Source organism: Collinsella sp. An271, from assembly GCF_002159695.1.
In the GTDB taxonomy this organism is placed as follows: Bacteria; Actinomycetota; Coriobacteriia; order Coriobacteriales; family Coriobacteriaceae; genus Collinsella; species Collinsella ihumii.
Map to the genome: position 1 here is coordinate 230,686 of NZ_NFJE01000001.1, position 57,671 is coordinate 288,356.

Genomic DNA, 57,671 nt, shown 5'->3' on the forward strand with positions numbered 1-57,671 from the left:
CGCGAGCTCGAGCTCGCCTGTGGGCGCCTGGGCATCGGGGCGCGGAGCCGCCGGGTCCTCGGTGCAGGACAGCTCGCCCGTGCCGCATGACGCATGCTGCTTGGGCACGGCGACGCATGCCCCGTCGACGAGCACGACGCGCGTCGCCGCATCCCGGACGAGCCGGTCGAGCAGGCCCTCGTCGCCTCGACGGTCGACATCGAGGTCGACAACCGTCTGCGACAGCGGCAGCGAGGTGAGGGTGCCCACATGGGCGAACATCGATGGCGCGGGATCAGCGGACATCGGGTGAGCTCCTTTCTCGAACGTGCATAGGGGGGACGTACCTTATTCATGCAAGTATGCATGAATAAGGTACGTCCCCCCTATGCACTTCTGATGGAGGGATGACGGACGCGCCCGAAGTTCGAGAACCGCTATCATAGAAACGGTCACATGACCCACATCACCTCTTCTCATGATGAGATTGGAAGACCTTGGCTATCTCCCCTATATTCCGATATGGAGCAACCGCCTGCTGCCTCGGCATAGCCCTGATGACAGGGCTCTCCGGATGTGGGCGCTCACCGGTTGCCGACAGCGGGTCCGCCGCCTCGACCCTCGAAGGGTCCGCGCAGGCATCAGGGCGATGCGCCCGCACGGCCGCCACCTCGTTCCGCGACACCGATCTCGGCTGCGACCTGCGCCACACCGGCACCCTCGAGCTCGCGTATGCGCGAAACTTCACCGTCGATGAATACGAGGGCGGATACCGCCTGGTGTGCATCTCGAACGGCGAGCGGTTCCTCGTCATCCCCGAGGGCGCATCCGTCCCGGAAGGCCTCGCTGACGACATCGCGACCATCCGACAGCCCGCACGCACGTATCTCGTCTCGACGGGCATGATCTGCCTGCTCGACGAGATCGATGCGCTCGATGAGGTGTCCGTCTCCTCGGTCACCGCCGAAGACAGCCCGAGCGAGCGCCTGTCGCATGCGATCGAGGACGGCGCGGTCTCATACGGCGGAAAGTACAGCGCGCCCGATTTCGAGCTCATCGCACAGACGGGCTGCACGCTCGCCATCGAGAACACCAAGATCAACCACGCGCCCGACATCAAGCAGAAGCTGCAGGACCTCGGGGTCACGGTCCTCACCGAACAGTCCTCGAGCGAGCCCGAGGTCCTGGGCCGTCTCGAATGGATCAAACTCATGGGCGTGGTGTTCGGCCGCGAGGACGAGGCGAACGAGGCGTTCGCGCGCATCGCGCAACGGGTCGAGGACACCGCCGCGCAGGCGCCCACCGGAAAAACCGTCGCCTTCTTCTACATCAACGACGACGGGGCCGCGGTGACCCGCCGCTCGACGGATTACGTCTCGCAGATGATCAAGCTCGCAGGCGGCACGTTCCTATCGTTCGATCCCACGGACGATGCAGAAGGGTCGAGCTCGGTTCAGGCCGTCATAGACCTCGAGACCTTCTACGCGCGCGCCAAAGACGCCGACGTCGTGATTTACAACACGACCGTGGACTCCTCGGTGACCTCCATCGACGACCTGATCGGCAAAAACCCGCTGCTGGCGGACTTCAAGGCGGTCCAGGAAGGCAACGTGTTCGCCTGCGACGAGGACATGTACCAGGCGATGACGAGCATGGACGGCATCATCGGCGATATGCGCTCAGCGCTCACCGGTGCCGACGGGAACGCCGGCTACATCTGGAAACTCAGGTGACGCATGGGCGCGGCGAGAGGCGATAATCCGGTGGGCAGCGCGGCGAGCAAGCGCTTCGCACGCGTCGTCGGCGTCAACGCGGCGCTTGCCGTCGCGCTGTTCGCCCTCATCGTTGTCAACCTGTGCGTCGGCAGCGTCGGGACCTCCCCGCTCGACGTGCTGCGCATCCTGTCGGAGGGGTCGACCGGTCAGACGGCGAGCCAGGTCATCTGGGAGATCCGTCTTCCCCGCGTGGCCCAGGCCGTCCTGCTCGGAGGGGCGCTCTCGCTATCCGGCTTCTTGCTTCAGACGTTTTTCAACAACCCCATCGCCGACCCGTTCGTGCTGGGAATATCTTCGGGCGCTCGCCTTGTCGTGGCGCTCACCATGATCGTCGTTCTCGGGGCCAACCAGGTGATGGACTCCTGGATGTCGGTCGGTGCCGCCCTGATCGGCTCTCTTGCCACCATGGGATTCGTGCTGCTGATAGCGCGGCGTGTGCGCAGCCAGAGCATGCTGATCGTCGCCGGCGTGATGGTCGGCTACATCTGCTCGGCGGCGACGAACTTTCTTATCGCCTTCGCCGACGACCAGAGCATCGTCAACCTCCAGAACTGGTCGCAGGGAAGCTTCTCCGGCGCGCGCTGGGACGACACCGCGCTCATCGCCATCATGGTCTCCGTCACGGTCGCGACCGTCTTCGCGCTCTCGAAGCCGCTGGGCGCATACCAGCTCGGAGAGCCCTATGCCCGAAGCGTCGGCGTCAACGTGCTCGGCCTGCGCCTGCTCATCGTATTGATTTCGAGCCTTCTGTCCGCATGCGTCGTGGCGTTCGCCGGACCGGTGTCGTTCGTGGGCATCGCGGCGCCCCACCTTGCCAAGCTCGCCATCGGATCTTCGCGCCCGCTGTTCGTCATCCCGACCTGTTTTCTGACCGGAGCCGTGTTCTGCTGCGGCTGCGACCTTCTGGCGCGCATGCTCTTCTCCCCCGTCGAGCTGTCCGTGAGCGCCGTCACCGCGGTGTTCGGCGCGCCGGTGGTCATCGCGCTCATGTTGAAGAGGAGGTCGTTCCGATGACGGAGCCCACCCGCCCAGCCGCGGCAAGCCGCCCCGCCCTCGCCCTGCATGACGTATCGGTCGGCCATACCGAGCGGCCCCTGGTCGAACACATCGACCTCGCCGTCTTACCCGGTCAGGTCACGGCCCTGATCGGCCCTAACGGATCAGGGAAGACGACGCTGCTCAAAACCATCGCAGGGCAGCTCAAGCCGCTTTCCGGGTCCATCGAGCTATGCGGGGAAGATCTCCAGGCGATGCAGGTCTCAGAGACCGCCCGCATCATGAGCGCGCTGTTCACCGGTCGCCCCCGGACCGAGCTGCTGACGACAAAGGATATCGTCGATGCGGGCAGATACCCCTACACGGGCCGTTTGGGAACCCTGTCCGATGACGACGAGCAGGTGGTCCGCGAGGTCATGGAGGCGACGGGGACCTGGGGGCTGCGCGACCGCGATTTCGCGCACATGAGCGACGGCCAGCGCCAGCGCGCCCTCATCGCGCGGGCGCTCTGCCAGCAGCCGCGCGTGCTGCTGCTCGACGAGCCCACCTCGTACCTGGACATCCGCGCGCAGATCGACATGCTCCAGCTCCTGCGCCGCTACGCACGGGAGCGCGGCATCGCGGTACTGGCATCGCTCCATGAGATCGAGCTCGCGCAGAAGGCAGCCGACCGCATCGTCTGCATCCGAGACGGCCGGGTGCTGCACCAGGGTGAGCCATCCGAGATCTTCACGGCGCCCGTGATAGCGGACCTGTACGACCTCGACCGCTCGAGCTTTATCGACGCGTTCGGCAGCGTCGAGCTCCCCCGTCCGGAAGGCAAGCCGCGCGTGTTCGTTATCGCCGGAGGGGGAAGCGGCGCTGCGGGATGCTTCAGGGAGCTCCAGCAAGCAGGCGTCCCGTTTTCCGCCGGCGTGCTGCACGGCAACGATGTCGACGGGCTGCTCGCCGCGAGCCTTGCCGCGACCGTCATTTGCGAGCGGGACTTTGAGCCGATATCCGATGAGGCGATCGAGCGGGCGAAGCAGGAGGTAAGGGAATGCGGCGCGCTGATCTGCTGTCTCGAGCGCTTCGGACGCATGAACGCGCGAAACGGCGAGCTCGTGGCCTATGCCCATGAGCTCGGCCTGCCCGTGTTCCCCTCCGCGAAGGCGTATCTCGATTCGCTCGACCGATAAGAGGGGCGCCGAGGGACTCACTCCAAGCCAAACGGGGGCATGCAAATTGGGGACGTACCTTCCGCATGCATTTATGCATGCGGAAGGTACGTCCCCAATTTGCATCGGGCGCGGGAGCTCCGTCAGCGGCTTTCCCGGTACGCCGCGGCTGCGGAGACGAAGCTCTTCCACAGGTTGAAGTCGGTCTCCATCTTGCGCCATGTGTACTCGGGATGCCATTGAACGCCCAGGCAGAAGCGCTCGCCGGGCACCTCGATGGCCTCGGGGATGCCATCGGTCGCGCATGCCACGAGCTCGACCCCCTCCCCGAGCCGATCGACGCAGCAATGATGGCTCGAGTTCGCCTGCACGAGGCTGAAACCGCCCACCGCGCGTTCCAGGAGCGACCCCGCCTTGATCTCCACGGGGTGCGCCGGATCGTTCAGGATCGCCGTGTGCCGCCAAAGCGCCATGCCGCTCTCGGGCTTCCTGCTCGGCACGTCCATGCACAGGCTTCCGCCCAGGGCGACGTTCAGGACCTGCATGCCGCGGCACGCGCAGAACAGCGGCGTGTGGGAACCGATCGCCTCCTTGATGAGCTTCACCTCGAACGCGTCGCGCTCGGGGCACAGGAGCTGCTCGTCGTACGGGCTGTTGTCGCCCCAAAGCGCGGGCGAGACATCATGGCCGCCGGGAACCGCGATACCGTCGGCCATCGAGACCATCTCGGCGATGACGTCATCGTCGTCGGTGAGCGACATGACCAGCGGCAGGCCGCCGGCGGCAAGGATGGCGTCCAAAAACACGGTGGCCGCCGTCTCCTCGGGAGCCAGGCGCTCGGGCATCTTGAGACAGGGCTGGCACAGCTCGTAGCGAGGGGCAACCAAGATGAGCGGGCGGCCCGCACGGGCGCGGTGGATGTCGTCGGTATCGGCCATACTGCCTCATTTCTCAAGCGGATTCAGAAAAGGAAGGGATGCGCCCGCATCCGGCACATCCCCGAGTGACGTCAGTGACCCTTGATCGAATCGAGGAAGTCACGGGCGCGCTGCGTCGCGGGATGGTCGAAGAACTCGTCGGGGGCGCCCTCCTCCACGATCTGGCCGTCCGCCATGAAGACGACGCGGTCAGCCACGCGACGCGCGAAATTCATCTCGTGCGTCACGACGACCATGGTCATGCCGCCGCGCGCGAGCTCGACCATGACGTCCAGCACCTCGTTGATCATCTCGGGGTCGAGCGCGCTGGTGGGCTCGTCGAACATCATGGCCTTGGGGTTCATCGCCAGCGAGCGGGCGATGGCCACGCGCTGCTGCTGGCCGCCGGACAGCTGCGCGGGGACCTTTGCCGCCTGCTCGGCGACGCCCACGCGAGCCAGCAGCTCCATCGCGCGCTTCTCGGCATCCTCGCGCTTCATGCCCAGCACGTCGATGGGCCCGAGCGTCACGTTCTCGAGAATGGTCTTGTGGGCGAACAGGTTGAAGCTCTGGAACACCATGCCGAGCTCCGCGCGCATCGCGGCGAGCTCGCGGCCCTCGGCGGGAAGCGGCTTGCCCTCGATGAGGATCTCGCCCGAATCGATCGTCTCGAGGCGGTTGATGGTGCGGCACATGGTCGACTTGCCCGATCCGGACGGACCGATCACCACCAGCACCTCGCCGCGCGATACCTTGAGGTTGATGTCGCGCAGCACGTGAAGGTCCCCGAAATGCTTCTCGACGTGCCTCAGCTCGATAACGGGCACATCGTCTCTTGTATCCATCGTCATTGGCTAATCCGATCTCTCGAAGCAGGTAGGCAAAGGTCTAGCGAATGATCTTGACGCCGAGGCGCTCGGCGATGACCGCAGACAGCTTGTTGATGGCAAAGTTCAGCAGGATGTAGACCACCGCCACGGTGAAGTACATCGATACGAGCGCGTCGTAGTTGGTGATCAAGACGCGCGCGTTCTGCATGAGGTCAGGATAGCTCACCACGTACGCCACGGTCGTGTCCTTGACGACCACGACCAGCTGGGAGATGAGCGAGGGGATGACGAAGCGGATCGCCTGGGGCAGCACGATCTTGAACATGATGCGCGCCGGCCTCATGCCGAGCGACATCGCCGCCTCCACCTGACCGCGCGGGACAGCATTGACGCCGGCGCGCAGCACTTCGGCGAGCACGCCGGATGCGGCGAGCATGACCGGGAGCGTGATCATCCAAAACGACGAGAGCTTGATGCCGTACTGGGGAACGACCAGGAAGAAGAAGTAAATCAGAAGCAGGCTCGGAACGCCGCGGAAGAAGTCCGTCACGACGCGGCACGCAACGGACAGCGGCTTGATGCCGCTCGTTCGTCCCAGCATGAGCACGAGCCCTAAGATCAACGACAGGACGCCGGCGGTCAGCGCGACTGCCAGCGTGCCGCGGAATCCCTGGAACAGGTAGCGCCAGGTGGTCGCCTGGCCCAAAAACGTCCAGTAGCGCGGAGCAAGCTGCCCGGTGACGTAGAACTGGCGGACGATCAAAGCGATACCGACCGCCACCGCTGCCATCGAGAGAACGGTACCGATGATCATGCGGCGACGCGTGCGCGGACCGGGCGCCTCGTAGAGCGCGTCGCGGATGCTCATAGGCTTGCCATGGGTGCTCATCGCAGGATCCTCACCTTCTTATCCAGGCGGTTTCCCGCAAGACCGATCACGGCGGCCGTACCGACATAGCCGAGCGCTGCGATCAGGAAGGCAAGGATGCCGCCGGTCGAGCGCGTGTTGATGTACGAGACGACTCCGGTGAGCTCCTGGGGGCTCATGGGTACCTGCGAACCCAGGGCCGTGGTGAGCATGACCGCGATAAGCAGGTTCGTCATGGGCAGGACCGCCGACCGAAGCGCCTGCGGGATCACGATCTGCTGGATGATCTGCCTGAACGTGAGGCCGAGCGAGCGCGCGGCCTCGATCTGGCCGACACCGATCGTGTTGATGCCGCTCATGAAGTTCTCGGAGCCGAACGCCGAGCCCATCAGGATCGTCGTGACGATCACGCAGGTTCGGTAGTCGAGCACGAGCCGCAGGTTCGGCAGCGCGTACACAATGATGACGAGCAGCGCCACGCCGGGGATGTTGCGAAAGATCTGGACATACAGGTCGCCGACCAACCGTAACGGCTTGAGCGGCGAGATGCGCATGACCGTGATGGCCACCGAGAGCACCATCACGAACGCGAACGACACCGCCGTCATCCACCAGGTGGTGACAAGACCCGTCAGATATAGCTGACCGTAGGTCGAGAGCAGCTCAGATAGGCCCATGCACCCTCCTTACCACGGCAGGGCCGACGCGAACACACGCCGGCCCTGCGCCATCGCTGATGTACCGAGAAGGCACCGATCGACTCGGCTTACGCCGAGCCCGCTATGGGACCTGCCGCCGTGCCAGCGACCGGTCGGCGCTTCCCTTGCGAAACGCGCGCCGTACCCGACGCGCACAGGACCCTTACGCCCCGATCGCGGGAGGCTCGGGGGCCTCGGCGATATCGGCGCGGTCGCCGATGCACACCTGCCACAGCTCGGACCAGGTGCCGTCCTGCTCGATGGTGGTCAAAAAGTCGTTGACGAACGCCACGCCATCGGAGTCGTGCGGAAGGCCGATTCCGTAGGCGTCGACGGGGCCGAACTCCTCGCCCGCAAGACGGTACTTGCCCGGATTGCGCGTCATGGCGCCGAGCTGCATCGTGGCGTCGATGACGTAGGCGTCGACACGGCCCTGCTCAAGCGCGGTGCGCGCCTCCTCGTCGGTCGCGAACTCCTGGATGTTCGCATCCGGGGCGTACTCCTCGAGCACCGACGGGCCCGTGGAGCCGGACTGCGCGGCGACGTTCTTGCCGGCGAGGTCGTCGACGCCATTGATGTCGGAGTTGTCGGCCATGACGAGGATGCCCTGCTGCGTCGTGTAGTACGGGCCTGCGAAGGAGATGATCTCCTTGCGCTCGTCGGTGATGGAGTAGGTGGCGAACACCGCATCGACCTGGTCGTTGGTTAGGACGGACTCGCGCGTGTTGGACGTCACCTGCGTCAACTCGTAGGCGTCCGGATCGCCCAGGATGTAGTTGGCGAGCATCTGGAACAGGCCGGCGTCGAAGCCGCGGACCTTGTTGTCCTTCTCGTTCATGAGGCAGAAGAGCATCGAGGTCTGGACGCCGCCGACGCGCATCGTACCGGCGTCCTTGATCTTGGTCGCCCAGGTGCTCGCCGCGACGGCGGCGTCGTCGGCAACGGGACCGGAGGCCACGAGCTCGTCGTAGGCCGCCGCGTCGATCTGGGTGCCCTCGGACTCCTCGGACGTGTCATCCGAGGCGGAGGAGGAACCGGCGGGAGCGGGGGCCTCCTCATCCGAGCAGCCGGCAAGACCAAAGGCGGCAACACCCGCCAGCGCGCCCATGCCGAGCAGCGCATGGCGGCGATCGATCAGGTACTGATCGCGAGAAGTCATACGAGACATAACAGAATTCCTTCCTGTCGCGTGCGAAGCGCACGAACGATACCGCAGGAGCCTGCAGTATTGACCATTGTATGCGGAAATCATACCCATTTACTCAGAATTACCTACGTTTCGGTCTCATTAACGGGATGCGCACAACCTCGCGCCCCTTGCGCATGCAAAACCCTCCAGACGACGTTCACGGCCATACTAGAGGTCGAACCGTCATCTGGAGGGTACGCTCAAGGGATCGTCACGATGTTGTCGGGGCTACTCCTCTTCCCCGCCGTCCGTGAACTGCGAGTTGTAGAGCTCGGCGTAGAAGCCGTCCTTTGCGAGCAGCTCCTCGTGCGTGCCGGACTCGACGATATCGCCATCGCGCAGCACCAAGATGACGTCCGCGTTGCGAATCGTCGACAGGCGATGCGCGATCACGAAGCTCGTCCTGCCCTGCATGAGCGCGTCCATGGCGCGCTGGATGCGCTCCTCGGTGCGCGTGTCCACGTTCGAGGTCGCCTCGTCGAGGATCAGGATGGGACGGTCCGCGATGAACGCGCGCGCGATCGTCAGCAGCTGCTTTTGGCCCTGGCTCACATTGGAGGCGTCCTCGTTCAGCTCGAACGCGTAGCCGCCGGGAAGCGTGCGGATGAAGTGGTCCGCCAGGGCGGCGCGGGCCGCCGCATGGACCTCGTCGTCGCTCGCGTCGGCGCGGCCGTAGCGGATGTTCTCGAGCACGGAGCCCTTGAACAGCCAGGTGTCCTGTAGCACCATGGCGAAGTTCTCGCGCAGGTCATCGCGCGCGTACTCGCGCACATCGACGCCGTCCACGCGAATCGCGCCCGCGTTGACGTCGTAGAAGCGCATGAGCAGCTTCATGAGCGTCGTCTTGCCCGCGCCCGTGGGCCCCACGATCGCGACCGTTTGGCCGGGCTGGATGTCGCACGAGAAGTCATGGATGATCGTCTTGTTGGGCACGTAGCCGAACTTCACGTGGTCGAACTGGACGGCGCCCTTGCTGCGCTGCGGCAGCTCCGGCGTGGCGGCGTCGGCGGACTCCTCGGGCTCGTTCAAGAACTCGAACACGCGCTCCGCTGCCGCGGAAAGCATCTGGATCATGTTCGACACCTGCGTGAGCTGGGTGATCGGCTGCGTGAAGTTGCGCACGTACTGCATGAACGCCTGGATGTCGCCGACGCTGATGGCGCCCGCGACCGCCAGGAAGGCGCCGAACGACACCACGGCGACGTAGGCGAGGTTCGCGACGAAGTTCATGATCGGCTGCATCAGGCCCGAGAGGAACTGCGAGCGCCAGCCCGCCTCGTAGAGCAGGTTGTTGTCGGCATCGAAGTCGGCGACGGCGCGCTGCTCGCGGTTGAACACCTTGATGACGTTTTGGCCGGAGAAGCTCTCCTCGATGACGCCGTCCACCTTGCCGAGCAGCGTTTGCTGCTGGCGGAAGTAGCGCTGAGACGAGCGGACGACGAGGACGACGAGGACGAGCGACACCGGGATGGTCAGAAACGTCAGGCCGGCCAGCGCGACCGACACCGAGATCATCATGACGGTGACGCCGATGATCTGCGTGATCGAGGTGATGAGCTGGGTGACGCACTGGTTGAGCGACTGGCCGACCGTGTCGACGTCGTTGGTGATGCGCGACAGCACGTCGCCGACCGCGTTGCTCTCGAAGTAGGACAGCGGCATGCGGTCGATCTTCTCGACGATCTCGCGGCGCATACGGTAGCACACGCGCTGCGTCACGCCCGTCATGAGCCACCCCTGCAGGAAGTTGAATCCGGCGGAGGTGATATACAGGCACAGCAGGCCGGCGAGGATGTACCCGATACCGGCGAAGTCGATGGATCCCGTGCCCATGACCTTGGCGCTCAGGCCCTCGAAGAGCTTGGTGGTAGCCTGGCCCAGGATGCGCGGGCCCACGACGTTGAACACCACGGAAGCGACGGCGCAGAACAGCGCCACGATGAGCGCGATGCGTTCATGTGCGAGATAGACGACAAGATGCTTGACTGTGCCTTTGAAATCACGGGCGCGCTCGGACGCGGGCCCGCGGCGTGCAGGACCTGGCATCAGCGCTCACCTCCCTTCTCGGTCGAATCTTCTGCTGCGTCGGCGGGCTCCACGCCCTCGTCGCCGGACTGCCCCGATGCCGGGCGCGCGGGCTCGTCCAGTCCGAGCTCGGACTCGGACAGCTGGCTCTTGGCGATCTCGAGGTACTCGGGGCAGGAACGCAGAAGCTCGGCATGCGTGCCGCGCCCCACGATGCGCCCGTCATCGAGAACCAGGATCTCGTCGGCATGCATGATCGTGGCGATGCGCTGGGCGACGATGATGACCGCGGAGTCGGAGCAGCGCCGATCGAGCTCGGCGCGCAGCGTCGCATCGGTCTTGTAGTCGAGCGCCGAGAACGAGTCGTCGAACACGAGGACCTTCGGATGGATGGCGAGGGCGCGTGCGATGGAGAGGCGCTGGTTCTGACCGCCCGACACGTTCGTGCCGCCCTGGGAGATCGGACTTGAGTAGCCGTCCGGCTTGCCCTCGATGAACTCAGTCGCCTGCGCGATCTGCGCCGCCTGGACCATGTCCTCGTCGCTCATGGATTCGTCGCCGTACTTGATGTTGCTCTCAATGGTGCCGCTGAACAGCATGCGCTTCTGCGGCACATAGCCGATGGTGCGGCGCAGCTCGGCCAAGTCGATGTTGCGGATGTCGACGCCATCGAGCGTGATGGAGCCCTCCGTCACGTCGTACAGGCGCGGTATGAGCTGCACGAGCGTCGATTTGCCGCAACCGGTCGAACCGATGATGGCGATGGTTTTGCCCGGCTCGGCCGTGAAGCTGATGTTCTCGAGCGTCGGAACGTCGGCGTCGGGATACGTGAACGTGACGTCGTTGTACGAGACGACGCCCTTCCAGCCCTCGGACCGCTCGCGCGTGACGCGCGCCTCGGGCTCGGGGTTCTTGATGGACGTCTGCGTGTCGAGCACCTCCTGCACGCGGTCGGCGGCGACGCCGGCGCGCGGCAGCATGACCGAGATCATCGTGAGGATCATGAAGCTCATGATGACCTGCATCACGTAGTTGATATAGGCCATCAGCGTGCCGACCTGAAGGTTGCCGGCGTCCACGCCCTGCGCTCCGAACCACACGATGCCGACGGTCGTGGCGTTCATGACGATCATCATCACCGGCATGAGGAACGTCATGCAGCGGTTCGTGAAGATATAGGTGCTCGTGAGCTCGCGGTTCGCCTCGTCGTAGCGCTCCTCCTCGTGCTTTTGGCGACCGAAGGCGCGAATGGGCATGATGCCGGTGAGGATCTCGCGCGCGATGAGGTTGTTGCGGTCGACGAGCGACTGCATGATCCGGAACTTGGGCATGGTGACGCCCATGAGCACGCCGATCGCGATGGCGATGGCGACGATGGCGACCACGAGGATCCATTCCATCCCGGTGGGGGTGGTCAGCACGCGCACCACGGCGCCAAGGCCCATGCAGGGGGCGAACAGCACGATGCGCAGGCACATCACGGTGATCATCTGGATCTGCTGGATATCGTTGGTCGCGCGCGTGATGAGCGAGGCCGCGGAGAACTTGCCCATCTCCGCAGGCGAGTAATCGAGCACGCGCTCGTAGAGCTGATGGCGAAGGTCGCGACCGATGGCGGCGGACGTGCGGCTCGCGTTGAGCGCCGCGAGTATGGCGCATGCCGCCGAGGCGAGCGCATACCCGAGCATGGTCAGGCCCTGGCTGAACAGGTAGTTGCTCTGCACCGCCGTCAAGTCGACGCCGGCATCGCGGTACGCGCTCTCGACGAACTCGATGGCGCGCGACTGGATGATCGAGTCGCCGTTGTCGCCAAGCTGGCGGGTCAGGGTCTCTCGGGATTCAACGAGCTGGTCTTTGGTCACCACGCCCGCATCGACGAGCCTCTCGATGTCCGCGATGTCGATGGTGTCGCCGAACATCTGCCGCATGAGCTCGACCGGGTCGGCCGATGCCGCCGGCGCCTGCTGGGCGGCGCCTGCGTCCGCAGCGGAAGATTCCGTGGCCGCGGCGAACTCGTCGATTGAGACGCCCTCCATGAACTGATAGACGAGCATCTCCGCCTCGCCCATGAAGCCCTCCAGCGACTCGCGATCCGAGCGGGACCCCGTAAACGTCCGGACGCCGTCGGCGTCGGGCTCGCTGAAATGGGGCTCGACCTGATCGACCTCGGCATCGCTCAGGAACAGCTCGACGCTCTCCAGGTCCTCCGACGTGATCTCATCAGGAACCGTGCTTGAGATACCGCCCTGGCTGATGCCGACATCCACGATGTCGCTCATGACTCCGGGCAGCGTGAGCTCGAAGTTCGCCTGCGCGAAAAGCAGCACCAAGGCGATCAGAAAACTGAGCTTGTGGTTCTTCAGGAAGCTGAAAATCCTCACGCGTCCCATCCCCTCCTCATATTGTCGTACCTATACACAACGGCTCATTCTTTCCGAATGACATTCGGAAATTCGCGCGGCCCTCGGATTCATAAGAACCCAACAACTTAGGCACCTTATTTTTTGCAAATTGGGGACGTACCTTGCGCGTGCATCTTTGCAAATTGGGGACGTACCTTAAGCGTGCACGTTTGCATGCAAGGGACACCCCTTTGATGTTGGCGATGGCTATGCCTCCGGAAAATTCAAGCACGCCCTGTCGCGCCATGAAAAAAGGCACCCAATGGGTGCCCAGTAGTTCAAAATATACCGTCGGTAACGGTTAACGCGATGTTTGCCGCGAAGTCTTAGGAACGAGCGACCTTGCCGGACTTGAGGCAGTTGGTGCAGACGTTCATCTTGCGACGATGACCATCAACCACAACATACACGCGCTGGATGTTGGGACGGAACTTACGGATGGCGACGCGGTGCGAGTGGCTAATGGAGCGACCAGCAACGGGGTGCTTACCGCAGATCTCACAAACCTTAGACATTTTCGTTAACCTCCTTGGACGGCATAAAACAGCCGTTGAACAAACAGCATTGGACTATAGCACAGTTTGGCGCATCTGCTGAATCTACACATTGAGCACGCGAATATCGGTTTCGCACCGGCAATATAGAGAAAAACCGATCTGGAGCAGTGAACCGCGCTCGCTGCGCACATGCCAGCAAATGCAGAGTAACTATACCAGAATCCCTGAGCAATGCCCCTGAAAAGGGCATCAGCCGCAAAAAGCATCACGTACCAACAAGCGCACCACGCCACATGCCCCATCGACGCCGTGGAACCGATTGGTCGGACCCCCTGATAGAAGCGTCTCATAGAGCAAACGGGCCCCGCGGATGCCGCGCAACCGTAGCGAGCCTTGCTGCCGTACGACTACGGCATCACCCGAGATGTCGCCCTCGAGATGGTCGATATTCCGATCCCCGTGAAACGCCCGATCTGCTTAACTAGAAGGCCCGCCTCGCGCATGCTGACCAATATGCCGTTGCGCCGCTTCACGCCCAGCGCCTTCACCTCGTGAAGCGCGACGTCCTCGGGCAGAACGCTCAGGGCGCGATCGAGCGCCTCGCCATCATTGAGCCTGCCCGTCCTACATGATGCGCGGTAGTCGTCGCAAGGTCCGTTCATAAAGTACTCGATCAGCCCTTCTCGGCTACCGGCCAATCCGATGAGGACGTCGGTTTTGCACAGCCAGCCGATATCATCCCTGCACACCCCCGCGTACTCTTGGAAACTGCTCCAGGGATACTCGTCGACCTCGAATCCCGCATCCAGCGCGTTTCTCTGTATATATGTGGCCGCTTGAAGAGCATAACGGTCGGAATTGATAGCCGAGCAGCCGAATCTGTTTTGGAATACATGCCCGACTCTATCCGTGGTGTGATTGAAGTACATGGCGTAACGGCAAAGAAGCGAATGCATCGCCTTGCTGAATCCATCCGGCCGCTCATCGTCCTCGTTTTCCAGAAGAAGATGAACATGATTTGCCATGAGGCACCAGGCGATGATCGCTATGCGATGGGTCGCACATGATTGCGCCAACATGTCGAGGAACTTCACGTAATGATCTTCGGAGTAGAAAATGAGCTGGCTGCCGACTCCGCGAGCCGTGATGTGATAGAGACCCGACTCAGATAGTTCTCGTGCTGCGCGCGGCATGGCGATCCCCCTTTGCATGCGCTTGATGTTTATGGGTTCATATTGCCCATTATTTATTGGTGATTTCATTAGGTTCATTATTCTTTGTTTTTGTAAGGACACCTTACATGATGCGGATTGCTTCTCTAAAGATTCCAGACACAGACCGACAAGAGGTTTCCCCGCATCAAAAAGTGCATACGGAAGGTACGTCCCCAATTTGCAAAAGTGCATGCGTAAGGTACGTCCCCGATTTGCATTTGCGTCCCCAATTTGCATTTGGTGAAGCGTTTCAATTTGTTGGGTGGGAGGACTAGGGCATATTTTGATAGGTTGATAGGGTTTTTGCAGCATGGGATGGGTGTCGAGACGTGAAGAGTCTTCACAATTCGGTGTCCGTTTAGGCTGATTTCAGACGATTATTTGCAGTTGAAGCGTTTCATTTATACCGTTTACGGCAAATCTCTGTAATGCTTCGGAAAACACGCCAATCCTTATATAGAATACAAGCCATAGGCAGGCACCGATGAAAAGGAGCTCAGCATGGCAAAAAAGCCAACGGTTCATGCCAATCCCGCCGTCGTCGACACCGTCGACGCCTTCAAGGAGCGTCTCGAGTACGTCCGTGACGCCCAGAAGGCCTACGCAAGCTTCACCCAGGAGCAGGTCGACAAGATCTTCTACGAGGCGGCCATGGCCGCCAACAAGATGCGTATCCCCTTGGCCAAGATGGCCGTGGAGGAGACGGGCCGCGGCGTCCTCGAGGACAAGGTCATCAAGAACCACTATGCAGCCGAGTACATCTACAACGCGTACAAGAACACCAAGACCTGCGGTGTGATCGAGCGCGACGAGGCCTATGGCATCACGAAGGTCGCCGAGCCGATCGGCGTCGTGGGCGCGGTCATCCCGACCACCAACCCCACCTCCACCGCCATCTTCAAGTGCCTCATCTGCCTGAAGACCCGCAACGCCATCATCATCTCCCCGCACCCCGCGGCGGCCAAGTGCACCATCGCCGCCGCCAAGGTCGTGCTCGACGCCGCCGTCAAGGCCGGCGCCCCCGAGGGCATCATCAGCTGGATCGACCAGCCGACCCTCGAGCTCACCAGCTCCCTCATGAGCAACGTCGACATCATCCTGGCCACCGGCGGCCCTGGCATGGTCAAGTCCGCGTACTCCTCCGGCAAGCCCGCCCTCGGCGTCGGCGCCGGCAACACCCCCGTCGTCATCGACGAGACCGCGGACATCCTGAACGCCGTCAACTCGATCATCCACTCCAAGACGTTCGACAACGGCATGATCTGCGCGTCCGAGCAGTCCGTCACCGCCCTCGACTCCATCTACGACCAGGTCAAGGCCGAGTTCGAGCGCCGCGGCTGCTACTTCGTCAAGAAGGGCAAGGAGCTCGAGGCCCTGCGCGAGACCATGTTCAAGAACGGCGCCCTCGATCACCGTATCCCGGGCATGCCCGCCGCCAAGATCGCCGAGCTCGCCGGCATCGACGTCCCGGCCAAGACCAAGATCCTGATCGCCGAGGTCTCCTCCACCGACCCGGTCAAGGAGGAGTTCTCCCACGAGAAGCTCTCCCCCGTCCTCGCCATGTACCATGCCAAGGACTTCCAGGAGGCCGTGGACAAGGCCGAGCACCTCGTGCTCGCAGGCGGCCCGGGCCACACCGCGTCCCTGTACGTGCATCCCGCCGAGAAGGACAAGATCGCGCTGTTCGAGGACACCATGAAGGCGTGCCGCATCGTGATCAACACTCCGTCCTCCCAGGGCGGCATCGGCGACCTGTACAACTTCGGCATGAAGCCGTCCCTGACGCTGGGCTGCGGCTCCTGGGGTGGCAACTCCGTCTCCGAGAACGTTGGGGTGAAGCACTTGCTCAACATCAAGACCGTGGCCGAGCGCCGCGAGAACATGCTCTGGTTCAGGGCTCCCGAGAAGATCTACTTCAAGAAGGGCTGCACGCCGGTCGCCCTCGACGAGATCGGCCGCGTCATGGGCAAGAAGCGCGCCTTCATCGTCACCGACTCCTTCCTGTACAAGAACGGCAACTGCCGCGCCATCGAGGCTAAGCTCGACGAGATGGGCGTCGCCCACGACGCGTTCTACGACATCTGCCCCGACCCGCGCCTGCAGGACGCCGAGCGCGGCGCCGAGCGCATGCGCCTGTTCGAGCCCGACGTCATCATCGCCGTCGGCGGCGGCTCCGCCATGGACGCCGGCAAGATCATGTGGCTCATGTACGAGCACCCCGAGGTCAGCTTCGAGGATGCCGCCATGGACTTCATGGACATCCGCAAGCGCGTCTTCAACTTCCCCAAGCTGGGTGAGAAGGCCTACTTCGTCGCCGTCCCGACCTCTTCGGGCACGGGCTCCGAGGTGACGCCGTTCGCCATCATCACCGATGCCGAGACCGGCATCAAGTGGCCGATCACCGACTACGCGCTGCTGCCGAACATGGCCATCGTCGACGTCGACAACGCCATGACCGCGCCCAAGGGCCTCACCTGCGCCTCCGGTATCGACGTCATGACGCACGCCATTGAGTCCTATGTCTCGATCATGTCCTCCGACTACACCAAGGGCCTCTCCATGCGCGCCGCCAAGCTCGTGTTCGAGAACCTGCCCGCGGCCTACGAGAAGGGTGCCAACGACCCGCACGCCCGCGAGGAGATGCACAACGCCTCCTGCCTCGCCGGCATGGCGTTCGCGAACGCCTTCCTGGGCGTCAACCACTCCATGGCCCACAAGCTCGGCGCGTTCCATCACCTGCCCCACGGCCTGGCCAACGCCGTCATCCTTACCCGCGTCATGCGCTACAACGCTGCCGAGAAGCCTGTCAAGATGGGCACCTTCTCCCAGTACAAGTATCCGCACGCGCTCAAGGACTACGCCGACCTCGGCCGTTACTGCGGCTGCACCGGCGCTGACGACCGCGAGGTGTTCGAGAACTTCATCGCCAAGCTCGAGGAGCTCATGGACACCATCGGCATCAAGAAGACCATCGCCGAGTACGGCGTCGACGAGAAGTACTTCCTGGAGACGCTCGACGAGATGAGCGAGCAGGCCTTCAACGACCAGTGCACCGGCGCCAACCCGCGCTACCCGCTGATCAGCGAGATCAAGGAGCTCTACCTCGACGCCTACTACGGCCGCGAGCCCCAGAGCTACGAGGCCTAACGATCCGGCTCACGCCCGATCACCCGCAACCGGGGCGCGCTCGGAGCGCCGCGCTTCACGCGCGCCCCGATTTGGCATACGATGGTGCAAACCACAAGAAAGGACGGTAGCGCCATGATCCTTCCCGATTCCAAGGTCGAGATCGTTCGTCATTCCAACAAGGTCGTCTACGATCTTGGCGACAAGATCGCCAAGGTCTTCTCCGAGGACAAGCCGGTCTCCGACGTGTTCAACGAGGCCCTGAATCTCGCGCGCATCAACGAGTGCGGCATCCGCTCCCCGAAGGCCATCGAGGTCACCAAGGTCGAGGACGCCGGCTGGGCGCTCATCACCACCAAGGTCCCCGGCGTCACCCTCGCCGAGAAGATGGCCGCAGAGCCCGGTCGCTTCTACGAGTACCTCGAGCAGTTCGTGAACCTGCAGATCGAGGTCCACTCCTATCGCTGCCCGCTGCTCCCGCGCCAGACCGACAAGTACTCCCGCATGATCAACTCGCTGGACCAGATCAACGCCTCCACGCGCTACGACCTGCTGCAGCGTCTTGACGGCATGAAGATGCGCCGTCGCGTCTGCCACGGCGACTTCAACCCCTCCAACGTGATCGTGGGCGATGACGAGCAGCTCTACGTATGCGACTGGGCGCACGCCACCCAGGGCGCTCCCGCAGCTGACGCCGCCATGACCTACCTGCTGTTCGCCCTGCAGGACAAGCAGCAGGCCGACGCCTACCTCGAGCTGTACTGCGAGCGCGCCGACGAGGCCGTCCAGGTCGTCCGCGGCTATCTGCCGATCGTCGCCGCCTCCGAGCTCGCCCGCAAGCGCGGCGGCAAGAACGACGAGTTCCTGATGAGCTGGATCGACGTGTTCGACTATCAGTAAGGACTGATTCCCATCGGGCGCGGCCCGAGATTCCACGCGAACGTCCTCGGCCTGCGGCCTGCGGAATGTTCGCTTAGGAATTCTCGGGCCGCGCCCTGCATCATCCCTACTGCAGGTAGTCTTGCTTGGGTTTTTGGATGTGTGCGCCGCCTATTGGGCGGCGCTTTTTGTTAGCGGAAGGTCCAGCAGACGATGGTGCCGGCGTGGCAGGTGATGGTCGCCTCGGGGCCCTCGATGACGTTCGAGATGCCCAGATCGGAAAGCAGGTCGACCGGATGGTGGTCGAGATCCCACCGCATGCCGGACTCAGACACCTCGCACGCGGCGGACAGCGGGATGAAGGAGAACCGACGCGACTCAGCGCCCTCGATGGTCCAGCTGTGCCCCGCATGTAGGATACGGCCCTCGAACGCATCCTCGACAAGCTCGACCGGCCCCTCCCAGGAGGCGAGACGACCGAGCACGCCGAGCAGGTGGTCGGGATGGCCGCCTGACAGGCACGTGCACACGAGCCTCGGCGCTCCCCAGCGGTGACGAATCGCGCGAAGGGCGAGCGAGAGGTCGGTGTCGTCCTTATGCGGGTTGTAGCGCTCGATCTCGAAGGGCGCGCTGTCGCCGGCAGCCTCGACGGCTCGAACGAGCGCCGCGCCCTCGGCGCTGACGGAGTCCGCATCGCCGCAGAACACGTCGACGCCGATATCGGCTTCGCGAACCGCGTCGAGGCCCCGGTCGATGGCCACCACGGCATCGGCGCGCGCAGCGGCCCGCCGGACCGTCGAAGCCGACGAGGGCTCGGGAGACCCGCCGACGACGGCGACGGACGCAGGCTCCCCTGCGCGCATCATGCCCTCTCCCCGAACGCGTAGATCCGCTCGAGCGAAAGCTCGTCGAACTCATCGATGAAGATCTCGCTGTTGGCCTGCACGTCGTCCCGAAGCGCACGGCCCTCGGGATCGTAGATACCGACACGGCGATAGCCCGCGAAGCCCGAGCTCAGCAAGCCGAACGTCGCGTCCTCGAACACCCAGACGTCGCGATGCGCCGGCACCTCGTCGAATCCGCAGGCATCGCTCAGGCGCTGGAGGGCCAGGTTGTACACGTCCGGGTGATCCTTGGAGGCGCCCGCCTCCCCGGTCGTCACGATATCGCAGAAGAAGGGGCGCAGCCCGTTGGCCTCAAGGCCGGCCTCGACGGCGACGACGGGCGTCGAGGTCGCGATGATCATCGGGATCCCCGCCTCGCGCGCGCTTTCCAAAAAGTCCCGGACGCCGCGTCGCGGCGGCACGTCGCGGCGGTAGTGCTCCATCAGCATGTCCATCAGGCGATCATAGACGTCCTGGCCGGATTCGCCCACGCCCCACGTCTCGTGATATGCCTCGCACTCGCCCATCACCGGCAGGGACTCGAACCGGGCGAAGTCGTCGGGCGTCGTCTCGATGCCGTAGGTCGCCAACAGCTCGACCTGCACCTTGAGCCACATGCCCATGGACGAAAGCAGGGTGCCGTCGCAATCGAAGATGAACGCGCGCGGACGCGCGGGACGCTGCTCGGACATAGCGTGTCCTCCTACTCGCGAGAATGACCACCAAACGATACGGGACTCCGCACCGCCCTGACATCCTAGCAAATCGGCCGCGCCGCATGCAGCGTGCCAACATTTCCGCATGAACCCCGAACGAGCCGCTCACGGCGCCTTTACACGCCCTTGCCAAAAGCGCGATACGCTGTCAAGGGGAAATCGGTGAACAAGGGCCCTGGCTTCGCGCCCGCAACGCGAGCGATTGGCACCCTGCCTAAGGCGGCCCCGCACTTCTACGATGGACCGAACGATTGGACATCTTGGACACCCCGAAAAGCAGCCAAAAGCTCAGCACAGCAGGGTTTTATCCATTTCGCCCAACGGACAAAATCGACCGTCCTTCGGCTTCACCTCGATGTTATGACGCGTAAGTGTTAAATTATGTACGTCGCGGTGTTCCAACCCACCGGCGGTTGCTCGCAGGCGCACGGATATCGCCGTGACCGTATACCCGTTTTGGGCGACGTTATCGTCTCCCCTGTCGATTGGACGGATAAGTTGGACCGCACACATGCTGAACACGATACTTCGCAGGCGGCATCCACGGATGGCGCGCAGGCCCCCTGCCTGATCATCACCGATGACGACATCCATCTGTTCGCTCAGGGTTCGTGGAACCGCAGCTGGGAAAAGATGGGTGCGCATCCCGACACGCAAAACGGCGTGGACGGGTGGCGCTTCTGCGTCTGGGCGCCCGAGGTCGCAGGCGTCTCCGTCGTCGGCGACTTCAACGACTGGGACGTCGAGGCGAACAAGCTCGACGAGCTTCCCACGGGCGGTCTGTGGCAGGGGTTCGTGCCCGGGCTCTCCCAGGGCGACCTCTATAAGTACGTCATCGAGACGGACGACGGTAAGCTCCTCTACAAGGCAGACCCGTACGGGTTCTGGAGCGAGAAGATCCCGGGCACCGCATCGCGCCTGATGGACATCGAGGGCTACGAGTGGGGCGACAAGGCCTGGATGGACGCCCGCCACGCCTCCGACCACATGAAGAAGCCCCTGAACATCTACGAGGTCCATTTGGGCAGCTGGCGCCGTCACGGCGACGAGCCGCAGGGCGAGCCGGACGAGAACGGCAACTACCCCGGTCCCATGGATCCGTTCCCCGCGCAGCGCGGCGAGTACTACACCTATGACGACCTGTCGGTCGAGCTCGTCGACTACGTGCGCGAGATGGGCTACACCCACATCGAGGTGCTGCCCGTCATGGAGCACCCCTTCGACGGCTCGTGGGGATACCAGGGAACGGGCTACTACGCGGTGACCGCCCGCTACGGCGAGCCCAAGCAGTTCATGCACTTCATCGACGCGTGCCACCAGGCGGGCATCGGCGTGATCCTCGACTGGGTCCCCGGCGGCTTCTGCGCCGACGCCCAGGGGCTCGCGACCTTCAACGGCCACATGCTCTACGAGCGCGAGATCCATCCCAACTGGGGTACGCACAAGTTCGACTTCGGCCGCGGAGAGGTCCGCAGCTTCCTGATCTCCAACGTGCTGTTCTGGATCGAGCAGTTCCACGCCGACGGCATCCGCATGGACGGCGTCTCGAGCATGCTGTACCTGAACTTCGGCGTGGACGACCCCGCCCAGAAGAAGTTCAACAAGTACGGTGATGAGGGCGACCTCGATGCCATCGACTTCATCCGCAAAGTCAACAACACCGTGGGCCAGACCTTCCCCGACGTCATGATGATGGCCGAGGAGTCGACCGCATGGCCGCTGGTGACCTATCCCGCCGAGGACGGCGGCCTGGCGTTCCACTACAAGTGGGACATGGGCTGGATGAACGACACGCTGCACTACATGCAGACCGACTTCCCGTGGCGCCCGGGCAACCACACCCTGCTCACGTTCTCGATCATGTACGCGTTCTCCGAGAACTTCATCTTGCCGCTGTCGCACGACGAGGTCGTTCACGGCAAGTGCTCGCTGATCGGACGCATGCCGGGCGACTGGTGGCGCCAGTTCGCGGGCCTGCGCACGCTCGCCTTCTACCAGATGACCCATCCGGGCGCCAAGCTCAACTTCATGGGCAACGAGATCGCCCAGTTCATCGAGTGGCGCTATTACGAGTCGATCCAGTGGTTCCTCACCGAGGAGTACGAGACCCACGCCAAGCACCAGCAGTTCATCAAGGCGCTGAACCATCTCTACACCGCCGAGCCGGCGCTCTACGAGCTCGCCTACTCCCAGGACGGCTTCGAGTGGATCGACCCCAACGACAACGAGCAGTCCATCATCTCGTTCGTCCGCCACGGCGAGAACCCCGATGACGACCTGGTCGTCCTCATCAACTTCGACCCCGCGTTCTACGAGACGTTCCAGATGGGCGTCCCGCGCGAGGGCGACTACCTCGAGATCTTCAACTCCGACGACGTCCGTTTCGGCGGATCCGGCAAGCACAACGAGAAGAAGCTCTCCAGCCACCCCGAGCCCAAGCACGGCTTCGAGAACTCCATCGAGCTCCTCGTCCCGCCGCTTGCGGGCATCGTCCTGAAGCGCCAGGGGCCCAGCTCCTACAAGCCGCCCAAGATCAAGAAGACCACCGCGCGCAAGACGACCGCCAAGAAGGCGACCGCGACCAAGCGCACCTCCGCCAAAAAGACCGAGGACGGCACGGCGTCTAGCGCATCGAAGACCACCAAGACGGCTTCCGCCAAGAAGGCGACCGCGACGAGCAAGTCCACGGGAACCAAGAAGACGAAGGCCGCATCGACCACATCCACCTCCACGGCCAAAACCGTGAAGACGCCGAAGAAGGCATCCGGTGCCGCATCCACTGCGGCACGCACGAGAAAGGCTTCGCCGAAGAGCTCCCCTGCCTCGGCGAAGGAAAACGACTAAGAGGGAGTTATCCGCATGCCAAAGATTTTTGCAACTGCCGATGAGTTCAAGCGCGATTACCGCACGATGCTTATGGCAGAGGTCGGCAAGGACATCGACGACGCCAAGAACGCGGAGCGCTATCGCGCGCTCGCCAAGCTGATCGCCTCGCGCGCGAACCGTCAGTTCGCAGAATCCGATTCCGAGAACGGCAGGAGCGACAAGAAGAAGGTCTACTACTTCTCCCTTGAGTTCCTCATGGGCCCGCTGCTCGACAACTACCTGCTCAACTACGGTGTTCGCGACATCGTCGAGCAGGGCCTGGCCGAGATGGGCATCGAGCTCGACGACCTGCTCGCCGAGGAGGGCGACCCCGGTCTGGGCAACGGCGGCCTGGGCCGCCTCGCCGCGTGCTTCCTCGACTCCATGGCCGCAGAGGGCATCCTCGGCTTCGGCAACGGCATGCGCTACCGCTACGGCCTGTTCAAGCAGGAGATCCGTGACGGCCGCCAGGTCGAGGTGACCGACAACTGGCTCGCCAAGGGCTATCCCTGGGAGACGCGCCACCCCGAGAGCCGCGTGCACGTCCGCTTCGGCGGCGACGTCGTGCGCCACGGCAACGAAGACGGCACCTTCAGCTTCAGCGTCGAGGGCGGCGACCTCATCGAGGCCATCCCCTACGACGTGCCCATCATCGGCTACAACGGCAAGACGGTGAACCGCCTGCGCCTGTGGAGCGCCGAGCCCGCGAGCGCAGACTTCGACCTCGACGCGTTCAACGCCGGCGACTACGCCAAGGCCAACAAGTTCCGCACGGACGCCGAGGCCATCTCCGAGATCCTGTACCCCAACGACGCCGGCGAGCACGGCCGTATCCTGCGCCTCAAGCAGGAGTACCTGTTCGTCGCCGCGGGCATCGCCTCCATTCTGCGCACCTTCAAGAACGACTACGGCACCTCCTCCTGGGACCGCTTCCCCGACCTGGTCGCCATCCACACCAACGACACGCATCCCGCCATGTGCGGCGCCGAGCTCATGCGCCTGCTCATGGACGAGGAGGGCCTCGACTGGGACACCGCGTGGGACATCGTGACGAGGTCCGTCTCCTACACCAACCACACGGTCCTGCCCGAGGCGCTCGAGAAGTGGCCAATCGACACGTTCCGCCGCCTGCTGCCGCGCGTCTACATGATCATCGACGAGATCAACCGCCGCTTCATGGAGAGCTTCCCGCGCGATATCGACAACTGGCAGGACAAGCTGCGCAACACCGCCATCCTGTGGGACGGCCAGGTGCGCATGGCGAACCTCTCGGTCATCTGCTCCCACTCCGTCAACGGCGTGGCCCAGCTGCACACCGAGATCCTGAAGCGCGACACGCTCCACGACTTCTACGAGCTCACCCCCGAGAAGTTCAACAACAAGACCAACGGCATCTCGCCCCGTCGCTTCCTGGGCAACGCCAACCCCTCGCTGTCCCGCCTCATCACGAGCAAGATCGGTGACGGCTGGCTGAAGGACGCCTCCGAGCTCAAGCGCCTCGAGTCCTACATCGACGACAACGAGTTTTTGGACGCCCTCACCGCGAGCAAGCGCGAGAACAAGGTCCGCCTGGCCGAGTACGTCAAGAAGACCTGCGGCGTCGAGCTCGACGTCGACTCGATCTTCGACGTCCAGGTCAAGCGCTTCCACGCCTACAAGCGCCAGCTGCTGAACATCTTCAAGGTCATGCACATCTACAACCGCATGCTGGCCGACCCCTCCTACAAGCCGCACAAGACCTCGTTCATCTTCTCCGGCAAGGCGGCGAGCGCCTACACGTTCGCCAAGGAGGTCATCCGCCTCATCAACTCGGTCGCCGACGTCATCAACAACGACGAGCGCGTGAACGAGTACATCAAGGTCGCGTTCATCCCCAACTTCGCGGTCTCCAACGCCCAGCTCATCTACCCCGCCACCGAGATCTCCGAGCAGATCTCCACGGCCGGCAAGGAGGCGTCAGGCACCTCGAACATGAAGCTCATGATGAACGGCGCGATCACCCTCGGCACCCTCGACGGCGCCAACATCGAGATCGCCGAGCTGGCCGGCCTTGAGAACGAGAAGATCTTCGGCCTGAAGGAAAGCGAGGTCGAGGCGCTGCGCCACGGCAACTACTTCGCGTGGGACGTCTACAACGCGGACCGCGACGGAGTGGGCCGCTGCGTCGACGAGCTGGTCGACGGCACATTCGCCCGCCTGTCGGGCAACTTCGAGTCCATCCAGGCCGAGCTCATGAACAACAACGACTACGACTTCGTGCTCGCCGACTTCGCCTCCTATGTCCAGGCGTGGGAGGAGCTCACCGAGGTCTATGACGACCAGCGCACGTGGCAGCGCATGGCGCTCATGAATATCGCCAACTCCGGCCACTTCTCGTCCGACCGCACCATCCGCGAGTACCGCGACGAGATTTGGAAGGCGTAAGGCGCACGGTTTTTTGGCCTTTACGGCGCGCCGACCACATGCCCTTACGGCGGCGCGACGCATTGATACACCCAAGGCAAAGGTATTGCACGGCACAGCAATGAAGGAGAATTCGATGAGTAGAAAAGAATGCATCGCTATGCTCCTCGCAGGAGGACAGGGCAGCAGATTGGGGGCGCTCACATCTAAGATCGCCAAACCGGCAGTCTCATTCGGAGGCAAGTACAGGATCATCGACTTTACGCTGTCGAACTGCGCCAACTCCGGCATCGACACGGTGGGCGTTCTGACGCAGTACCGCCCGTATCGCCTTCACGCGTATCTGGGCTCCGGCTCCGCTTGGGACCTGGACGAGCGCGGCGGCGGCGTGTCCATCCTTCCGCCGTACGCCACGCAGGACGGCGGCGCCTGGTACAACGGCACGGCTGACGCGGTCACCCAGAACCTCGATTACATCAAGGCCCATGATCCCGAGTACGTGCTGATCCTGTCCGGCGACGCGCTGTACCGCATGGACTACCGCGAGATGCTCGACAACCACATCAAGCACAACGCCGACCTCACCATCGCCGTCATGCCCGTGCCCTGGGAGGATGCGAGCCGCTTCGGCATCCTCACCACCGACGATGACGACCGCATCACCAAGTTCACCGAGAAGCCCGAGAAGCCCGACTCGAACCTCGCGTCCATGGGCATCTACATCTTCACGGCCGACTTCCTGATCAAGGCGCTCGAGGACGACGCGCTCGACCAGCGCTCCGGCCACGACTTCGGCGGCGACATCATCCCGAAGGCCCTCGCCGACGGCAAGAACCTGTACGTCCACAAGTTCCACGGGTACTGGAAGGACGTCGGCACCATCGCCAGCTACCACGAGACGAGCATGGGCCTGCTCGGGCCGAACCCCGAGTTCGACATCTACGAGAAGTCCGCGCCCATCATGAGCAACGACACCACCCGTCCCCCGCACTACATCGGCCCGAACGGCCGCGTTGACGACTGTCTGGTCTCCAACGGCTGCGAGGTCTTCGGCACCGCCAAGCACTCCATCCTCTCCACCGACTGCGTGGTCGAGGAGCGCGCCATCGTCGAGGACTCCGTCCTGCTGCCCGGCGCCATCGTCAAGAGCGGCGCCCACGTGGTCCGCGCCATCCTGGGCGAGAACGCCGTCGTCGAGGAGGGCGTGAAGCTCGGAAGCGTCGACACCCAGAAGGACACCGCTGTCGTCGGAAACGACGTCGTTATCGGGAAGGGGGAATGAGCCGATGATCAACAACAAGGCCATCGGTTACATCACTGCCAACTACACCGCGCTCAAGCAGGAGACGCTCCTGCAGAGCCGTCCCATCGCCTCGGTCCCGGTCATGGGCCGCTACCGCCTGATCGACTTCCCGCTGTCCAACATGGCGAACGCGGGCATCAAGACCGTCGGCCTGGTCATGCCGGGCAACTACCGCTCCATCATCGACCATGTCGGCCACGGCAAGGACTGGGGTCTCGATCGCAAGCGCGGCGGCCTCTTCCCGCTGCCCGGCAACCCCTACGGCACCACCAAGGCCGGCATGCGCTTCCTGCTGCGCGACATCATCTCCAACAAGACGCTGTTCCAGCGCGCCAAGGAGCCCTATGTCGTGCTGATGGGCTCGAACATCATCTTCAACATGGACCTCAACGCCATCATCGACGCCCATGAGGCGAGCGGCGTGGGCATCACCATGGTCTACGTCAAGGCCGAGCGCGACCACGAGGACGCCTGCTCCCTCGTTATCGGCGACGCCGGCCGCGTCATCGAGGTCCGCGAGGGCTGCAAGTACGGTGACAACAAGTTCGTCGACTGCTTCATCATCAACCGCGACCTCCTGCTGCAGATCATCGATCGCTACGCCAGCGCCGACTACCTCGACATCTTCGAGGCCATCGCCGCCGACTTCGCGCGCATCGACGTGTGCAGCTACGAGTTCAAGGGCCTTGCGGTGGGCATGTTCGACGAGGTCACCTACTACCAGCGCAGCATGGAGATGCTCGACCCCGTCATCAACAAGCAGCTGTTCCGCAAGGATCGCCCGATCCTCACCAAGGCCCATGACGCCGCCCCGGCCAAGTACGCCGCCGGCTCCATCGCATGCAACTCCCGCATCTCCGCGGGCTGCGAGATCATGGGTACGGTCCGCAACTCCATCCTGTCGCGCGGCGTCGTCGTCGAGTCCGGCGCGAACGTCGTCAACAGCATCATCATGCAGGGCGTCATCATCAAGAGCGGCGCACGCGTGGAGAACGCCATCATCGACAAGAACAATGTCGTGCCGGCGAACACCGAGCTGCGCGGCACCCCTGATGCGATTCTGTCCGTCGGCAAGGCCCCCGTCGTGTAACGAACCCGTTGCCACGGTCACAAATTGACCCCTACGCCCCAACGTGACGGGGCAAAGCGGTATCATTGAATTCGCCGTCTGGCCGCTTGGTCGGGCGGCGATTTGCCAACGGACTATATGCTTACAGGAGATTCCCATGGCTAACCAAAAGCTTCATATCGTGTTCGCGTCTGCCGAGGCTGCGCCGTTCGTGAAGACCGGCGGACTCGGTGATGTCGCGGGCTCGCTGCCCGCAGCCCTCGCCGCTGCCGGCGCCGAGGTCATCGTCATGGTGCCCAAATACGCCACCATCGCTGACGAGTACAAAAACCAAATGGAGCACGTGACGCAGTTCTACGTGCCCCTCGGCTGGCGCAACGAGTACTGCGGCCTCGAGCGCCTGGTGTACGACGGCGTCACCTACATGTTCCTCGACAACGAGCACTACTTCAGCCGCAGCTACCCCTACGGGTTCTTCGACGACGGCGAGCGCTTCGCGTTTTTCTCCAAGGCCGTCTGCGAGAGCCTGCAGTACCTCCCCGACTTCCAGACCGACGTGCTGCACTGCAACGACTGGCACACCGCCCTGGCGCCCGTGTTCCTACGCGAGTTCTATATGGCGAGCCCGCTGTACCGTAACGTCAAGACGGTCTTCTCCATCCACAACATCGCGTTCCAGGGCCAGTTCACCGACATGCTGCTCGGCGACATCCTCGGCCTGTCGCACATCGAGCCCGCCGTACGCCAGCTGCGCTGCGACGCGCGCTCGATCAACTACATGCAGGGCGCGCTGAACTACTCCGACGCCATCACGACCGTCTCCCCCACCTATTCGTGGGAGATCCGCACCCCTGAGTTCGGCGAGGGCCTCGACGGCATCCTGCGCCGTCGCGAGAACGTCCTGTCCGGCATCCTGAACGGCCTGGACGTCAACCGCAACGACCCTGCGACCGACAACCGCATCCACGCCAACTACACCCGCGAGGACCGTTCCGGCAAGGCGGCCTGCAAGGCCGCGCTGCAGGAGGAGCTCGGCCTCGAGGTGCGAGACGACCGCCCGCTCATGGTCATGGTCACGCGCCTGACCCGCCAGAAGGGCATGGACCTCGTCACCTACTCGCTCGACCGCATCCTTTCCGGCGGCGTGCAGGTCGCCGTGCTCGGCACCGGCGATGCCGAGTACGAAGAGGCGCTGCGCTACTTCGAGCGCACGTATCCGGGCACGATGGCCGCGCGCATCGAGTTCGATCCGTTCCTGTCCCAGCGCATGTACTCCGGCGCCGACATGTTCCTCATGCCGTCGCTGTTCGAGCCCTGCGGCCTGTCCCAGATGATCGCCATGCGCTACGGCACCCTGCCGATCGTGCGCGAGACCGGCGGCCTCAAGGACACGGTCATCCCCTACAACATGTTCACCGGCGAGGGCACGGGCTTCACGTTCACGCACTTCAACGGCGACGAGATGGGCGATGCCGTCTTCCGCGCGGCCCGCACGTTCTGGGACGACAAGGACGCCTGGAACCACCTGGTCGACAACGCCATGTCCGCCGACTTCAGCTGGAAGCGCTCCGCCGAGCAGTACATGGACCTCTACTACGGCCTGCACCCCGAGATCGAGCGCTACGTCCCTTTTGTGGCTGAGCCCGAGCCGCAGGAGAGCGCCCCTGCGACCGAGCCCGTCGAGGACAAGCCCGAGGAGGCCCCTGCTGCCCCCGAGCCCGCAACGGAGACCGCCCCTGCCGCTCCGGTCGCTGAGACCGAGACGGCTGCAGAGGCTCCCGCAGCCGCCCCCGCAGCCGAGCCCGAGCCGAAGGCCGCCGAGCCCGCTGAGCCCGCAGAAGACGCCGCGCCCAAGGCCGCAGAAGAGGTGAAGCCCGCCGCCAAGAAACCGGCGGCCAAGAAGACGACGACCGCCAGGAAGACCGCGACCAAGGCGACGACCGCGAAGACCGCTGCCGCGAAGACGACGGTTTCCAAGACCGCGGCTTCCAAGACGACCAAGGCTGCCGCCGCCAAGACGGCCGACGAGGCGCCTGCTGCCGAGACCAAGACCACGACGGCGAAGAAGACCGCTGCCGCCAAGACCACGGCTAGCAAGACGACGGCGACCAAGACGACGGCCGCCAAGAAGACCACGTCTGCCAAGACTGCCGTCTCCACGAAGACCGACGAGGCGCCTGCGACCGAGGCGAAAACCACAACGACGGCGAAGAAGACGACCGCTGCCAAGACGACGAAGACCGCCTCGACCGCCGCGAAGACCACGGCGACGAAGGCCGCGGCCAAGACGACGGCCGCCAAGACCGCCAAGGCCGACGATGCCAAGGCCGATCAGCCCGCCTCCGCTGAGCCGGCGGCCGAGAAGCCCGCACCGAAGGCCAAGACGGTCTCTGCCGCCCGCAAGACCTCGCGCACGAAGCGCTAGGCTTTGCCCCATCGACCGCTTCTGAGGGGAGATCCGCACCGGGTCTCCCCTCTTTTTTGGATGCAAATCGGGGGACGTACCTGTTTCTTGCATACATGCAAGAAACAGGTACGTCCCCCGATTTGCATTCGTCGCGGGTTGGTATTGGCCCCCTCGGCCAAATTCGTAAAGAGAGCCGTTTCCTGACATGAGCTTGTCATCCATACGATAAACTTATTGCTTGGCGTTTTCGCCTGACGCTTATTCATCACCCCCGCGGGCATCTCCGCGCGGGTTGTTTCCAAGGATGTACCATATGAGACTTCGTCATAACAGTAGACTTCCGCAATTCCGCTCCCCCTTCGGAGCGGTGACCGCCGGCACCGAGGTTACGCTGGCGCTCGAAGTCTACAAGGAAGACGCTGCCGGCATCGAGTGCACCCTTCGCACATGGATCGACGGCGTGGGCGAGCAGCTCTACCCCATGACATCCGATGAGGGCGGCATGTACTCCGTGTCCGTGACCTGGGATGAGCCGAACATCGTCTGGTACAGCTTCATCGTCCGCACCCACGATGGCTTCGAGCAGCGCGTTGGCGCACCGGAGGGGCACGTCGGAGGCGAAGGCGTCACCTATTTCGACCGCTTCGACGTCCCGTCGTTCCAGATCACCGTCTACAAGCACCGCGCGACGCGTCCTTCCTGGTACGAGCGTGGCATCGTCTACCAGATCTTCCCGGACCGCTACGCGCGCGACGAGCACTGGAGGCGGCGTGCCCTGGAGCGCCTCGCCCATCCGCGCCGTGGCAGCGGGCAGCACATCGTCGAGGACTGGGACACGCCGCCCGCCTACGACCGCGACGACGCCGGCTTCATCACGAGCTGGGATTTCTACGGAGGCTCCCTGCGCGGCATCGAGGAGCACCTTCCGCACCTGGCGGAGATGGGCATCACCTCCATCTACCTCAACCCCATCTTCGAGGCGGCGAGCAACCACCGCTACGACACCGCCGACTACATGAAGATCGACCCGCTTCTGGGCACCGAAGAGGATTTCCGCCGCCTGTGCGTCACCGCGCGCCAGCTCGGCATCAGCATCATCCTCGACGGCGTGTTCAACCACACAGGCAGCGACTCGGTCTACTTCAACGCCTTCGGCAACTACCCCGAGCCCGGCGCCTGGTCGCGCGACCCCGAGTCCGAGTGGGCCGACGCCTTCCGCATCAACGACGACGGCTCGTATGACTGCTGGTGGGGCGTGGGCAACATGCCCGCGGTGAACCAGCAGTCCGAGGCGATCCGCCGCCTCATCCTGGGGCCCAACGGCGTCATCCGCTACTGGCTGCGCGCCGGCGCCCACGGCTGGCGCCTGGACGTCGCCGACGAGCTTTCCGACGAGTTCTTGGCCGACATCAAGGCTGCCGCCCTGCGCGAGAAGCCCGACGCGCTCGTGCTCGGCGAGGTCTGGGAGGACGCCTCGAACAAGATCGCCTACAGCAAGCTCCGCCGCTACCTTCTGGGCGACGAGCTCGACTCCGCCATGAACTACCCCTTCCGCGACCTGGTGCTCGGCCTGCTGACCGGCGAAGACGGCGGCTACACCGCGCGCGATGCCGCGGAGGCCATCGAGGCGCTGCGGGAGAACTACCCGCCCGAGGCGCTCGCCTGCTGCCTCAACCTGCTGGGAAGCCATGACCGGCCCCGCCTCATCTCGGTGCTCGGCGGCCTGCCGAACATCAACGAGGTGCCCGAGCGCGAGCGCGGCAGCTGGAGGCTGTCCGACGACAAGCTCGGCCTGGCCAAGGGGCGCTATTGGCTGGCGACGCTCATCCAGATGACGTTTCTGGGCGTCCCCTCCCTGTATTACGGCGACGAGGCGGGCGTGCAGGGCCTCACCGACCCGGGCAACCGCGCCACCTATCCGTGGGGCCACGAGGACCGCGATTTCTTCACCATGGTCCAGAACGCCTCCGCGCTGCGCCGCACCCTGCCGCTGTTCGTCACCGGGTCCATCGAGGCCAAGGCGCTCAACGACGACGTGCTCTCCTACACGCGCCGTTCCGAGAGCGGCGAGTGCGCCACCGTCATCGTGAACCGCAGCCTCGGCTCCATGCACACGGTGACCATCCCCTATGAGGGCGAGCGCGCCATCGACGTCATCAGCGGCGCCGACCTGACGAGAAACGAGCAGGGCGAAGCCGAGCTCAGCCTGTGGCCGCTCGGCAGCGCCGTCGTGTACTTCCACGACGAGCAGAGGCTCCAAAAACCGCTCGACCGCGGCTGGGGCGTGGTCTGCCACATCACCTCGGTCCCCGGTATGAAGCCGGGCGGGCGCGGCACCCTCGGCGCCCCCGCAAAGCGCTTCGTCGACCACCTGGTGGCCATGGGCGCCCGCTACTGGCAGGTGCTTCCCGTGAACCCCACCGATGCCTACGGCTCCCCGTATGCGGGCCCGTCGGCCTTCGCCGGCAACATGGACCTGCTTGAGGAGACGCCCGAGCAGCTCGAGGCCGCCTTCGAGGAGTTCCAGGCCGCAGGCGGCGACCAGACACCGGAATACAAGCAGTTCCTCTCCCGCAACGAGGTATGGCTCGACCCGTACTGCGCCTTCATGGCCATCAAGGACGCCTCGCGCGGTGCCAGCCGCCATCGCTGGCCGCGCGCCTACCGCAGCTACGACGTCCGTATCCTCGACGACGCGCGCTTCATCGATCGCGGCGCCTTCCATGCGTTCGTCCAGTTCCGCTTCGAGACCGAGTGGAACGAGCTGCGCGCCTACGCCAACGCGCACGGCATCGAGATCATCGGCGACATCCCCATGTACGTCTCGGACGACTCCGCCGACGCATGGAGCGAGCCGGACATGTTCACGCTCGGATACAACGGCAAGCCGACGGAAATCGCGGGCACCCCGCCCGATCGGTTCTCGGAGACCGGCCAGGTGTGGGGCAATCCCACCTACCGCTGGAAGACCATGCGCGAAGACGGCTATACCTGGTGGATCGAGCGCCTCCGCCGCTCGTTTGCGCTCTACGACCGCGTCCGCCTCGACCACTTCCTGGGCTTCCAGGCCTACTTCAGCATCCCCGCGGGCAAAGACGGCAGCGCCGGCCGCTGGCTTGCCGGCCCCGGCATCGACCTGTTCCGCCGCGCCGAGCAGGAGTTCGGCCCGCTGCCCCTGATCGCCGAGGACCTGGGCTACCTCACCCCCGCCGTCCGTGCGCTCACCGCCTCCTGCGGGTTCCCGGGCATGGACGTCCTTGAGTTCGAGGACTACGATGTCCGCGAGGGCGTGAAGCCCGCGCGCGAGAAGATCGTCTACACCTCGACCCACGACACCTCGACGCTCGTTGGCTGGACCAGCGCCCGCTGGGCCGCCGAGGCGGACGAGGAGGAGCAGCAGGAGCTCGCATGCAGCATCATGCGCAGCGCGTTCGAGAGCGAATCCGATCTCGTGATGATGCCGCTGCAGGACGTCTTGCTGCTTGGCGACGATGCGCGCATGAACGTTCCCGGAACGACCGAGAACAACTGGAGCTGGCAGGCCGATGAAGACGGCATCGTCGGGGCCATCGAGCGCATTCGCGCGCTCGCCGACGAGACGGGCCGTTCTAATTCGGTGGAAGGTGCCTGATTCGCGAGCGCGAAACGTTGCAATCCGCCCGCATTTGGGTAGAGTAAACAAGGTTCACAGCACTCCCCGCCGTCCTTTGGGCGGCGGGGCTTTCATGAAACGACGAGGGGAAGTTATGGCACGTTACGATTACCGCTGCACGGGCTGCGGCTCCGTATTCGAAGTCGAGCACGGCATGACCGAGCATCCCGCTATCACCTGCCCGGACTGCGGCAAGCCGGCCGAGAAGGTCTTCAGCGCAAGCGGCATCGAGTTCAAGGGCTCGGGTTTCTACAACACCGATCAGCGCGGAGGCTCATCGAGCACGCCGGCGACCTCCGGCAGCAGCGCATCCACCGAGAGCTGTGGCTGCGACAACTGCCCGCACAAGGAGAAATAAGAGCCAAAAGCATCCGCGTAACACCGGTATTTTAGGGACAGTCCCCTGAATTTCACTGCAGTGAAATTCAGGGGACTGTCCCTAAAAAACGCTAGGTGCGGACGAGGCGCGCGCAGAAGTGCCCATCGTAGGCCCGGAGCGCCGGAACGCTCTGGAAGAGACCGCGCTCGGATTCCCATCGCCTGATGAGGGCCGCCGCGCCCTGAAAACCTTCTTCATGGAAGATCGCGGCATCGGATACGGGCCTCACGCAAAACCGGCTTCCCTCGGGACCCGCGAGAAACGCATCGATTACCGCGTCGTTTTCCGCCTCAAGCACCGAACAGGTGGCGTAGATGAGCTCGCCGTCGGACTGTACGCGGCCGGAGGCCTGGCGAAGGAGCTCGAGCTGCAGCTCGGGGAGATCCCGCAGGGCCTCCCGTGCGCTCAGCCTCCAGGGAATCTCGGGATGGCGGCGCATGGTCCCCGTGCCCGAGCAGGGCGCATCCACGAATACCGTGTCGAACAGGACGCGTTCGGATGCCCTGCCGTCGATTGCCGCAAGAACCCCATCGAGATCGCGGGCGTCTCCCGCGACCGTCTCTATCCGCTCCATGGCGGCGAGTTCAAGCCGCTCGCGATTCAGCGTGCACTTGCGCTCGTGCAAGTCGAGCGCGATGTGATCGCGCGCATATCCGGCGCGCGCCGCCTGTGCGGCCATCATGAAGGTCTTGGTTCCTCGCCCGGCGCCGATCTCAAGGCAGGTTCCGGGCCTCGTGGCCGCCGTCGCCACCAGCTGCGCGTTCAGGTCCGACACGACCGCATCGGCGGCATCCAGAATGCCGGATGCCACAAGGCGGGGGCCGTCGACGCCGGCAAGCGCGCCGGGAAGACCGCACGGGTCGCCGCCGATCGCGGGCGTCGTGCGCACGCGCGGGTTCATCTGCACGGCAAGGGGCGCGGCCATAAGCTGCGCATGCGCGAGCTGCGAGGCGCCCTCGGCACCGAGCGACCGGACAAGGGCCTCGCCCAGCCACAGCGGCAGCCCCGCGCGGCGCGCCATCGAAACCAGGGGACGGCGATCCGCATCCACCCCGTCTGCCGCCAGATATCCGGCCGCCGCATCGGCCACGCGCCGAAGCACCGCGTTCGCCAAGCCCGCGGCGCTTTTCGCCTGCGAGCGCACGAGCTCGACACCCTGGCTGACCGCGACCTCGGCAGCGGTTCCGAGATAGACGAGCTCGAACGCCGCTATGCGCAACGCCGTGCGGACGCGCGCGGAAACCTTCTGGGGCCGTGCGAGGTATGCGTCCAGAAGCTCATCGAGCGCACCGGTCGTCGCGGTGACGCCAAGCGCGAGCCGCATGGCGAATCCGCGATCGCGTACATCGAGTTTGCGCGCACGGGGCATGCCGTCGAGCACCTCGCGCACATAGGCGCCGGCGCGCTCGGATTCGACAAGCGCGGCGAGCGCGACTGATCGGGCGGGAGCGAGCCTGCTCACGAGAGCGTCTCCCACGCGCCCTGCTTGCCCTGCAGTCCCGCGGCCCACGCCTGGGCGTCCATCGCGCGCTTGCCGTCGGGCTTGACCGACAGGATCTCCAGGGCTCCGTCGGAGCAGCCGATAAAGACGCGCTTCGACGCGACGGCGAAGGATCCCTCCTCGACGCGGGGCGCATCGGGACGTGCGTCGGCGGCCATCAGCACGCGGACGGGCTTGCCGGCGACGACGCACCGCGCAGGCGCCGCATCGGATGAGGCGAGCACGCGCCGCAGATTATCCGTCACCGAGTCGGCGGCATCCAGGCGCATCTCGCTCTTCTCGATCTTCGCGGCATGCGTGACCAGGGATTCGTCCTGCTCGGTCCACACGGCGGTGCCGTCGGCCAGGGCGGGCAGCGTGTCCACCAGAAGATCTCCTCCGAGCTCGGCAAGCTCGGCGGTCAGCTCGTCGGCCGTCTTGCCGGCCACCGTGCACGACGCCTGCGCGCAGAAGGCGCCCGTGTCGACGCCGTGGCCGATGCGCATGATGGAGACGCCGGTCTCATCGTCGCCCGCGAGGATGCAGCGCTGGATGGGCGCGGCTCCGCGCCAGCGGGGCAGCAGCGACGCGTGCACGTTCACGCAGCCCAGCGGCGCCATCGTCAGGACCTCGTCGGGCAGGATGCAGCCGTAGGCGGCGACGCAGAACACGTCAGCGTTCGCCCCGCGCAGGGCATCGAGCACTTCATCGGTCATGCGCTTCGCCTCGAGCACCGGCAAACCGAGCTCGAGCGCGCAGGACTTGACCGGTGACGGCTCGAGCCGCTTGCCCCGGCTGCGCACCGCGTCGGGGCGCGTCAGCACCAGCGCCACCTCATGGGCTGCAGCGAGTTTTTTCAAAGCCGGCACCGCAAACGACGGTGTTCCCATAAAGACGACGCGCATGCGCTCTCCCTTCGTCATCACTCAAACCTCGACCGGACGCGGTGCCTGCCTACTCCGTCTGACCGGGCTTGGCCCCGCGGGCAAGCGCCTCCTGATAGTCGCGCATCGCGCTCATGCGGTCGGAGGGGGCAAGGCGCTCGAACATCGTCACGCCGTGCAGGTGGTCGATCTCGTGCTGCAGGCAGACGCACATCAGGTCACCCGACGCCTCGTAGCGCAGCAGGTCGCCGTTCAGGTCGTAGGCCTCGACCACGATGCGGTCGGGACGCTTGATCTCGACGTTGATGCCGGGGATGGACAGGCAGCCCTCCTTGGACGGCACCAGGGTGTCGGACTGCTCGACGATGCGCGGGTTAATCAGGACATACGGGTCGTAATCCTTTTCGGAGGTGTACTCCGTGTCGATGACGACGAGCTGGATGAGCTCGCCCACCTGCGGCGCGGCCAGGCCGCATCCGCCGTTGTCGAACATCTGCCGCTTCATCTGCTCGGCGAGGCGCTCGATGTTCGCATCGATTTCCTCGATCTCAGCGCATTCCTGACGAAGACGCGGATCGGGAGACACGACGATGCCGTTGATATCCATGGTTCAAAAACCCTTCTCGTTGCCATGATGTTCTCTTAAACCGTGCTCTATCTTACCCGTTGACGGCGCCCATTCTCATGAAAGCGCACATCTTATCCGCCTGAACGGAGGCGCGCATGGGCCGTCCGCATATGCGCGCGCCGCCGGGCGCGAACGCATGGCAGGCGGCTACATCATGTCGTACGCGTCGACATCGACGCTGACGTTGATGCCCGGCTTGGCGCCCACCTCGGATAGCGCGGAGGAGATCGCCGACGAGACGTCGAGGCCCACCGGCGACTTGATGATGAAATGGAAGCGGAAGTTGTCCTTCGCGCGCTCGATCACGCAGCTCGTGGGGCCCATGAGAAGCGGTGACATCCCAGATGACGGCATCTGGGGCAGCATCTCGAGATTGCGCGCCGTGATGCGCGCGAGCTCGGACACATACGAGCGGGCGGCCGCCTCGTTGCGACCCCAGACCAGCACGTTCGTCAGCCTGACGTAGGGCGGGTAGAGCGCCTCGCGCCGCTGCCGGGAGTCGTGCTCCACGAACAGCGCGCGGTCGTGCTTCGCCACCGCCTGGATGACAGGGTCGTTCGGCAGATAGGTCTGGATGATCACGCGCCCGGGGTTGTCGCCGCGCCCGGCGCGACCCGCGACCTGCTCGAGCAAATCGTAGGCACGTTCCTGGGCCCGGAAGTCCGGCATCTTGAGCGCGTAGTCGGCGATCACCACCCCCACGAGCGTGACCTCCGGAAAGTCCAGACCCTTGGCGATCATCTGCGTGCCGAGCAGCACCGCGCACTCCGCGGCGTCGAACTCCTCGAGCAGCTGCTTGTGCGCGTCTTTGCCCCGCGTGGAGTCCGCATCCATGCGGATGACCTTGACGTCGTCGGGCAACAGCGCCACCAGGGCGTCCTCGACCTGCTGGGTCCCCATGCCCATCTTGGCGAGATAGCGGCTGCCGCACTTGGGGCACGCGCTCCCGGCGGCGGGATACGGACGCACGTGGTAGACCGAGCCGCAGGTATGGCATTCAAGCGTATGGGTCCGCTCATGGTAGGTGAGCGCGGTCGAGCAGTGTTTGCACGTGGGCACGCACCCGCAGTCGCGGCACATCAGAAACGGGGCGAAGCCGCGCCGGTTGTGCAGCAGCACGGCCTTCTCGCGGCGTTCGGCGACGTCGAGCAGGGCCTCGCGCAGAGGGCGCGAGAACACGGAGCGCCCGCCGCCCGAAAACTCGCGGCGCAGGTCGGCGACGATGATATCGGGCAGCCTGGCGCTGCCGGGCCTCTCGGGCATCTCGACGCGCGTCCAGCGCTGACCGAGATGGGAACCCTGCCGGCAGCGGGCAAGAGCCTCGGCGGAAGGAGTCGCCGAGCCGAGCACGAGCGGAAACCCCCCGAGGCGCGCCATCTGGGCGGCGACCTCGCGCGCATGGTACCGCGGGCTCGAGCCCTGCTTGTAGGACTGTTCGTGCTCCTCGTCGATCACGATGAGGCCGAGATCGCGAAGCGGGCAGAACAGCGCGGAGCGGGCGCCGACGACCACGCGCGCGACCCCGGATCGCACCATATCCCACTGGTCGAGGCGCTCGCCTGCGGACAGGCGGGAATGGAAGACGGCGACCGCCTGTCCGAAACGCGAGCGGAAGCGGCCGACGGTCTGCGCGGTCAGCGAAATCTCGGGTACGAGCACGCACGCGGTGCGGCCCCGGAAAAGCACGCGCTCGATCGCAGACAGGTAGACCTCGGTCTTGCCCGAACCCGTGACGCCGTCGATCAGTACCACGTCGCCGCAGCCGCCCTGAGCGGCCGCGTCGATCGCGGAAAGCGCGGCCTGCTGGCCCTTCGTGAGCTGCCGGGGCGCCGTACCCTTGGCGGAGGAAAGGGTCGTCGCGTCGTCGATGCCGCGCCACGCCCGCCGCTCGTCGACACGGACCACGCCCTTCTTGGCAAGCGACCGGATGGCGGCCGACAGGTCGGTGTAGAGCAGGTTGAGCTCGCGCGTGGTGACCGGTCCGCACGCGAGGGCCTCCATGAGCTGGCGCTGGCGCGTGGCGGTCTTCGGCGGCACGTAATCTTGCCCTTCGGGCGTCAACGACACGACGCGCTCGTGCGCCTCGGGCACCGCGGGGCGCTCGAGGGCATACGACCCGTCATCCCGCCTGCGCAGGCGCGGCGTTCCCCCGGGCGGGAGGAACAGCCTGAGGCATTCGGACAGCGGCGCCACGTATTCGCGGCTCATCCAAAACGAGATCTCCGCAAACAGGTCGGAGCAGGCGGGGCCCGCGAGCACGGCGGAAATCGGCTTGATCTTGCGCGGATCGAGCCCGCGCCGAGCACGGCCTGCGCGCGAAGGGTCCTCGGATGCGCGACGGGAAAGCGCGTCCGGCGTGACGGCGAGGGCGAGCACGTAGCCGAGAGCCGGCCGATGGTTGAAATCGACGAGCACCGTGCACCCAGGCACCGCGTCGTCGACGAGGTCTGACGGCACCGCATAGGTGAAGGGATCCGACAGGGCGCGCGAGGGGATGTCGAGAGCAACCAGCACATATGCCGCGGCGTTCATGCGGCCAGACCCCGCCGCGTCCCCGCGCGACGCAGCGCCCGGCCCCGCGTCGAGAGACGGTTCGGGGCCGGGCGTATTCGGTTCAGACAACAGCGAGAGCTGCTCCGCCATGGCGAAGGCCCGAGGCTACAGTCCGCAGGCGGCGCGCAGCTCGTCCACGCGGTCGCAGCGCTCCCAGGTGAAATCGGGGTCCTCGCGACCGAAATGGCCGTAGGCGGCGGTCTTCTCGAAGATGGGACGGCGCAGGTCGAGATCGCGGATGATCGCTCCGGGACGCAGGTCGAAGGTCGTGCGAACGGCCCGCTCGATGCTCTCGACCGCGACATGCTCGGTGCCGAAGGTGTCGATCATGAGGGACAGCGGGTGGGCGACGCCGATCGCGTAGGCGAGCTCGACCTCGCAGCGGTCGGCGAGGCCCGCGGCGACCACGTTCTTAGCGACCCAGCGCGCGGCATAGGCGGCCGAGCGGTCGACCTTGGTGCAGTCCTTGCCCGAGAAGGCGCCGCCGCCGTGACGACCCATGCCGCCGTAGGTGTCAACGATGATCTTGCGACCGGTGAGGCCGGTATCGCCCATAGGACCGCCTACCACGAAGCGGCCGGTGGGATTCACGTAGATGGTCGCATCGTTCCAGGCGATGCCCTCCCTGTCCATGACCGGGGCGATGACGTGCTCGATGAGGTCGGCCTTGATGGACTCCATCGACTCGACCTCAGGCGCGTGCTGCGTCGAGATGACGATGGTCTCGACGGCGACCGGCTTGCCGTCCTCATAGCGGACGGTCACCTGGGTCTTGCCGTCAGGGCGCAGGTACGGCAGCGTGCCGTCGTGGCGGACGGCGGCCAGGCGCTCGGCCAGGCGGCTCGCGAGATAGTGCGGCATGGGCATGAGCGTCGAGGTCTCCCTCGATGCGTAGCCGAACATCATGCCCTGGTCTCCCGCGCCGATCAGGTCGAGCGGGTCCGCGGCGCCGTGCTGGGCGTTGAACGACTGGTCGACGCCCTGGGCGATATCGGGGCTCTGCTCGTGGATCATGTTGATGACGCCGCAGGTCTCGGAGTCGAATCCGAACTTGGCGCGCGTGTAGCCGATGCGCTCGATGACGCGGCGGGCGATCTTCTGGACATCGACGTACGCCTGGCAGCGGATCTCGCCGCTCACGACGACCGTTCCGGTCGTCACCAGGGTCTCGCATGCGCAGCGCACGTGCTCGAGCTTGGCCGGAACCCCCTTGTGGTCCACGTATCCCTGGCTTTCGAGCTTTGCCTCCTTGGCGAGGATGGCGTCGAGAACCGCGTCGGAGATCTGGTCGGCGATCTTATCGGGATGTCCCTCCGTGACGGACTCGGAGGTGAACACGAAGCTGCGCGGTTCCTGGTTGGAACGAATCTGATCTGGCATGGCGCCCCTTTCATCGGCCCATCCGGCGACCGTTACCATTCCGCCGGATTCAAACGTCACGCCATTGTATACCCCGCCGCCAGACTCGACCCGCCACCATAAAATGCATACGCGGTTGGAACGTTTTGGACCGGGGCCGATTTCCCCGTTCCGGCTGGCTACGCCGGCACGGGGAAATCGACCCCGTCCCATGCTGTATCAGGAAAGCAATTGGACAGCGTTTCCTGAGGGGAAATGTTGGCCAACGACGCCGTCCTCCCTTCCGTTGCACCAGAGGACCCCGGATGCCGCCCTCCCAAACGAAAGTGGCTAGAAATTTCTGTTTTGCTGTAAGCTGGCCGCGGCGGAGATGTCCGGATAAGCCGTCTTGACGGTATTGGCCGGTCATGAAGTCGGTTTCCGAACCCTCAAGCCCTCGAAACGGACGCCTTCAGGGAGAAATCGGTGCCGGCGGCGGGCTTCCAACCCATCCGCTCCGATCCGGTAACAGCAAAACAGAAATTTCTAGCCACTTTCCCCGAGAGGGCAACATCGGCGGGAGCCGATAACACAAAACGGCCCGTTATGTGTCATCTCGGAGCCTCTGCGCTTCTCGAACGACGCGGCGGCGCGTTCGCGCGGGCGCGCCGCCGCGTGCAGCGATGGATGAATCAGCGGTTTCCTAGGCGATCTCGATGAAGGCGACGCTTTCCGGCGCCATGGTCAGCGTGGCGTCCTCAAGGCGAGCAGGGTCGCCGTGGGCGTAGAGAAGACGCTGGAACTCGTATGGGCACGGGCAGCTCACGGGACGCATCGCGGGGTTCAAGGCGACGAGCACGCGCTGCTCCCCCTCCCCTCGCACGTACACGAGCGGATATGCGTCCGGCTCGCAATAGACGAACTCGATGGGCGAGCAGGCGCCCAAGGCCGGCGTCGCCAGGCGAAGCTCGATCAGGCGATGGACTTCGCTCCAAAGCGACGTGTCGTCGGCCATCTGGGCCGCCGCCGTGGGCGCATCGGCCTCCCGATCCTGGCGGACGTACAGCCTGTCCGCCGGAGCCGACGAGAACCCGAAGTTCGCGCCGGCGTCCCACTGCATGGGCGAACGGGCGCCGGTGCGCTCGTAGCCGCCCTCGACCGAGGTCACGTCGAGCTGGCGCATCCCGATCTCGTCGCCGTAGTACACAAACGGCGCGCCCGGCATCGACAGCATGAAGGCGAAGTAGATCTTCATCTCCTCGGGGTCGAGATAGCGGCGGAGCCGCTGCATGTCATGGTTGCCCGACGGAATGCACATGAGGCCCCGCCCGGAGGTGCGCTCCATGTTGTCGCGATAGGTAGCCACGAACCGGAAGGCGTCGCCTTTCCCCTCGCGCGAGAAGAACGGATGCTCGCAGCGCATGAGATCCATGTAGTGCGACGTGCCGAACTGGAGCAGGAAGTCCATGTGGAAGCCCGCGCGCAGCGTCTTGTCGGGCTCGCCCCATTCGGAGACCAGGACCGCGTCGGGATAGCGTGCGTCCAGAAAGGCCCGCATATCCTGCCACAGCTTGATGGTCTCCTCCTGGCCCGGATCGTTTTTGACCAGCGATCCGGCCATGTCGACGCGGAACCCGTCGCAGCCGCGATCGAGCCAAAACGCCATGGCGTCCTTCATGGCCTGGCGGGTCGCCAGCGCCTCGGGAGAGTCGACGGCGCTCTGCCAGGCCTCGGTGACCTGGGCGAACCCGTAGTTCAGCGCCGGCTGGAACGCGAAGAAGTTCACGGCGACCGCGCCGTTGCGCTCGGCGATGCCGCGCAGGGCGCCGTTCACGCCCGGCACGTTCGACACGGGCGTCCACACGTCGTCGGTCCACACGTATCGACCGGTGAACTCGTTGTGATCGGCGCGCTGGGACGCCTTGAACCACGGGTGCTCGATGGACGTGTGCCCCGGCACGAGATCCAGCAGGACGTGCATGCCGCGCGCATGGGCCTCGTCGAACAGGCGCACGAGGTCCTCGTTCGTGCCGTAGCGCGGAGCCACCGTAAAGTAGTCGGCCACGTCGTAGCCGGCGTCCCCGAACGGGGAGTCGAAGCACGGGTTCAGCCACAAGGCGTTGCACCCGAGCCGCTTGATGTAGTCGAGCTTTGCGATGATACCCGGGATGTCGCCGATGCCGTCGGCGTTCGTATCGTTGAAGCTCTGCGGATAGATCTCGTAGAACACGCTGGTGTCGAGCCAGTTTGCCATAAGCCTGCCCCCTTATCCGACCGCGAGCCGCGCGCTCGCAGGTATCTCAAGTATAGCGCATACGGCATCTTGTCCGGACATGTTGAGGTAAGCGTTTCGATAGGAGCGACGGGGAGGTGCCGACATGACGACCGATGCCGAACTGCCCCCCGGGAGCGCTTTTCGCGCGCTACGTGGCGCCGCCCGAATCGACGGTACGCATAGGGCACGCCGCCTCGCCGAGAGTACGGCATGGGCACGTTTTTCACCCGGAAGCGTGACTATACCGTTCCGTCGACGAGCCGGCGTGCCCAGAGCGTACCGTCGATCGCCCGCCAGCGCCGATCCACGCGGGCGCTACGAGGCGAAGACGCGCTCGGGACGCACCTGCCGGCGAAGCGCCAGGGATGCGCAGCTGGCAAGTGCGGCGAGGGCCAGCAGCACAACCAGGCAGAGGACCGCCTGCGCGACGCCGCGCACCGACCCGGCAAGAACGCTGCGCAGCGCCTGCGACAGCAGCGGCAGCGGCAAGATGTCTCCCAGAACGGAAAAGACGCCCGTAGACAGCGATGCCGGAAGGATCCCTCCCGCACAGACCGCCTGAACGACGAGCAAGGCGGCGGATACCGGAACGAACCAGCGGCCGCACACCAGCCGCAGCGCCTGCGCGAGCCCGGCGAAGGCCAGGGCGCCCAGCGCCAGCAGGCCGACGAGCCCGGCAGGATTCGACGCCTCGACGCCGGTGACGGCCAGGGCGCCGAAGACGAGCAGCGCCTGGAGAAGGGAGGCCCCCGCGTAGCCCGCACCGCACGCAAGCACGCCGAGGACCGGCCTGCCCGAGGCGGCCGCGCGCACGTCGCTCGCCGGCAGCAGGCAGCCGATGATGATCGAACCGATCCACAGTGCCGCTGCGGCGAGCGCGGGGGCGACCGCCGCCTCGGACGTAACGGGGGCGACGCGGCTCGACGTGAACGAAACGGGGCTCGACGCCACCTCGGCGCGATCCGCCCGCTCCGCGGCGATGCTCCCAAGCGACTCCCCCGCCGCCGCCATGCTGTCCGTGATCTGCCCTGATGCATCCTTCAGCTGGACGGCGCCGTCTCCGAGCTGGCTCGTCGCCGTCGCCATGGCGGATATGCCCTGGCCGAGACCGTCGGTCCCCGCGGCGACTCCCTCGAGCGCGCTCGCGAGCGCCGTGTTGCCGGCGGCGAGCTGCCCCGTCGCCTCGGCAAGCGGCGCCATGGCCTCCCCGAACGCCTGCGCCCCGGTCGCGATACCGGTCACGCCGGCTCCCAAGGCGCCGTCGGAGGACAGCTGGCCCGCTATCGCCGAGATGCCCTGGCCGAGCGACGTCGTCGTCTCCGCAAGGCCGGGGACATGCTCGCCCGAACCGGGAACGTCGGTGCCGGCGAGCGCCGCCTGCGCGGCGCCCATGCTCATGGCGATATCCGATGCCGCGGAGGCTGCCTGGCCCGTCGCCTCGCCCAAGCCCTGGACGGGCTCCGCAACCGCGCCCGCCGTCTGCTCGAGGGCCTGCGACGCCTCATCGAGCGCGGGCTGCGCCTGTGCGACGGCGTCCAGCCCCTCAGATGCGCGGTCGCCCGATTGCGCGAGCTCACCGGCGGAGCTCGCAGCGGCATCCAGCCGCTCCCTCAGCTCCGCGCGGGCGGACGAGAGCTGCTGGAGCTCGTCGTCGAGGGCGGCGAGCTGGGCGGCCCGCTCCTCGGCGGAAAGCTCGCCGTCGGCCGCAAGGGCGTAAAGCTGCTGGGTGATCTCATCGGAGCGCGCGGCGAGCGCGGAGAGCTGCTGAGCAATGCCGGGCGTGGTGGCGTCCTCGGAGGACAGCGTGCCGGACAGCGCATGCGCGCCCTGCGCAAGCGAACCGACCTCCTCGACGGCGGACGTCGCGGCGGAGGCGGCGGACGCGACCGCGTCTGCCGCGCCATCGAGCGACGTCGTCGCACCGGAGAGCGCCTGGGTCAGCGCCAGGCCCTCGGTGGCGATCTGCTTTCCGGCCAGGCCGAGCTCGGATACCGAGTCCATGCCCGAGCCCAGCGTATCGGAGAGGGAGGAGAGGGCGGAGCCGACCTGCTCCACGCCCGAACCCATGGTCTGGGTCGTCTCGGAGATCGTGTCGAGGCCCGACACGAGCGCCTCGGCGCCCTGAGCCAGCGGGGCTGCCGCCTGGTCGCTGATCGCGGTAAGGCCCTGGCCCAAGGCCGCGGCGCCCGACCCCGCGGCTGCGACGCCGTCGGCAATCTGCCCCAGACCGCTGCCGAGCTGGTCTGCACCGGATGCCGTCTGCTCAAGCCCCGACGCGATGGCGTCGGCCCCCTGCTCAAGCGCGTCGTAGCCCGCGTCGAGCATGACGGATCCGTCCGAGGTGAGCGTCAGGCGGGATGCCTGGCTCTGGACGTCGTTGAGAACCGAGAGCAGGTAGTCCTCCCCCAGATCGGAGCGCAGGCGGGCCTGGACCTGCTGGAGCGCCGCAGAGCCCGCGCGCGTCGCCAAGACGTTCTCGCTTCCCGTCGACACGATCTCGACGGTCGCCTTGGTCGGGCTCGAGCCCGAAAGGCTCGCCACGCACTCGGAGTAATCTTCGGGGATCTTGAGCGCGAGCGCATAGGTTCCGTCGGCAAGGCCGTCATCGGCGGCCTGCTCGTCGACGACGCTCCAGGCGAGCGTCGAGGTGTCCTCGAGCTGGTCGACCAGATCCTCGCCGGCGCGCACCATGGCCCCGTCCTCGTTTCGGGCCCCTTCGTCGAGATTCACGACCGCCACCGGCACGCGCTCGGAGTCGCCGAGCGCAGGCGCCAGGGCACAGACGAGCACCGCGGCCGCAAGCGCCGGCGCGATAAGCGCCGCGACCAGCGCGGCGGCGCGATGCGAGCGCAGCTGCGCCCGGGCGGCGGAGACAAACGAATCGATCAGATGGCTCACCGGGCATCTCCCTCTTTCTCGGCCTGAGCCCCTTCAAGCAACGAGGCGGCGCGCTCCAGCCCCTCTTTCGAGGCGATGTCGAGCGCGCAGCGGGAATCGGCGGACAGCGCGGCGCGGAGCTCCTGCGTGGCGACCACGACGCACACGCCGCGATCGCCCGCAACCGACCGAACGCCGTCGACGACCGCGCAGGCGTCGTCGGCCGAGAGCCCCTCCACGAACGCGTCGCCCAGGTCCATCGCGGCCACCTTCACGCCGCCGGCGCACGCAAGGGCGGCAGACAGGCGCGCCCGATACAGCGGGGACAGCTGGGACACCCGCTGGTCGGTGTGCGTGGCGAGATGGTGCATGGCGAGATACTCCAAAGGGGACTCCGAGATGCCGCGCGCCCGCTCGGCGCGCAGCCGCAGCTCGCGCACCACGGCCTCCTCGACCGTCAGCTCCCGATCGATGTCGAACAGGCCACTGAACACGCCGACGCCCGCATACCCGCGCGGCAGGCGCGACCCGCGGGAGATGCGATAACGCGCCCCCGACGAACGGGCGAGCTCGATGCCGCCGACCGACAGGGACCCGGTCGTGGGCATCACGAAGCCGGCGCAGGCCAAGGCGAGATCGCGCGCAGGCGCCCTGTCGCTTGACAGAAGGGCAACGACCTCCCCTTCCCTGCCGACAAACGAGGCGAATTCGAACGAGTGGTAGCCGCGCGCGCCGTAGGTCGCGTCGCGCGCGACGATCACGGGCCCGCCGGGCTCGGCAGCGGGCTCAGTGGGCGCGCCCGGCGCGACGAGCCCGGAATCCTGAGAAGCGCTCAATGGCGAAGCTGGAAGCACGCGTCCTCCTATGAATCTGTTCTGCAAGCGTCCACCGGGACGCAACGATGTTTATTTTCACTTCTATACCCGCAAACGAACGCGGCAACCGTAAACCTTGCTCCCGCTTGCCATATAATGCAGCACGTTACCGAGAATCCCTACCACAAGGAGCACATCCATGAGCTCAAACGTCCGCGTGCGCTTCGCGCCCTCGCCCACCGGCAAGCTGCATATCGGCGGCGCCCGCACGGCAATCTACAACTGGGCGTTCGCGCGCGCCAACGGGGGCACGTTCATCCTCCGCATCGACGACACCGATCCCACCCGCTCCACCGCGGAGAACACGCAGGTCATCCTGCGCGCCATGCGCTGGCTCGGGCTCGATTGGGACGAGGGCCCCGAGGTCGGCGGCGACTTCGGGCCGTACGCCCAGACCGAGCGCCTCGACCTGTACCGCGAGGCGGCAGAGCGTCTGCTCGCCGAGGGCAAGGCGTACCCCTGTTTCTGCACGCCCGAGCAGCTCGAAGCCGATCGCAAGGCCGCCCAGGAGCGCAAGGACCCCTTCCAGGGCTACCAGCGCCGCTGCCGCAACATCCCCGCCAACGAGGCCCGCGCGCGCATGGAGGCGGGCGAGCCCTACACGCTGCGCATCAAGGTTCCCGAGGACCGCGGCGACGTCGTCATCAACGACGCCGTCCACGGAAAGGTCGTCTTCGACGCCAAGGAGCTGGATGACTTCGTGATCTTCCGCTCCGACGGAACGCCGACCTACAACTTCGCCACCGTCGTCGACGACGCGCTCATGGGCATCACCCATGTCATCCGCGGCGACGACCACCTCTCCAACACCCCGCGCCAGGTGATGGTCTACGAGGCGCTCGGCGCCCCCGTGCCCACGTTCGCCCACATCTCCATGATTCTGGGCGCCGACGGCAAGAAGCTCTCCAAGCGCCACGGCGCGACGTCGGTCGAGGAGTACCGCGACGCCGGCTACCTGTCCGACGCGTTCGTCAACTATCTCGCCCTGCTCGGCTGGTCGCTCGATGGCGAGACCACCGTCATCCCGCGCGACGTGCTCGCCCGCGAGTTCTCGCTCGAGCGTATCTCCAAGAACCCCGCGACGTTCGACCCCAAGAAGCTCGATTGGATGAACGCCGAGTACATCAACGCCATGGACGACGCCTCGTTCATCGACCAGATCCTGCTGCCCCAGCTTGAGGCCGCCGGCAAGCCCGCCTCGCGCGCCGCGCACCCCGATGCCTGGTGGAACCTGCTGGCCGGCATCGTTCGCCCGCGCACCAAGATGCCCGCGGACTCCGTCGAGGTGTCCGCGCCGGTCTTTGCGACCGCCAAGACCCTCGTCTACGACGAGAAGTCGGTCAACAAGGGCCTCGCCAAGGAGGGCATGGGCCGCATCCTCGACGCGGCGCGCGTCGCCCTCGGCACGCTTGCCGCAGACGATTGGACCGCGGAGAACATCGATGCCGCGCTCGAGCCGCTGCCCGAGGCGCTCGACCTCAAGAAGCGCATCGTGTTCCAGGCCGTCCGCGTCGCCGAGTGCGGCAACATGGTGAGCCCGCCGCTCGGCGAGACCATGCAGCTCATCGGCCGCGACGACTGCATGGCGCGCATCGACCGCGCAAAGGGCATGGCGCTATAAGTTGCGCCGCCGAGCCGCCGGCCCGGAGTTTTAGGGACAGTCCCTTTTGGTTCATGAGGGTGCGCTTGCGCCCTCATGAACCAAAAGGGACTGTCCCTAAAACTCCGGGCCGGCGCTACGACTCGGTACCCGACGACGTCGACACGACGTCGCCCTGCCGTATCGCGACGCACGTCTCGATGGCGATCGTCAGCGCCTCCACCATCATGTCGACGGGCATGCTCGGAAAATCGCCTCCGCTCCGCTCCACCTGCTCGGGGGCAAAAGGGACGTGGATAAACCCGGCGCGCATCCGCGGATACGCCGTGGCCGCGGCGTGAAGCGCCGTGTAGAGCACCTCGTGCAGCAAAAGGTCCCCGCGGAGTACGACACGGACGCGGGCACGCCCCTCTCGCGCATGCGTGCGACCATGGCGTGCACCGGCAGGGTCGTGAAGTATGCCGCCGGCCCGCCCTCGACGACCGGGATCCCCGCGGGTCGCGCGCGCTCGTTGTCCGGGATCCTCGCAAGCATGTAGTTGATGCCCACGAACTCGGGCGTCACCTGCGCACGGCCGCCCGCCTGGCCCACGCACAGGCACACGTCGGGATCGTACCGCCCGATCTCTTGGACCAGGACCTCCCTGTCCCGACCGAACGCGACGGGCAGCGTCACGCGTGAGATGTCGGCTCCCTCCACGTGCGACGGAAGGCGACCGACCGCCTCCTGCGCGGGATTCATCGTCTGGCCGCCGAACGGCTCGAACGCCGTCACCAAGATCTTCATCTTCCATCACCTCTCCTTCTGACAGTATGGGAACGGAACGCCCGTTTTCAAAGCGTTCGATAAGGGAATTATTAGGGCTTTGAAAAAACTTCGCGCATTATCTCCGCTCCATGAAAACTTCTATTCACTTACGGCAGCCGAGGCGGGACAATAGGGCGATGATTACGAACGATAACCGTTAACCGTGGGAGCGATCATGGCATCCAAACCTCAGACCCTGGCAACCACATCGGCGTTCGAGATTCTCGGCCCCATCATGGTGGGGCCGTCCTCCTCGCATACCGCAGGTGCGTTGCGCTGCGGAAACGTCGCCTCGTCTCTTCTTGAGGGCACGATCCGGCGCGTCCGGTTCACGCTGTGGAACAGCTTTGCCCACACCTACCGCGGCCACGGAACCGATCGCGCCCTCGTGGCCGGCATCCTCGGCCTCTCCTGCGACGACGAGCGCATCCGCAACGCGTTCCAGCTCGCCGACGAGCGCAACCTCGCCTACGAGTTCGTGGTCGGCGGGGACGATTCGAGCCTGCATCCCAACACCGTCGACATCGACATGTGGGACGACCGCGGCACCCATGTCACCGTGCGCGGCGAGAGCCTCGGTGGCGGCCGCATGCGCATCACCCGCATCAACGGCGTGGGCGTCGACATCTCGGGCGCGTACAGCACGCTGTTCGTCGCCCATCGCGACGTCCCCGGAGCCCTTGCAGCCCTGACGAGCCTGCTTGCCGACGCGCAGGTCAACATCGCGTTCTGCCGCACCTACCGCACCGAGGCAGGCGGGAAGGCCTACTCGGTCTTCGAGACCGATGGCGCGCCGGGAGAAGGGGTCCTGCCGCGCGTGCGCGAACTCGACGCCGTCAACTACGCGACCTTCATCGAGCTTCCCGGATCCGCCTCCGCGCTCGCCCCCGGCGTCTCCACACCCGAGCTGTTCGACGACGGCGAGCAGTTGCTCGCGGCGTGCAAGGAGATGAGCATGAACATCGGCGCGGTCATGGCCGTGCGCGAGGCGAACCTGATCGGCGAGGACCGTGCGGTCGCCTCGATGCGCCGCGTGCTCGCCATCATGCGCGAGGAGACGACCGCGCCGATCCGCCGGCCCCAGCGCTCCTTGGGCGGCTTCATCGGCGGCGAGGCGCACAACGTCGCCTTAAACGGCGTCGGCCGCCTGTCTTCCGCGCTCATGGGCGAGGTGCAGACCATGGCGGTGGCGCGCGCGATGGCCGTGCTCGAGCGCAGCGCGTCCATGGGCGTCATCGTCGCCGCCCCGACCGCGGGCTCGGCGGGCGTCGTCCCCGGCTGCGTGCTGGCCGCCGCGGAGCACCTCGGTCTCGACGACAACCAGATCATGGATGCGCTGTTCTGCGCCGCCGCCATCGGGCTCAACCTTTCGACCGCCGCGTGCGTGGCCGGCGCGGAGGGCGGATGCCAGGCGGAGGTCGGAAGCGCTGCGGCCATGGCGGCCGCGGCCCTCGTCCAGATGCTCGGCGGCTCCCCCACCTGCGCGCTCGATGCGGCGTCCATCGCCTTGTCCAACCTGCTCGGCCTGGTGTGCGACCCGGTCGGAGGCCTCGTCGAGGTCCCCTGCCAGAACCGCAACGCCATCGGCGTCGCCGCCGCGTTCTCGGCTGCCCAGCTCGCGCTGTCCGGCATCAGAAGCTTCGTACCCTTCGACGAGATGACGAAGGTCATGCTCGCCGTGGGCCACGCACTTCCCGCAAGCCTGCGCGAGACCGCCAAGGGCGGCATCGCCGTCGCCCCGAGCGCGCTCGAAGCCTGCCGCAGGTGCGGCATCTGCGGATAGGATCCCTGAAGACCGGCCGCTCGCGCTCAGCCGTCTTGCCCTACACCCCCTCGAACATGACGGAGACAGGGGATCAATGACACAAAATGGGCGAAATGGCACGCTATAAGGGGTTTATAAGGGCGCTTAGCGTGCCAAACTGCCCATTTTGTGTCGCCGTCAGCGCCCAGGCCTGTTTCCACAGCGTTGCGGGGCTCCGCCACCGAGCAAGACCCCGCAAAATCACCCTTGAGACGTGCTCGCGTCTATCCAAAGTGCGGTATGAATGCGTGCTCTTGATGGGAATGGTTTCAATTCGAGATGAAACACCCACGGGGCGCAACCATATGTCCCCGCGGGCAGGTATAATCCAGCCGAACGTTACGCGCGGTACAAGCCGCAGCTTATCATAGGTAAAGGATTTGAACGAAGCATGGCTTTCAATGAAGATGGCATGGATCGTCTGACCCCCGTGGACCCCTCGCAGATGCCCGGACGCGCGTCCCGGCAGACATCCCATCAGCATGTGGCAGGGCGCCCCTCGGTGCCCTCCAACCCCCAGGATCCCGACAGCACCGTCTACTTTGATGCTGCTCAGGCCGCGAGCGCGGGCGCGCGCACGGCGCCTCGCACCTACGGCGCCGCCCTGCGCGCAGAGCAGCTTCAGGCTCAAGGTATCCCCTCGCCCGCAACCTCCCCCGCAGCGGAGGCGGAGCCCGAGTTCACCCCCATCGCGACGCAGGCGGATCGCGAGCAGTCCGTCCCCGCGGCGGAGCAGGCGCCGTACGCGACGGGCGCCTACGATTTCTCGCAGCTCGACGCGGGCGGACACGGCGGCCCCAAGCGCCATCGCGGCGTGAAGATCGCACTCGGCGTCATGGCGGGCCTTCTCGTCGCCGCATACGCCGGCGGCGCGTTCGCGTTCTCCCACCTGTATTATCCCGGGACGCAGATCGCGGGCATCGACGTCTCCTTCATGACGGCCGATGACGCCGCCGAGCATATCGCGGGCTCCGTGCAGGACTACCAGCTCCACGTCTCCGGCGTCGGTCTCGACTGGACCTACACGCCTGCGGAGGGGTCATTTTCGGTCGACGCGCAGGCGGAGGCTGAGGCGGTCCTGTCCGGCAACGAACCGCTCCTTTGGCCCTATCGCCTGGTGACCGGCCTTATCGCCGAGCGCGAGGGCACCGTCGACCCCAACCAGACCGTACCGGACGTCGCGGTCACCTACGATGAGGAGGACTTCACCGCCCAGCTCGGCGCCGCCATCGACGAGGTCAACGCCACGCGCCCCGGAACGTTCGACGCCGCAGGCGCCTACGACGAGGCCGCTGGCGCGTTCACCGTGGCCAAGGCGCGCTCGAGCCAGCGAATCAACCGCGACGCGATCATCGCCGCCGCCAAGGAGGCGATCGCGCGCGCGGACCGAGAGCTCGCCCTCGACGACAGCATGTACGAGGAGTTCGCCAGCGGCGCCACCGACGAGCAGCTCCAGGCCGCCTGCGACGCCGCCAACGAGATCATCGGCGTCGACGTGACGCTCAAGCTCGGCGACAAGGACGTGGCGACGCTCGACGGCGCGACCATGACGCAATGGATCACCTTCGACGAGAACCTCAACCCGGTCCTCAACGAGTCCGGCCTGACCGACTGGATCCGCAACCTCGCCTCGACGCAGCTCGACACCGTCGGCACCGAACGCACCTACACGCGCCCGGACGGCAAGCAGGTCACGATCTCGGGCGGAACCTACGGCTGGGTGAGCGACGAGGCGACCCTCGCGCAGCTCATCCAGGACGCCGTGGCCAACAAGCAGACCGGGGAGATCCAGATCCCGACGAAGCAGACGGCGGCCCAGTACAACGGCATGGGCGGTCGCGACTGGGGCGCCTACGTCGATATCGACATCACGGAGCAGCGCGTGCGCTACTACGATGCCAACGACCAGCTGGTATGGGAGTCGGGCTGCATCACCGGCAATCCGAACACCGGCCACGACACCCCGACCGGCATCTACTTCATCAACAACAAGGAGCAAAACGTCCAACTCACCGGCGCGAAAGACCCCGAGACGGGCGAGCCGGAGTACATCAGCTACGTCGACTACTGGATGAGCTTCATCGGCGGCGCCGTGGGACTGCACGATGCCGACTGGCAGGCGTCGTCGAGCTTCAACGACCCCACCGCCTACACGTGGACCGGAAGCCACGGATGCGTGAACCTGCCTCCGGACAAGGCTGCCGAGCTCTTCAACATCGTGCAGCTCAACGACTGCGTGATCGTCCACATGTAGCGGGTCCCCAGAACCGATCTTCTTCAAGGCCGCTCCCCCGGGGCGGCCTTCTTCATGGCCCGGCGAAGACCCTTGCCGAATGGTCCGATTGGCCCGCATCCGGCATTCAGGTACTATGACCGAAGGCGACCGATCATCGCCCCCTCGTTTCACGCATCGAGAAAGGCACGCCATGCCAGCTCATATCCTGCTTGTGGAAGATGACCCGCTCATCGTGGAATCGCTGTCGGAGCTGCTCACGCGCGAAGGGTACGCCGTGGACGCCGTCGATTCGCAGGACCGGGCGATTCGCGCGGCCATCGATCCCGCGAGCCCGCAGGCGGCCGTGCAGCTCGTGCTGCTCGACATCACGCTGGCGCAGGGCAACGGGTTGGCCGTCTGCGGTGCCATCAAGCAGGCGAGGCCCGAGCTTCCCGTCATCTTCTTGACCGCTTCGGACGACGAGTTCACCACGGTGACGGGGCTGACCATGGGCGCCGACGACTACATCGCCAAGCCGTTTCGCCCGCGCGAGCTCCTCGCGCGCATCGCCGCGGCGCTGCGCCGGACGCAACCCGCGCGCCACATCGTTCACCTGGGACCGATCGCCATCGACACCGACCGGGCGCGCGTGGAGCGCGACGGCACGGAAGTGGTCCTCTCCGCGATGGAGTACCGGCTGCTCCTGCTCTTCGCGACGAATCCGGACAAGCTCATCACCCGCGAGGCGATACGCGATGCGCTCTGGAACGACGCAGGGACCTATATCGAGGAGAACACGCTCACGGTGTATATCAACCGCCTGCGCAACAAGATCGAGTCCGACCCGACGTCGCCGAGGCTCATCCAAACCGTTCGCGGGCTCGGCTACAAGGCGCAAGGTTAGCGAGGTCCCATGCTGTCACGAAACCGCGAGCTCGCCCTCCTTCTCACCGCCTTCGTTCTCGCCTCGTGCATCTGCATCGCGGCGGCGAGCCTTGCGGCGGGCTCTCAGGCGGCGATCTGCGTGCTCGCATGCGCCGTGGTCCTCGGAGTCGTGGTCGGCGTGTCCACGCGGACGCGCTACCGGGCGATCGGCAGGCTCTCCCATGAGCTCGACCAGTGCCTTAACGGCACCCGTCGCCTCAATCTGGCGCAGGCGCGCGAGGGGGAGCTCGCCATACTCTCGAACGAGATCGACAAGGTGTTCCAACGGCTCGCAATCACGACCGAGCAGCTCGAAGCGGAGCGCACGCTGCTGTCCGATTCGCTTGCGGACATCTCCCATCAGCTCAAGACGCCGCTGACGTCGCTCTCCATCATGACGGACCTCGTGCACGCCCGAATCGTGGAGGACGGCACGCATCTCACCGAGAAGGACGTGGCCGAACTCGCCGAGAAGCTGCGCGCGATCGAGGGGCTCCAGGAACGCGTGTCGTGGCTCGTGTCCGCCCTGCTCAAACTCGCTCGGATGGATGCGGGGACCATCGCGCTGGCGCATGCGACCGTTCGCGCGGGCGATGTGGTGAAGGGGGCCATAGCCCCGCTCGCCATCCCCTTCGACCTGGCCGACGTCGCCCTCATCACCCGCATCGACGATAAGGCGAGCTTTACGGGAGACCTCTCGTGGAGCATCGAGGCGCTCCAGAACGTGCTCAAGAACAGCCTGGAGCACACGCCCGCAGGCGGCACGGTGACCATCGACGTCGTCGAGGACCCCCTCGCCTGCCGCCTCATCATCACCGACACGGGCCCGGGGATCGACGAGGAGGACCTGCCCCACATCTTTGAGCGCTTCTATCGCGGGAGCGCGAAGCACGCGGAGAGTGCCGAGGTCAATCCCGCCGGCGTCGGCATCGGCCTCGCCCTCGCGCGAAGCCTCGTCGTCGCGCAAGACGGCAGGATCCGGGCGCGCAACGTGCGCGACGCCGACGGCATCGTCACCGGAGCGCAGTTCGAGATCGCGTTCTTCAAGGCCACCGTCTGACGAATGCCCGCGGGGGCGCCCCCTCCCTGTGCAAATCGGGGGACGTACCTTCCGCGTGCATAATTGCACGCGGAAGGTACGTCCCCCGATTTGCATGTGACAGATGTGTCACCTCGTGGTCATGTGGGGGAAAGGTCGCGCATCCAGAATCAAGGTGAACGTAACGGCGACGAAAGGAACATCATGAACATCCTTTCAATCGAACATCTCACCAAGGTGTACGGAAGCGGCGACACGGCGGTCCGCGCGCTCGACGACGTCAGCTTCACCGTCGAGGCGGGCGAATTCATCGCCATCATCGGCAGCTCGGGATCGGGCAAATCGACCCTCCTCCATCTGATCGGCGGCGTCGACCGGCCGACGTCGGGCACCGTGAAGCTCCAGGGGCAGGACATCTTCGCGCGAACCGACGAGCAGCTCGCGATCTTCCGTCGCCGCGAGGTTGGCCTCGTCTACCAGTTCTACAACCTCATCCCCGTGCTCGACGTCGTGGAGAACATGACGCTGCCCGTCCTCATGGACGGCCGCACGGTGAACGAACAGCGCCTGCAGATGCTCCTGCGCGCCCTCAAGCTCACCGGGCGCGAGCACTATCTGCCCAACCAGCTCTCCGGCGGCCAGCAGCAGCGCGTGGCCATCGGGCGCGCCCTCATGAACTCGCCGGCGGTCCTGCTCGCCGACGAGCCCACCGGCAACCTGGATTCCAAGAACTCCGCGGAGATCATGAAGCTCCTGCGCGACTCGAACCGCCAGCTCAAGCAGACGCTCATCGTCATCACGCACGACGAGGACATCGCCCTCATGGCAGATCGCGTGATCGCCATCGAGGACGGCCGGCTCGTGCGCGACGAGCGCCGCGGTTAGCCCGCGCGTCGCAGGAGGACCACCATGAACATCTTCACCCGCTTCTCCCTGCGGTCGCTTTTTGGCAACCGCGCCCGCACCATCGTCTCGATTATCGGCATCGCGCTGTCCTGCGCGCTCGTCTGCGCCGTGCTCACGAGCGTCGTGAGCATGTCGAACATGCTCTACGAGCGCACGGCGGCCGACGAGGGCTCCTGGCAGGTCGAGGCCGCGAACGTCCCCGCCGACGCCCACCGGGCGCTCGAGGGCGATGGGCGCGTCGCCGCGCGGCTGGACGTCGCCGAGCTCGGCGCGATCCAGATGGGCGACGACAACGCAGCCGACTACGGCAGCTACCTGTTCGCCAAGACCTGGCCCGTGAACCCCGAAGGCGAGCGCCTGGTCACCGGTCCCGAGATCACCGCCGGCCGCGCGCCCGAGGCCCCCGGGGAGATCGCCCTGCCCCACTATCTGGAGGGCGTGGAGCTCGCGCCCTGCGGGCTTTCCGTGCAGGGCGCCGACGACGCGTCCGCCATCGAGCTCGGCAGCACCGTCACGGCCGAGCTCGGCGAGCGCACGCTGCGCTATCTGGAGGACGACAGCGGCCTGACGGCAGCCGGCACCTCGCTTCGGGGCACCTACTTTGCGGATGACACGGTCGAGGAGACCTTCGACGCGGATCTCGGCCAGGTCAGCGGCACCGTGGTGGGCTTCTACCGCAGCTACGGCTTCTCGTCCACCCGCGCCCTGCAGGGCAACAGCGTCTACGTCTACCCCTCGGGCAACGAGGTCGAGGGCGCTCTCGCCGACGCATCGGACGCCACCTGCGTCTACTCGATCTTGACCACGCACGACCCGCAGGACGCCTTGTCGATCGCCGACGAGCTCTCCGCCGACATCGACCCTCAGGAGGGCGGCGTCGCCACCCACACGAGCTTGCTGCGCTGGCAGGGCGTCACCGGGAGCTCCGAGGTGTGGAACACGCTCTACATGATCGCCGGCGTGCTCGCCGTCGTCATCGCCGTGGCCGGCGTCTCGCTCGTGTACAACTCCTTCGCCATCTCGGTTGCCGAGCGCACGCGCCAGTTCGGGCTGCTGGCCTCCCTGGGAGCCAGCGAGCGCCAGCTCCGCCGCACCGTGCTCACCGAGGCGCTGCTGCTCTCCGCGGTCGGTATCCCCATCGGCCTCGTGCTCGGTCTTGTCGGCTGCCTCGCCGTGTTCCAGCTCACCGGAAGCGGCCTTGCCGCCATGTTCGACGTGGACGCCTACGGCATCCAG

39 protein-coding genes and 2 pseudogenes (2 of these 41 only partly in view) are annotated in these 57,671 nt (G+C 65.5%); 19 read left to right on the forward strand and 22 right to left on the reverse strand.

The window, feature by feature from the left end:
- On the reverse strand, positions 1-285 hold the 5' end (the start) of the coding sequence (gene nudC, locus B5F74_RS01030) for an NAD(+) diphosphatase (protein ID WP_239283305.1). Its footprint begins 828 nt before the window's first position; 285 of the gene's 1,113 nt are visible here — the first part of the coding sequence; it begins with the start codon at positions 283-285; its stop codon lies beyond the left edge, outside the window.
- A 251-nt stretch (positions 286-536) separates the two neighbouring features.
- On the opposite strand from nudC, the gene B5F74_RS01035 reads away from it, so the two are divergent.
- The 3 genes from B5F74_RS01035 to B5F74_RS01045 are packed head-to-tail and all read left to right on the forward strand — an operon-like array spanning position 537 to position 3,928.
- Positions 537-1,712, forward strand: a complete 1,176-nt coding sequence (locus tag B5F74_RS01035) for an ABC transporter substrate-binding protein (RefSeq protein ID WP_087199266.1) — start codon at positions 537-539, stop codon at positions 1,710-1,712.
- A gap of 3 nt (positions 1,713-1,715) precedes the next feature.
- Complete coding sequence (locus B5F74_RS01040) at positions 1,716-2,768, forward strand: iron ABC transporter permease (RefSeq protein ID WP_087199268.1); 1,053 nt, start codon at positions 1,716-1,718, stop codon at positions 2,766-2,768.
- A complete protein-coding gene (locus tag B5F74_RS01045; protein ID WP_087199270.1) occupies positions 2,765-3,928 on the forward strand; it encodes an ABC transporter ATP-binding protein in 1,164 nt (387 codons plus the stop codon). Before B5F74_RS01040 ends, B5F74_RS01045 begins: the two co-directional genes overlap by 4 nt.
- Before the next feature lie 122 nt (positions 3,929-4,050).
- Here the strand turns inward: B5F74_RS01045 and B5F74_RS01050 are convergent, their stop codons facing one another.
- The 9 genes from B5F74_RS01050 to B5F74_RS01090 form a co-directional block, all read right to left on the reverse strand.
- Positions 4,051-4,845: a gamma-glutamyl-gamma-aminobutyrate hydrolase family protein gene (locus B5F74_RS01050; protein ID WP_087199272.1), complete on the reverse strand. Its 795-nt coding sequence runs from the start codon at positions 4,843-4,845 to the stop codon at positions 4,051-4,053.
- A 71-nt stretch (positions 4,846-4,916) separates the two neighbouring features.
- Positions 4,917-5,675, reverse strand: a complete 759-nt coding sequence (locus B5F74_RS01055) for an amino acid ABC transporter ATP-binding protein (protein WP_066832424.1) — start codon at positions 5,673-5,675, stop codon at positions 4,917-4,919.
- A gap of 37 nt (positions 5,676-5,712) precedes the next feature.
- Positions 5,713-6,543, reverse strand: coding sequence for an amino acid ABC transporter permease (locus tag B5F74_RS01060; RefSeq protein ID WP_087199274.1), 831 nt, complete (start codon positions 6,541-6,543; stop codon positions 5,713-5,715).
- Entirely contained in the window at positions 6,540-7,199 is a 660-nt protein-coding gene (locus B5F74_RS01065; RefSeq protein WP_066832429.1) for an ABC transporter permease subunit, read from the reverse strand. The genes B5F74_RS01060 and B5F74_RS01065 overlap by 4 nt, the downstream gene beginning before the upstream one ends.
- Before the next feature lie 184 nt (positions 7,200-7,383).
- On the reverse strand, positions 7,384-8,388 hold the full coding sequence (locus B5F74_RS01070; protein ID WP_087199276.1) for a glutamate ABC transporter substrate-binding protein: 1,005 nt from the start codon (positions 8,386-8,388) through the stop codon (positions 7,384-7,386).
- A 249-nt stretch (positions 8,389-8,637) separates the two neighbouring features.
- Entirely contained in the window at positions 8,638-10,455 is a 1,818-nt protein-coding gene (locus tag B5F74_RS01075) for an ABC transporter ATP-binding protein (RefSeq protein ID WP_087199278.1), read from the reverse strand.
- On the reverse strand, positions 10,455-12,824 hold the full coding sequence (locus B5F74_RS01080) for an ABC transporter ATP-binding protein (RefSeq protein WP_239283306.1): 2,370 nt from the start codon (positions 12,822-12,824) through the stop codon (positions 10,455-10,457). The genes B5F74_RS01075 and B5F74_RS01080 overlap by 1 nt, the downstream gene beginning before the upstream one ends.
- 338 nt (positions 12,825-13,162) lie before the next feature.
- Positions 13,163-13,351: a 50S ribosomal protein L28 gene (gene rpmB, locus B5F74_RS01085; RefSeq protein WP_066832438.1), complete on the reverse strand. Its 189-nt coding sequence runs from the start codon at positions 13,349-13,351 to the stop codon at positions 13,163-13,165.
- A 389-nt stretch (positions 13,352-13,740) separates the two neighbouring features.
- Complete coding sequence (locus tag B5F74_RS01090) at positions 13,741-14,526, reverse strand: transposase (protein ID WP_158095651.1); 786 nt, start codon at positions 14,524-14,526, stop codon at positions 13,741-13,743.
- 522 nt (positions 14,527-15,048) lie between these two features.
- Here B5F74_RS01090 and adhE point away from each other — a divergent pair.
- Both adhE and B5F74_RS01100 read left to right on the forward strand, forming a co-directional pair.
- Positions 15,049-17,694, forward strand: coding sequence for a bifunctional acetaldehyde-CoA/alcohol dehydrogenase (adhE, locus tag B5F74_RS01095; protein WP_087199282.1), 2,646 nt, complete (start codon positions 15,049-15,051; stop codon positions 17,692-17,694).
- A gap of 114 nt (positions 17,695-17,808) precedes the next feature.
- Positions 17,809-18,573 (forward strand): aminoglycoside phosphotransferase family protein, encoded by a 765-nt coding sequence (locus B5F74_RS01100; protein WP_087199285.1) that lies wholly within the window; start codon positions 17,809-17,811, stop codon positions 18,571-18,573.
- A 170-nt stretch (positions 18,574-18,743) separates the two neighbouring features.
- Here B5F74_RS01100 and B5F74_RS01105 read toward each other — a convergent pair whose 3' ends face one another.
- The gene (locus B5F74_RS01105; protein ID WP_087199287.1) at positions 18,744-19,418 is read right to left on the reverse strand and encodes a thiamine diphosphokinase; all 675 of its coding nucleotides are present in this window, start codon (positions 19,416-19,418) and stop codon (positions 18,744-18,746) included.
- On the reverse strand, positions 19,415-20,128 hold the full coding sequence (locus B5F74_RS01110; protein ID WP_087199290.1) for an HAD family phosphatase: 714 nt from the start codon (positions 20,126-20,128) through the stop codon (positions 19,415-19,417). The genes B5F74_RS01105 and B5F74_RS01110 overlap by 4 nt, the downstream gene beginning before the upstream one ends.
- Before the next feature lie 522 nt (positions 20,129-20,650).
- Between B5F74_RS01110 and glgB the strand changes: the two genes are divergently transcribed.
- The 7 genes from glgB (at position 20,651) to B5F74_RS01145 (ending at position 34,209) form a co-directional block, all read left to right on the forward strand.
- Entirely contained in the window at positions 20,651-22,996 is a 2,346-nt protein-coding gene (glgB, locus tag B5F74_RS01115) for a 1,4-alpha-glucan branching protein GlgB (protein ID WP_239283308.1), read from the forward strand.
- A 15-nt stretch (positions 22,997-23,011) separates the two neighbouring features.
- Positions 23,012-25,441 (forward strand): glycogen/starch/alpha-glucan phosphorylase, encoded by a 2,430-nt coding sequence (locus tag B5F74_RS01120; protein WP_087199294.1) that lies wholly within the window; start codon positions 23,012-23,014, stop codon positions 25,439-25,441.
- A gap of 115 nt (positions 25,442-25,556) precedes the next feature.
- Complete coding sequence (locus tag B5F74_RS01125; RefSeq protein WP_087199296.1) at positions 25,557-26,702, forward strand: glucose-1-phosphate adenylyltransferase; 1,146 nt, start codon at positions 25,557-25,559, stop codon at positions 26,700-26,702.
- 4 nt (positions 26,703-26,706) lie between these two features.
- Complete coding sequence (gene glgD / locus B5F74_RS01130; protein WP_066832469.1) at positions 26,707-27,813, forward strand: glucose-1-phosphate adenylyltransferase subunit GlgD; 1,107 nt, start codon at positions 26,707-26,709, stop codon at positions 27,811-27,813.
- A 136-nt stretch (positions 27,814-27,949) separates the two neighbouring features.
- On the forward strand, positions 27,950-30,217 hold the full coding sequence (gene glgA, locus B5F74_RS01135) for a glycogen synthase GlgA (RefSeq protein ID WP_087199298.1): 2,268 nt from the start codon (positions 27,950-27,952) through the stop codon (positions 30,215-30,217).
- Positions 30,218-30,512: 295 nt separating this feature from the next.
- The gene (locus tag B5F74_RS01140) at positions 30,513-33,830 is read left to right on the forward strand and encodes a 4-alpha-glucanotransferase (RefSeq protein WP_087199300.1); all 3,318 of its coding nucleotides are present in this window, start codon (positions 30,513-30,515) and stop codon (positions 33,828-33,830) included.
- Between the two features lie 115 nt (positions 33,831-33,945).
- On the forward strand, positions 33,946-34,209 hold the full coding sequence (locus B5F74_RS01145) for an FmdB family zinc ribbon protein (protein ID WP_066832478.1): 264 nt from the start codon (positions 33,946-33,948) through the stop codon (positions 34,207-34,209).
- A 91-nt stretch (positions 34,210-34,300) separates the two neighbouring features.
- Here B5F74_RS01145 and B5F74_RS01150 read toward each other — a convergent pair whose 3' ends face one another.
- The 8 genes from B5F74_RS01150 to B5F74_RS01185 all read right to left on the reverse strand — a co-directional run bounded on the left by B5F74_RS01150 (position 34,301) and on the right by B5F74_RS01185 (position 47,119).
- Positions 34,301-35,707 (reverse strand): transcription antitermination factor NusB, encoded by a 1,407-nt coding sequence (locus B5F74_RS01150; RefSeq protein ID WP_087199302.1) that lies wholly within the window; start codon positions 35,705-35,707, stop codon positions 34,301-34,303.
- The gene (gene fmt, locus B5F74_RS01155) at positions 35,689-36,615 is read right to left on the reverse strand and encodes a methionyl-tRNA formyltransferase (protein ID WP_087199304.1); all 927 of its coding nucleotides are present in this window, start codon (positions 36,613-36,615) and stop codon (positions 35,689-35,691) included. Before fmt ends, B5F74_RS01150 begins: the two co-directional genes overlap by 19 nt.
- Positions 36,616-36,664: 49 nt before the next feature.
- On the reverse strand, positions 36,665-37,201 hold the full coding sequence (def, locus tag B5F74_RS01160) for a peptide deformylase (RefSeq protein ID WP_087199306.1): 537 nt from the start codon (positions 37,199-37,201) through the stop codon (positions 36,665-36,667).
- 168 nt (positions 37,202-37,369) lie between these two features.
- Positions 37,370-39,754 carry a primosomal protein N' gene (gene priA, locus B5F74_RS01165; protein ID WP_087199308.1) on the reverse strand — a complete coding sequence of 795 codons (2,385 nt, stop codon included), beginning with the start codon at positions 39,752-39,754 and terminating at the stop codon, positions 37,370-37,372.
- 126 nt (positions 39,755-39,880) lie between these two features.
- A complete protein-coding gene (gene metK / locus B5F74_RS01170; RefSeq protein ID WP_087199310.1) occupies positions 39,881-41,155 on the reverse strand; it encodes a methionine adenosyltransferase in 1,275 nt (424 codons plus the stop codon).
- A 661-nt stretch (positions 41,156-41,816) separates the two neighbouring features.
- Complete coding sequence (locus B5F74_RS01175; protein WP_087199312.1) at positions 41,817-43,367, reverse strand: alpha-amylase family glycosyl hydrolase; 1,551 nt, start codon at positions 43,365-43,367, stop codon at positions 41,817-41,819.
- A 336-nt stretch (positions 43,368-43,703) separates the two neighbouring features.
- A complete protein-coding gene (locus B5F74_RS01180; RefSeq protein WP_087199313.1) occupies positions 43,704-46,286 on the reverse strand; it encodes a YhgE/Pip family protein in 2,583 nt (860 codons plus the stop codon).
- Positions 46,283-47,119: a hypothetical protein gene (locus tag B5F74_RS01185; protein ID WP_143753719.1), complete on the reverse strand. Its 837-nt coding sequence runs from the start codon at positions 47,117-47,119 to the stop codon at positions 46,283-46,285. Before B5F74_RS01185 ends, B5F74_RS01180 begins: the two co-directional genes overlap by 4 nt.
- A 160-nt stretch (positions 47,120-47,279) precedes the next feature.
- Here B5F74_RS01185 and gltX point away from each other — a divergent pair, with 160 nt between their 5' ends.
- The gene (gene gltX, locus B5F74_RS01190) at positions 47,280-48,761 is read left to right on the forward strand and encodes a glutamate--tRNA ligase (RefSeq protein WP_087199316.1); all 1,482 of its coding nucleotides are present in this window, start codon (positions 47,280-47,282) and stop codon (positions 48,759-48,761) included.
- A gap of 226 nt (positions 48,762-48,987) precedes the next feature.
- Here the strand turns inward: gltX and B5F74_RS12565 are convergent.
- Positions 48,988-49,053: pseudogene (locus B5F74_RS12565) on the reverse strand (hypothetical protein); the annotation flags it as partial.
- Between the two features lie 107 nt (positions 49,054-49,160).
- Positions 49,161-49,526 (reverse strand): annotated as a pseudogene (locus tag B5F74_RS12570) (pyroglutamyl-peptidase I); the annotation flags it as partial.
- 196 nt (positions 49,527-49,722) lie between these two features.
- Between B5F74_RS12570 and sdaAB the strand changes: the two are divergent.
- The 6 genes from sdaAB to B5F74_RS01225 form a co-directional block, all read left to right on the forward strand.
- Positions 49,723-51,330: an L-serine ammonia-lyase, iron-sulfur-dependent subunit beta gene (gene sdaAB, locus B5F74_RS01200; RefSeq protein ID WP_066832508.1), complete on the forward strand. Its 1,608-nt coding sequence runs from the start codon at positions 49,723-49,725 to the stop codon at positions 51,328-51,330.
- 433 nt (positions 51,331-51,763) lie between these two features.
- The gene (locus B5F74_RS01205) at positions 51,764-53,605 is read left to right on the forward strand and encodes a L,D-transpeptidase family protein (RefSeq protein ID WP_158095652.1); all 1,842 of its coding nucleotides are present in this window, start codon (positions 51,764-51,766) and stop codon (positions 53,603-53,605) included.
- Positions 53,606-53,777: 172 nt separating this feature from the next.
- Positions 53,778-54,470, forward strand: a complete 693-nt coding sequence (locus B5F74_RS01210) for a response regulator transcription factor (protein WP_087199319.1) — start codon at positions 53,778-53,780, stop codon at positions 54,468-54,470.
- Between the two features lie 9 nt (positions 54,471-54,479).
- Complete coding sequence (locus tag B5F74_RS01215; protein ID WP_087199321.1) at positions 54,480-55,550, forward strand: HAMP domain-containing sensor histidine kinase; 1,071 nt, start codon at positions 54,480-54,482, stop codon at positions 55,548-55,550.
- Between the two features lie 183 nt (positions 55,551-55,733).
- A complete protein-coding gene (locus B5F74_RS01220; RefSeq protein ID WP_087199323.1) occupies positions 55,734-56,414 on the forward strand; it encodes an ABC transporter ATP-binding protein in 681 nt (226 codons plus the stop codon).
- A 24-nt stretch (positions 56,415-56,438) separates the two neighbouring features.
- A protein-coding gene (locus B5F74_RS01225; protein ID WP_087199324.1) for an ABC transporter permease crosses the window boundary here: on the forward strand, positions 56,439-57,671 show its start. 1,671 nt of this gene lie beyond the right edge of the window; 1,233 of the gene's 2,904 nt are visible here — the first part of the coding sequence; it begins with the start codon at positions 56,439-56,441; its stop codon lies off the right edge, out of view.

Excerpts from the sequence above, each read along its gene's own strand:
- B5F74_RS01035 (WP_087199266.1), top strand. The coding sequence starts at position 537 with ATGACAGGGCTCTCCGGATGTGGGCGCTCACCGGTTGCCGACAGCGGG.
- B5F74_RS01040 (WP_087199268.1), top strand. The coding sequence starts at position 1,716 with ATGGGCGCGGCGAGAGGCGATAATCCGGTGGGCAGCGCGGCGAGCAAG.
- B5F74_RS01045 (WP_087199270.1), top strand. The coding sequence starts at position 2,765 with ATGACGGAGCCCACCCGCCCAGCCGCGGCAAGCCGCCCCGCCCTCGCC.
- B5F74_RS01050 (WP_087199272.1), bottom strand. The coding sequence starts at position 4,845 with ATGGCCGATACCGACGACATCCACCGCGCCCGTGCGGGCCGCCCGCTC.
- B5F74_RS01055 (WP_066832424.1), bottom strand. The coding sequence starts at position 5,675 with ATGACGATGGATACAAGAGACGATGTGCCCGTTATCGAGCTGAGGCAC.
- B5F74_RS01060 (WP_087199274.1), bottom strand. The coding sequence starts at position 6,543 with ATGAGCACCCATGGCAAGCCTATGAGCATCCGCGACGCGCTCTACGAG.
- B5F74_RS01065 (WP_066832429.1), bottom strand. The coding sequence starts at position 7,199 with ATGGGCCTATCTGAGCTGCTCTCGACCTACGGTCAGCTATATCTGACG.
- B5F74_RS01070 (WP_087199276.1), bottom strand. The coding sequence starts at position 8,388 with ATGTCTCGTATGACTTCTCGCGATCAGTACCTGATCGATCGCCGCCAT.
- B5F74_RS01075 (WP_087199278.1), bottom strand. The coding sequence starts at position 10,455 with ATGCCAGGTCCTGCACGCCGCGGGCCCGCGTCCGAGCGCGCCCGTGAT.
- B5F74_RS01080 (WP_239283306.1), bottom strand. The coding sequence starts at position 12,824 with ATGGGACGCGTGAGGATTTTCAGCTTCCTGAAGAACCACAAGCTCAGT.
- rpmB (WP_066832438.1), bottom strand. The coding sequence starts at position 13,351 with ATGTCTAAGGTTTGTGAGATCTGCGGTAAGCACCCCGTTGCTGGTCGC.
- B5F74_RS01090 (WP_158095651.1), bottom strand. The coding sequence starts at position 14,526 with ATGCCGCGCGCAGCACGAGAACTATCTGAGTCGGGTCTCTATCACATC.
- adhE (WP_087199282.1), top strand. The coding sequence starts at position 15,049 with ATGGCAAAAAAGCCAACGGTTCATGCCAATCCCGCCGTCGTCGACACC.
- B5F74_RS01100 (WP_087199285.1), top strand. The coding sequence starts at position 17,809 with ATGATCCTTCCCGATTCCAAGGTCGAGATCGTTCGTCATTCCAACAAG.
- B5F74_RS01105 (WP_087199287.1), bottom strand. The coding sequence starts at position 19,418 with ATGATGCGCGCAGGGGAGCCTGCGTCCGTCGCCGTCGTCGGCGGGTCT.
- B5F74_RS01110 (WP_087199290.1), bottom strand. The coding sequence starts at position 20,128 with ATGTCCGAGCAGCGTCCCGCGCGTCCGCGCGCGTTCATCTTCGATTGC.
- B5F74_RS01120 (WP_087199294.1), top strand. The coding sequence starts at position 23,012 with ATGCCAAAGATTTTTGCAACTGCCGATGAGTTCAAGCGCGATTACCGC.
- B5F74_RS01125 (WP_087199296.1), top strand. The coding sequence starts at position 25,557 with ATGAGTAGAAAAGAATGCATCGCTATGCTCCTCGCAGGAGGACAGGGC.
- glgD (WP_066832469.1), top strand. The coding sequence starts at position 26,707 with ATGATCAACAACAAGGCCATCGGTTACATCACTGCCAACTACACCGCG.
- glgA (WP_087199298.1), top strand. The coding sequence starts at position 27,950 with ATGGCTAACCAAAAGCTTCATATCGTGTTCGCGTCTGCCGAGGCTGCG.
- B5F74_RS01140 (WP_087199300.1), top strand. The coding sequence starts at position 30,513 with ATGAGACTTCGTCATAACAGTAGACTTCCGCAATTCCGCTCCCCCTTC.
- B5F74_RS01145 (WP_066832478.1), top strand. The coding sequence starts at position 33,946 with ATGGCACGTTACGATTACCGCTGCACGGGCTGCGGCTCCGTATTCGAA.
- fmt (WP_087199304.1), bottom strand. The coding sequence starts at position 36,615 with ATGCGCGTCGTCTTTATGGGAACACCGTCGTTTGCGGTGCCGGCTTTG.
- def (WP_087199306.1), bottom strand. The coding sequence starts at position 37,201 with ATGGATATCAACGGCATCGTCGTGTCTCCCGATCCGCGTCTTCGTCAG.
- priA (WP_087199308.1), bottom strand. The coding sequence starts at position 39,754 with ATGAACGCCGCGGCATATGTGCTGGTTGCTCTCGACATCCCCTCGCGC.
- metK (WP_087199310.1), bottom strand. The coding sequence starts at position 41,155 with ATGCCAGATCAGATTCGTTCCAACCAGGAACCGCGCAGCTTCGTGTTC.
- B5F74_RS01175 (WP_087199312.1), bottom strand. The coding sequence starts at position 43,367 with ATGGCAAACTGGCTCGACACCAGCGTGTTCTACGAGATCTATCCGCAG.
- gltX (WP_087199316.1), top strand. The coding sequence starts at position 47,280 with ATGAGCTCAAACGTCCGCGTGCGCTTCGCGCCCTCGCCCACCGGCAAG.
- sdaAB (WP_066832508.1), top strand. The coding sequence starts at position 49,723 with ATGGCATCCAAACCTCAGACCCTGGCAACCACATCGGCGTTCGAGATT.
- B5F74_RS01205 (WP_158095652.1), top strand. The coding sequence starts at position 51,764 with ATGGATCGTCTGACCCCCGTGGACCCCTCGCAGATGCCCGGACGCGCG.
- B5F74_RS01210 (WP_087199319.1), top strand. The coding sequence starts at position 53,778 with ATGCCAGCTCATATCCTGCTTGTGGAAGATGACCCGCTCATCGTGGAA.
- B5F74_RS01215 (WP_087199321.1), top strand. The coding sequence starts at position 54,480 with ATGCTGTCACGAAACCGCGAGCTCGCCCTCCTTCTCACCGCCTTCGTT.
- B5F74_RS01220 (WP_087199323.1), top strand. The coding sequence starts at position 55,734 with ATGAACATCCTTTCAATCGAACATCTCACCAAGGTGTACGGAAGCGGC.